The following is a 52,535-nucleotide window of genomic DNA, read 5'->3' on the forward strand; positions in this document are numbered from 1 at the left end:
GGGCGAGCACGCGGCCACGAATCCAGGAGTGGTGGCTGGCGGTGATCCAGTAGCGACGGTCGGTAGCTGATGCCATTGCACTCGTGTACCGAGAGCAAGTCTGTATCCGAATCCAAGCCGGTTCAACCATCGTCGTTGCGGCCGCCCGTGCTATCAGTATCCTCAGTATCCGTCTCACTGGCAGGGTTAGCCGCCTCCGCCCTGGTAGTAACATCCTCCTGCGTCCCGTTTGTAGTCGATGCCTCGTCGCTCTCGGATCGGTGCTCGGCGAGCGCCTCCTCGATCGTCAACTCCCCGGCCGCGACGCGGCGGGCGAGCAGTTCGTCGATCGCCCGATTCGTCCGACTCTGCTCGCGCGAGCGGTCCTTGATCACCTGGAGTTCACCCGCCGTCGGCTCGATATCGCGGGCGTCGACGACCTCCCCTTCGTGCCGGGCGATGTTGACCGCGGCCAACACGTCGCCCATCCCTCGCGCACCGGTCCCGAGGTAGGGCGTCGTCCCCGTCTCGTCGATGAGTTCGACTTGCACGTCCTCCAGATCGTTGACCAATTTTGAACTCCGGAGGCGCGCGCCGTCGCCGATGCGAACGACCGGGTCGGCGGCGTCGCTCACTTCGCGTTGGATCACGGCCACCGCGTCGGCGAGTGGCACCTGAAACGCGGCGACGACCGTCTCGCCCGCCAGCACGGCGATGCCGGGGTCGCGTCCGGGGTCGACGCCGATAATCGTCCGCCCGGCCGCGCCTCGAAGCGTCGTCAACGCCTGATCGACCGCCCGCCGCGGCTCGTCGGGTTCGGCGACGACCGTCGGCACGTCGTCCAACTCGGCTGCCGATTCCGCGTCCGTGATGACCACGGACGTTCGATCCGGCAACTCGGCGTCCGGTTCGACGGTCGTGAACTCGGTCCCCCGGTCCCGGAGTTCGGTAACGACGCCGTGGTAGACCTCGAAGTCCGCTGTCGCGACGACGATCACACTCGTCTTTCGCCGGCCCGCCGAATAAACGTGTCCGACGCCAGCGCCGGCACCGCGGCGCGAGAACGAGTCGGCCGTCGGTGACGTTTCGGGGACTTTTTGCCCGAACAACCCCAACTACGGGCGTGAACGACGCGGCAATCCAGACCGGCTGCGGGCCGGTCGACGAGTTACTCGGCGGGGGATTCGAGCGCGGCACCGTGACGCAACTGTACGGACCACCGGCCGCAGGCAAGACCAACCTCGCCCTCTCGGCTGCCGTCGAAACCGCCGCCACCGGCGGGACCGTCGTCTACATCGACACCGAAGGCGTCTCGGTCGATCGCTTCGACCAACTGCTGTCCGCTCGCGTCGGCACGGATGGGGCGGTCGCCGGTGACCGAGAGTCAGACACGCTCGAACCGGGACCGGAGCCGGGGCCGGAACCATCAACGGAACCCAAATCTACAGCCGACCCTGAACGCGACACAGACGCCACCGGTGACACCCACCCTGACATCGAAACCGTCGCCTCGCGAATCGTCATCGAAGACGCCCTCGACTTCGAAGAACAGGCCGAAGCCGTCCGCGATGCCGAAGAGTTCGCCGAGCGGGCGGACCTGATCGTCCTCGATAGCGCAACCGGCTTCTACCGACTCGAACGCACCGGCGAGGGCAGCGACGGCGAAGCCCTGCGAAGCGTCACCAGACAGGTGACACACCTCCTCTCTCTCGCGCGCAAACACGAACTCGCGGTCGTGCTCACGAACCAGGTGTTCGCCGATCCCGACTCGGACCGCACGCGCGCACTCGGTGGAAACACGCTCGAGCACTGGACCGGCGTCGTTCTGCGACTCGAGCGCTTTCGCGGTGGCAAACGACGTGCGATGCTCGAAAAGCACCGCTCGAAACCGGCGGGAGAGTCGGTACAGTTCCAGATTACGGACGCAGGTATCGAGGGCGACGGCGAGAGGGGACGGCGCTAGTTACACTACAGGTCCGTCTTTCGGAACCGCAGGTAGCCGAAGCAGAGCGGGCCACCGATCCAGCCGAGGAGGATCACGAACGCGAACAGCGGCCGTTCGTAGACGGCGGGATTGTCCGGAACGGCGTGAAACGGGATGTTCTCGAACGCCGGAACGAGTCCGCCGGCGAAGTTCGTAAACGCGGTCATCGGATTCAGGGCGACGACGAAGTCGACCCACGGCGGCGATGTCTCGGGGAGCGTGAAGCCGGATACGACGTAGAGGAGAATCTGCGGAAGGACGGTCCACAGCTGGAAGACGAAGACGACGTAGGCGCTGAACGCCGCAAACGAGGCTCGAGTCGAGGTTTTCGTGACGACCGAGATAGCGACGGCGATCGCGGTAAACGTGATCGTGAGGACGAAAAAGGCGAGCAGGGAGCCGGCAAACAGCGTTCCGTCGATCGAGACACCCATCACGAGCGCGATCGGCGCGGCGACGAGCAGCGCTGCAAGGGCGCTCATGGCGATGACGATGCTTCGCCCGAGCAGCGTTCCGAGAACGACCGTCTGCCGAGAAAAGGGCAGTCCGAGCAGCACCGTCAGCGAGCCCGTCGATCGTTTCTCGACCAGCGCGGGGGCGACGACTCCGAGCGCGACGAGCGGAATCAACAGCGTGACCGGGGCGAGCAACTGGGAGACGAGTTCGATGTCGACCTGCGCGGACGTTCGCCGGGCGGTTCGGCCCGCCGCGTACGCGAGTCCGGCACCGAGCAGTGCGAACATACCGACGAGAACGTGGGCCTGTCGATCGCGGACGGCGTCCTGGACGTCCTCGCGGGTAAAGAGCAGCAGGCGGCCGAGGAACCCGAGACCGGCCTGGCTCATGCGACACCCTCCGTGACGGTCGCGAAGAGTTCATCCAGCGACGGATCGGTCGTCGAGACGTTCGAAACGGTTGCGGGTGAGTCGTGGCAGGCGGCGATGACCGGCGCTTTCGCGCGGTTCTCACAGGCGACTTCGATCGTCGTGCCGTTGGTTTCGAGTTCTGCGACGCCGTCGATGGATGAGAGGCGGTCGAGTGCGTCGGCGGGGACTTGCGAGAGTTCGAGCGTGACGCGGGCCATGCCGCCGACGGTTTCGCGGAGGTGGTCGATGCTGTCGACGGTGACGAGTTGGCCGGCGTCGAGGATGGCGACGCGGTCGCAGACCGCTTCGACCTGTTCTAAGATGTGACTCGAGAAGAAGACGGTCGCGCCGCGGTCGCGCTCCTCGCGAACGATGCGCCGCATCGTGCGGGCACCGTTGGGGTCGAGGCCGGTCGACGGCTCGTCGAGCACGAGCAGGTCGGGCTCGCCGGCCAGCGCCATCGCGAGCATGAGCCGCTGGGCCATCCCCTTCGAGTACTGGTCGACGGGGTAGGCGTCCGGACCGAGCATGTTCACCCGCTCTAACAGTTCCTCCGGGTCGTCGGTGGCGTTCTTGGACTCGATCGCGAACTCGACGTGTTCGCGCCCCGTCCGTTCGCCGATCGGACCGTAGCCGTCCGGAAGGACGCCAGTGCGTTCGCGCACGCTGACGCTGTCGGTCTGGACGTCGTGACCGAGGACGCGGACCGACCCGCTGGTCGGCTGGACGTAATCGAGCATGATGTCGATTGCAGTCGACTTGCCGGCCCCGTTCGGGCCGAGAAAGCCGAACACCTCCCCTTCTTCGACGGTGAGATCGACGTTCCGGAGGGCAGTCACGGAATTACTGCGGATAATACCGCGACGCTTGTAGCGCTTTGACACGCCACTGAATTCGATGGCGACCATACAGCAGACCCCACAGCCATCGCTAATAGACTTTGTGTTCGGCTGTCAAGTTCGTGCGACTGGGCTGGGGTTGGAACGCTGAACTCGTGAGACTAGGTGCCGAATGGCAGGGTGTGCTGACCGTGGTGGCCGTGACGGTTCTGGTGACGAGCAGGGTGCAAAAAACGGACGAAAGGCGGCGGAGCGGCGGTCGTTAGAGCTCGTTCAGTTTCCGGAGGAGTTGGCCGCGGTACTCCTCGTCGCTCGTAATTCCCTTGACCTCGAGGACGTTGCGCTCGAGTTTGTCGAGCGCGACGCGGAAGGCGTTCTCCGCGCCGTAGCCCTCGCCGGTGCCGGCGACCTGCCCCTTGTTCGTCCGCAGGCGGACCTGGCAGTGGATCAACGGCGTGCCGCGGAGTTTCTCCTTGTGTTCCTTGAATCGTACGTGGACGTGAAGCACCTGCATGTCGGCGTACTTGTCCGAGACGTTCTCGATGCTCTGGACGATCGACTCTCGGGTGATCGTATCGAGCAGCGAGACGTTCGTGATCTGGACGTCCATGTGGTCCTCCTCGGTGAACGTCAGCGCCCGCAGAACGTCCGTCTTGGTGATGACCCCGATGACGGTCCGATCGTCGTCTTCGGGCGTCACCATCAGCCCGGCGTAGTCGTTATCGAGCATCGTCCTCACGGCCTTCTCGGCAGTGGCATCGAGGGTCGTCGTACTGACCGGGCTGTTCATGATGTCGTAGACCGGCACATCGAGCAGGCGCTGGGTATCGCCGACACGATCGCCCGTCGTCGTCGTGTGGTTCTCCCGAATGACGAAGTCGGCGATGTCGTGGGTCGTGATCACACCGGTGAGGTAGCCGTTTTCGTTCAGCACCGGCAGTCGCGAGATGCCGTGTTCGCGCAGGTGATTGATCGCCTTCCCGACGCCGTCGTCTTCCTGCAGCGTGACCGGGTCAGCCGTGTAAATATCCTCGACGGTAAGCGCATCGAGGTTCTCGAGAACCGCCTCGAGAATCGCATCGTCGGAGATGACGCCCCAGAGGTCGTCGTGCTCGAAGACCGGCGCGACCTTGGCGTTACTCTCGACGAGCACGCGGGCGGTCTCCCGAATATCTTCCTGCCGGTCGACCTTCGGGGACGGCGTGCTCCGACTGGGTTTGGTAAGTGCCGCAACCTTCGCGTCGTCCTCGACGTGAGATTGGAGGAGCTCCCGCTCGCTGATGACGCCCTCGTAGTCCCCGTCGTCAGTGACGATGATTCCCTTGGGGTTGCCGTCCTCGAACGTCGAGCGGACTTTCCCCATTCGCGTCCCGACATCGACTTCGATGTAGTCCTGGGTGGCGATATCAGCGATATTCATCCTTGCGAACGGATATACTGCACCAAGGGTTTTGAACATACCGCACGGTTTGTCCGGGTCGGACCGCTGAGCAGTGGATCGATCCGGGTTGGCTAGCAGGGGCAGACACTATTTTGTCCGGACCCGATGTAATGCGCGTATGAGGCCCGATATCGGCGTTCTCGGACGGTACACGTACCTCGCAACCGAACTCTTCTGGGGAACGATCGCGGCCACCCTACTGTACCGGGCAAACGCGGTCCGCAAAGCGGCGGTGACGATCCTCGCCCTCTATCCCATCGCGTACCTCTGGGACCGGTACACGCTCGCCGTCGGGGTCTTCAGTATCGAACTCCGAACGGGAATCGAAATCGCCGGCATCCCGCTCGAAGAACACCTGTTCATGGCCGTCGTCCCGGGTCTCGTCATCGGCTTCCACGAGACCATATTTGGCAGCGAACAGACAACTATCACCGAATGAGAGTAATCACGGCTGTCTTATTCCTGGACGCCAACGAGGGAGATGATGGACCGACGGGACCAGTCGACGGCCGAGACGCAGCCAGAGCCATCGGACGACTCCCGCGCTCGCACTGGCTCCACGATTCGCTCCCTCGGACGCCTCCTCCTCACAGCCGCCCTCGTCGGCGGGCTGCTCGCCGGCACGGCGGTGCTCGCGCCGATCGCGATCGACGACCTCGATTCTATCGGCGACATTCCCATTACCGAACGGCCCGCCCCGAGTTCGGATCCGCCGCCGGCCGGCGAGCGAAACCCCGAGGTGACCGACCCGGACGATCCCGGGGATTCGGCTCACGAAACCGACGTTGAGACCGTGACGGCGACGACCGTCGAGGACTTCGTCCACGCCGAAGTCAACGAGCGACGGGCCGAGCACGGACTCGAGCCGCTGGCGTGGGACGGGACCATCGCCTCCGTCTCCCGCGCACACAGCGCCGACATGGCCCAGCAGGAGTACTTCTCGCACACGAACCCTGCCGGCGAAGGACCGTACGACCGATTCACCGCCGTCGACAACTACTGTCGCGCCTACGGCGAGAACATCGCCATGACCTGGGTCGATAGACGCGTCGAGTCCCCCGACGGAGAGACCGTCGTCGAACACCAGACCGCCGAAGGCCTCGCGACCGGCCTCGTCAACCAGTGGATGAACTCGACGGATCACCGGAAGGCCATCCTCGAGCAGCACAGCTCCCAGGGCTGGGACCGGGCCGGAGTCGGCGTCTACATCGACGACGACGGTGCGGTCTACGCGTCGCAGAACTTCTGTCGCGAGTTGTAGGCTGTCGAAGTCGGAGTCGACACCGGCACGCTGGCACCCGCCACAACCGCCGCCGGAGCAGGGGAACGGTTATGGTTCCGGCACCAGCAGACCCGCACGATGAGCGACGATCGAGTTCAGTCCGACTCCGACCCCGACACCGACTCCGGCCCCGAGAGCGGGGCCGAGTCGACAGCGGAATCGGGTGCCGACGCCGAGCCCTTCGAGCCGGGTGGCGGTCCCAACCGCGTCGTTTCCGAGGAGAGCGTCGACGATATTCTCGACTCACTCGCGAAGACGGGCGCGACAGCGGACTCTTCGCGGATTGTGGTTTCCGCGGATGACGGCCCGACGGCGGACGAATCTGGGGACGACTTGGCGGACGGTGAGACTGCCGCCGAGGAACCCAGCAGTGAGTCAGCAACGACCAACTCGGCCGGCGACCAGCGGGTGGCGAGCGAGACGACGGAACCGGCTTCGGAACGTGTCGCGAACGGTTCTCGAATCGAGAACACGACCGACGCCGGTGCCGGCGCGGCTGACGCTCGGGGTAGTGATACCGTCGGGACAGCCACCAGTGAGGAGGGCACTGACGTGAACTCCAGCGAAGGCGATACCGCTGCGATCACCGGTGGGACGACCGAGATAAGCACCGGCGATACCGGTACCGATAGCTCCGGCCTCGCCACCCGCATCGAACAGGGCACCGTTACCGGTGCCGACGTTCGCGCTGCAGAAGCCGGAACCGGCCGCGAGTCCACACCGGACATCGACGACATCGATCTGTCGGTCGATGACCTCCAGACGGCGGCCGCCGAAACGAGCACGAACGCAGGCGATACCGGGTCCGAAAGCGGCGACTCACCCGCCAGTGGACCGCCCGACGGCATCGACGGTCTCCCCGATGACGCCGGACCGCTCGCCGGTTCGATCGACGAATCGAACCGCGCCGAGAATCCAGACGACACCGACGGCAGCGCCGCAACCGACGACTCACCGGGGCTGCTCGGCCGCCTCAGAGAACTCTTCTCGCGATAGTCCCGGGCGTTCGATTGTATCGCCGATGAGTGTGCGTGCGATCACAGGGGTCTGAACCGCTCATCCGACGAGCGTAATCAGCACGAACAGCGTCGCGATCGACGCGAGCGTCGTTACGAACACGTTCAGCGAGGCGAACGCCTCGTCGCCGCCGAGTTCGTTTGCGAAGACGAACGTCGAGACGGCGGTCGGCGTGCCGAGCATGACGACGGTTGCGGTGATCGTCGCGGTATCGACGGCGAGCCACGAGAAAATCGCCCACGCGAGCAGCGGCATGCAGCAGATTTTGAGCGCGACGACGGCGCCCGTCGCACCGGCGTCGACCGACGGCGTGTCGATCTGGAGGGACGCGCCGACACAAAGCAACGCGAGCGGGAGGGCGAACATGCTGAGAACGTCGAGGCCGGTCGTGACGGCCGGCGCAACCGAGACGTGTGCCGACCCGATCGCCAGGCCGGCTAGCAGCGAGAGGAGAACGGGGTTCGTCGCAAGTCGCCGCAGTTCCGCACTGAGCGTGGCGTTCGCTCCGTTGAGCGACGAGAGAACGAGAATCGTCAGCGGCAACTGCAATAGCGTGACGACGCCGAGGACGACGCTTGCGATCGCCGTCACGTCGTCGGCGAAGGTCGCCGCGACGAGCGGCAAGCCGAGATAGCCGAGGTTCGAGTGGTACGATTGGACGATAGCCACGCTTCGGCGCGAGTCAGCCGCGCGATTTCGATGGACGAGCCAGGCGATGCCCGCCGTGAGTCCGAAGACGAGCGCCAGTCCGCCTGCGAGCGACGGCGAGAGCAACTCGTCGATCGCCCGGTCGTACGTCGCAACGAAGACGAGCGCCGGCAGCGCAACGTAGTACGCGGCAGCGTTGAGCCACGCCGTTCGTGTCGTATCGAGGAGACCAACCGTTCGGAGTCCGGCTCCGAACAACAACAACGCGAGCAACGCAAGCAGCCGACCGAGCACGTCCACGTCCACGTCCATAGTCCGCCCCAGTCGACTCTGGCATTTCTACCGTTCGGTTCCGGCTAGTACTGAAACCATTACGAATCGACTCAATACCAGCACGTAGGATCTCTCTACGTACAGAAAGTGACGAAACGTGTAACAAACGTTTATGAATGGTGTCGTGGTCGGTGGTGCCTGATAATGACCCCGCCGCGTTCACCGACCGCAGACCGTCGAACCGTTCTTGCAGGCTTTGCGACGAGTCTCGGTTCGATCGGACTTGCGGGCTGTCTCAACGAGAGTACCGAAAGCAACGAAGACGAAGAAGGGGAGCAAAACGGTCGAGATGACCAGGAAAGCGAAGACCCGGCGGAGAACGCGAGTTCAAACGGCGACGAATCGTCGGCAACAGTACATTCGGACTACGAGACGACCGAGGTCCGGGTAACGACTCCCGATGGCGATGACGTTGGCGAGGTGACGGCAGCGATCGCTGATACGCCGACATTACAACGGGTGGGGCTGAGCGAGACCGAAGAGTTACCCGAAGACCGCGGGATGCTGTTCGTCTACGAAGCGGTGGACGATCGGACGTTCATAATGCCGGAGATGTCGTTCGGGATCGATATCATCTTCGCGGATGAAGAGGGCGTTATCACGGGTATCCACCACGCACCAGAACCGGGACCGGACGAAGACGGGTCCGAACAAACCTACCCCGGCCGCGGTCAATACGTGCTGGAAGTCGGATACGAGTGGACTGCCGATCGAGGCGTCGAAGAGGGTGATCGACTCCAGTTCGACCTGTAGGCCCTCGTAGAAACTGCTCGATCGCTTTTCAATTTTCGAGCGATAACTCGTCGCTTCGGGCCCTACAGTTTCTCGCTCGAAAGATGGGTTGGGACAGACTCGAATCGCATCGAGACGTACTCGCGTCGCTGCGCGTCTCGTCCGGTTCAGACTACCCGTAATGACGTGTCACAGACGAACTCCTCGCTCCGCTAGTGGAATTGTGTCGCTGAGAAATGGGGTGGGGCAGATTTGAACCACGGTCGTTCCGCTTCGCTGCACTCCCTGATTCAAATCGTCCCAACGTACAACCCAGTCGCTCACGGATTTGTTCGCGACAGAAGTAGTGGGTTGGGGCAGATTTGAACTGCCGGCCTCCTCCATGTCAAGGAGGTGTCATAACCAGACTAGACCACCAACCCGCCTGGTTTCGCTTTCCGTGGCCCGCGGCGCCACGCTGTCTGCACTCGTTCGTTGCCCGCCACCGTAATTGAAGGTTTCGAATCGATCGTCGTTCGCAACTGGTCCGCACGCTCCAACAGGCTTAATATGGTGTACTCATATGAACATCACAAGACAACAACGTACATTGGTGTCCACTATGCAGGAGTATGTCGAGCGAGTGACCGACGGGGCGAATCTCACACAATCGGAGGCTCGGGCGGCCTCGACGGCCGTCTTCGAAGACGCAACCGAGGCACAGATCGGTGCGCTGCTTGCCGCACTGCGCGCGAAAGGGGAAACCGAAGCCGAAATCGCCGGCTTCGCCCAAGGCATGCGCAACGCCGCACGGACGATCGAACCGGACCGCGAACCGCTGGTCGATACCTGCGGGACGGGCGGCGACGACTACAACACCATCAACGTCTCGACGACGAGTTCAATCGTCGCCGCCGGGGCCGGTGTGCCGATCGCGAAGCACGGGAACTACTCGGTGTCGTCGTCGTCGGGAAGCGCGGACGTACTCGAGGAAGTCGGGGTCAACGTCGAGGCCGAACCGCCGGCCGTCGAGGACGCCATCGAGCGCGACGGGATCGGCTTCATGCTCGCGCCGGTGTTCCACCCGGCGATGAAGGCCGTCATCGGCCCGCGCAAAGAACTCGGTATGCGGACGGTTTTCAACGTCCTCGGCCCGCTGACGAACCCCGCCGGCGCGGACGCGCAGGTGATCGGCGTCTACGATTCCGAACTCGTTCCCGTACTTGCGAACGCACTCGCGCGGATGGAGGTCGACCGGGCACTGGTCGTCCACGGCGCCGGCACGGACGAAATCGCGATTCACGGCGAGACGGCCGTCGCGGAGGTCGAGGGCGAGAGCGTCGACGAGTTCACGATCGACCCAGCGGCCCTCGGACTCGACGAGCACGACATCGACGACATCGCCGGCGGAACGCCCGCGGAGAACGCGACCGATCTGCGCGGGATCGTCGAGGGGTCGGTGACGGGAGCCAAGCGCGACGTGATCCTCGCGAACGCCGGCGCGGCGATTTACGTCGCCGGCGAGGCGGACTCGCTTGCGGACGGCGCGGCAGTCGCGCGCGAGGCGATCGAGTCGGGCGCGGCGGCGACGAAACTCGAGCAACTCTGTACGACCACGGCAGCGTCCGAGCCGGAGCCGGAGTCAGAACCACAACCCCGATGACGCGCGTCAAGATCTGCGGCCTGACGAACGCGGCGGATATCGAAACCGCGATCGACGCCGGAACTGACGCCGTCGGCGTCATCTGCGACGTGCCGGTCGACACGCCCCGAGAAGTCGCCGCCGACCGCGCGCGCGAACTCGTCGCGGCCGTGCCGCCGTTCGTAACGGCGGTGCTCGTGACGATGCCCGAAACGCCGGCGGCGGCGATCGATCTGGTCGAGCGCGTCGAACCCGACGCAGTGCAGGTCCACGGGAGCCTGGAGCCAACTGAACTCGGGTCCCTGCATGAAACGATCGATGCGGACCTCATTGCTGCCGTCGATGCCGGCGAGATGGATGCCTCGCTCGTCGGCGAGTACGCTGAGGCGGTCGATGCGCTCATTGTCGACAGCGCGGGTGAAGACGGCGGCGGTGGTACCGGCGAAACACACGACTGGGATCGAACGCGAACAGTGACGAACGCGCTTGAGACGCCGGTGATCCTCGCCGGGGGACTCACGCCCGAAAACGTCGCGGACGCAGTGCGGGCGGTCGATCCGTTCGCCGTCGACGTTGCAAGCGGCGTCGAGACCGCGGGCGGGAGCAAGGATACTGATGCCGTTCGATCGTTCGTCGACCGAGCCAGACACGCCGAACAGACGACGGGGTTGCAGCCGTAATCCTATGAGTGACACGACTTCGAATGCAGATGACCGCCTTTCGTTCGATATCGACCGTGAAACGTTCTGTGCGTATGCCACCGGTGACAGGACAACGGCCGACGACCGACCTGCCGTCGTGCGTACCGTCGCAACACTCGATCTCGAGACGACGCCGCTGACCGCCTATGCGGCGCTGACCGGACGGACGAACGCAGAAACGAGAACGGGAACCAACGCAGACGAGGGGACAACGGCGACCGATCGCGACCCCTCGCCGTACGCCTTCCTGCTCGAAAGCGCGGACAAGACGCCGTCGAGCGATCCGGATGGTGCCTTCCGGCCGCGATCCGACGGCACGGAGCGACACGCGCGATTCTCGTACGTGGGCTACGACCCCGAAGCCGTCGTCACCGTCGAACCGGACGGGATGCGTGTCGAGGCGCTCTCGCCGGATGCGCCGCTCGAGTTCATCGCTGCCGACGACAGTACTGACGATGCCAGCGCGACCGGTGACACCGTCGACGCGCTTCGACGGGCCATGCCCGACGTGCGGCTCGCGAACGACCCCGATCACGACCGACAGCATCTGGACGGCGGTCTCGTCGGCTTTCTCGCCTACGACGCCGTCTACGACCTCTGGCTCGACGAGGTCGGCTGCGAGCGACCGAACTCGCGGTTTCCGGACGCGCAGTTCGTCCTGACGACGAAGACGCTCGCGTTCGACGAACGCGACGGGACGGTGTCGCTCGTCTTCACACCGATCGTCGGCACCGAGGACGACCCCGCCGCCGTTTACGACGACCTCCGCGCCGAGGCGGCCGCCGTCGCGTCGACGCTGCGGACCGCCGAACGGCCCGATCCCGGCGGCTTCGTTCGCGAAAACGAGATCGCCGGGTCGCCGGAACGCTACGAAGCGAGCGTCAAGCGGGCGAAAGAACACGTCCTCGACGGCGACATCTATCAGGGCGTTATCTCCCGGTCGCGCGAACTCTACGGGGAGGTCGATCCCATCGGCTTCTACGAGGCGATGCGGGAGATCAACCCCTCGCCGTACATGTACTTGCTCGAGCACGACGACCTGACCGTCGTCGGTGCAAGCCCCGAAACGCTGCTGTCGGTGCGCGGGCGCGAGGTCATGGCGAATCCGATCGCCGGCACCTGCGACCGCGGGACGAGCCCCGTCGAGGACCGCCGACTGGCGGGCGAGATGCTCGCGGACGAGAAGGAGCGCGCCGAACACACCATGTTGGTCGACCTCGCGCGAAACGACGTGCGGCGCGTCTCGGCGGCCGGCTCCGTCCGCGTCGACGAGTTCATGAACGTGCTGAAGTACAGCCACGTCCAGCACATCGAGTCGACGGTGACGGGCGAGCTAGCGGCGGACGCCGACGCGTTCGATGCGACGCGAGCGTCGTTTCCCGCAGGGACGCTCTCGGGCGCGCCGAAGATCCGCGCGATGGAGATCATCGACGAACTCGAGACCGAGCCCCGCGGGCTGTACGGCGGGGGCGTCGGCTACTACTCCTGGGCGGGCGACGCCGATTTCGCGATCGTGATTCGGACGGCCACGGTGGAGGCGGACGCGCCGGTCCCCGACTCGGACGGGCGAACGGGAGATCGGATCACGGTTCGCGCGGGGGCCGGCCTGGTCGCCGATAGCGATCCTGCAGCCGAGTACGAGGAGACGGAACAGAAGATGGGCGGCGTCCTCGCGGCGCTCGAAGCGATTGAGCGTGACGCCGACGCCGACGCTGACGGGGCAGAGACCACGACCGTCGATGCATCGGTCGAAACGCCGGAGGTGAGTCGATGAGCGAGCGGGCAGTCGATCGGCGCGACGCGGCGCGGGGGACACAGACGCAGACGCAGACACAGACACAGGCACAGACACGGACACAGCGCGTGCTCTTCGTCGATAACTACGATTCGTTCACGTACAACCTCGTGGAGTACGTGAGCCAGCAGGCGAACACGGAGACCGCCGTGGTGAAGAATACGGCCTCGCTCGCGGACGTGCGGGCCACCGATCCCGACGCGATCATCATCAGTCCCGGTCCCGGCCACCCGAAGAACGACCGCGACGTCGGCGTCTCGACGGCCGTGCTCCGCGAACTCAGTACCGACGTACCGACGCTCGGCGTCTGTCTCGGCCTCGAGGCCGCCGTCTACGAGTTCGGCGGGGCGGTCGGGCGAGCGCCCGACCCGATCCACGGCAAGGCGTCGACGGTCGACCACGACGGGACGGGCGTCTTCGCCGGCCTCGAGCAGGGCTTTCAGGCCGGCCGATACCACTCACTGGTGGCGACCGACGTTCCCGACTGCTTCGAGATAACGGCGACGGCGATCCACGGTGACGCCGAACTCGTGATGGGGATTCGCCACCGCGAGTACCCGATCGAGTGCGTCCAATTCCATCCGGAGAGCGTGCTCACGGCCGTCGGCCACGATATTATCGAAAATTTCCTCACAGCCGTAGACGGGGCCGACGAGTAGCGTCGCTCGGTGTGACGATCAACGCGATAGATCGGCCGAGACCGTCGTGCTCGGCGGGTTCGTGATCCGGAGTGAGAAAAGAGGAGAGTACGAGCGCCAGATCGGTCCATTAGACCCCGGGGAGCAGTCCGAGCGTCCCGGTGGCATACAGCGCCGCGAGAACGACCGCAGCGATGATCCCGACGCGGACGGCCAGTTTGATCGCGATACGAATCGCAATGACAGCGACCGCGAAGGCGGCCAGCGCCGCCAGCACGAGAAACACCGTCGACCCCGTTAGTGGTTCGACCATGATCGAACTCCCGTACCCCAGTGCCGTAATCTTTCCGGATATCCTGACAGCAGTTTAACGGGGACCGTATCGATATCTGATACCTATCTCGGAAACCGCACTTCACACCGTGTTACACCCATGAAGCGGCGTTTTCCCGATCACGGCTGTTATCATCTATTGCTACTGTCGGTCACTTTCAGGTCGCTCTGATAATCGTTAAGGCACTCGACCACGTAACAGCATTCAGCGCGAGCGGCGACACTCCCGGTCGTCCACGGACAGATATCATAGAGACATCTTTACAACCACACTTGTGTTACTCCAACACGAGTAGGATAACAACACCACGTTTTATGAGGGATGCATGAATACCAAATCTTCGTCATGGTGAATCATGACCGGGCGTGCGGTCAGCGCGTAAGCAAGAATGACCGGTGATCAAAATCACAAGATCAGTACCACAAATCATCGCATGGGGCGGCGTTGCAGGCCTTGTCTACTATGGACAATTATACGGTGCCCTTCTCATCGCCCTAGCGGTGATCTTATGGCGATCCGAACAGCCATCTGAACACCACTCTTGACTGCTAGAACAGTCAATTGGCATGTGGTACGCTCTGCACAAGGTTATTCTGTCCTATTAAAGTTTGTAGTTGAACCGAGCTCACACATCCTATCTTATTTGTGCGCTATATGGGATAGAGAACCAACCTCTAGTGACGAGCTATCTATCAGGAGTATTCAGTACCTCCCTGGTCAGAAAATCATTAAGGCATTCGGGCTCTTATCTAGTAACAGGTGCAAATGCGGCCATTCTGTGTGGTCGCATCAAAATAATCAGTAGCGGTGGCTATACAACTATACTTGTATTACTACAAAAAGAATAGTCATACTTAAGAGGAAAGCATGAATACCAGACCTTCGTCACGAATGATGAGAGCCAGGACTCGGATACACGCACGAATCGACACAGCGCGACGTGATACCCTCGAGGTGACTCGCGCGTGAGCGAACACGACATCTCCGCGGCGGATCTCACCCTCCCGATCAAACGCACCGAGGGCGAGACGCTCGAGCAGCGACTGACCGCAAACGCCTACAACAACATCCTGCCCGCACGCTACCTGCGCAAGGACGCCAACGGCGAGCTCATCGAAGAACAGGAAGACCTCTTCGAACGAGTCGGCAAGAACATCGCCCTCGCCGAGGCGGTGTACGAGGCCGAACAACAGGATACCACGATCACCGTCACGCCCGACCAACTCAAACCGGACCACCCGCGCCGAGACGAACTCGCCGCGGAGGTCTTCGGCGCCGGCACCACGGCCGACGACGACGCCGAAACGGAACTCACCGAACACAACGTCAACAAGTTCGCCTACGAGACCGTCGTTCCGGAGCTTCCGGACGCAGTCCGCGAGCACGTCGAGGACGTCGCCGAAACGTTCACCGAGGGCATGGAATCGCTTTCGTTCATGCCGAACTCGCCGACCCTGATGAACGCCGGCGACGAACTCCAGCAGCTATCGGCCTGTTTCGTCATGAGCCCGGACGACGACCTCTCGGACATCCACGAGACCGCAAAGAAGGCCGCGGAGGTCTTCCAGTCCGGCGGCGGCGTCGGCTACGGGTTCTGGCAACTGCGCCCCTACGGCGACGCGGTCGGCTCCACCGGCGGCATCGCCTCGGGCCCGATCACCTTCATGCGGACCTACGATCAGCTCTGCGAAACCATCGCCCAGGGCGGTACCCGCCGCGGTGCCCAGATGGGCATCATGCGTGTCTCTCACCCCGACGTCATCGAGTTCATCCACGCGAAGAACAAGGACGTCTCGCTGGCCCACTGTCTGCGTCTCAACGATCCCGACGACTACACGTACACCTCCTTCAGCGAAGCGCTCGAGGAGGCTCGCAGCCTGATCGACGAGGACGGCCGCGTCCCGAAGCACCTTCGCAACGCCGTCGAAGGCCATCTCTCTAACTTCAATATCTCCGTCGGCGTCACCGACGCGTTCATGGAGGCCGTCCAAAACGGCGACGAGTACACGTTCACCAACCCGCGCACGGAAGAGCCCCACATCGCGACCGAGGAAACCAAGGAGATGTACAGCCGCTACGATCTCGGCGAGCACGTCGAGGTCGGCGAGCCGCTGTCGATTCCGGCCGAACTCATCTTCGAGCGCATCGTCGAGGGCGCTCACGAAAACGGTGAGCCCGGCGTCATTTACCTCGAGCGGGTGAACAAGGAACACTCCTTCGACACCGAAGCGAATCCCGACCACAGAATACTTGCAACGAATCCCTGCGGAGAACAGCCCCTAGAGGAACACGAGGCTTGCAACCTCGGCCACATCAACCTCTCGACGCTCGCCGATCAGGAAGCACCCGACTGGCGGGTCTGGTCCGAGGCACACGCAGACGAGTTCACCTCGCAAGCCGAGGCCATCGACGCCTTCCTCGCGGAGGCGATCGACTACGACGAGTTCGACGAGCGCATCGAGTACGGCACCCGGTTCCTCGAAAACGTCGTGACGATGTCGGACTTCCCGGTCGAAGAGATCGAAGAGACGGTTCGGGACATGCGCAAGATCGGCCTGGGAATCATGGGGCTGGCACAGCTGTACGTCCAGCTCGGCGTCAAATACGGCAGCGAGGAGGGCAACGAAATCGCCCGTCAGCTGATGACCCACATCAACCACGGCGCGAAGGCGAAGAGCCACGAACTCGCCGAAGAGCGCGGCTCCTTTAACGACTGGGACGACTCGAAGTACGCCGCCCCGACCGAGTACCGCGAGTGGTTCGAGCGCCAGACCGGGGAGGACGCCGACGAGTGGGAGGACGGGTTCCCCATTCGGAACCACAACGTGACGACCATCGCCCCCACGGGCACCACGAGTATGGTCGGCAACACGACCGGCGGCTGTGAGCCGATCTACAACGTCGCCTACTACAAGAACGTCACCGACGACGTGCAGGGCGACGAGATGCTGGTCGAGTTCGACGACTACTTCCTTCGAACCTTGGAGGCCAACGACATCGACGTCGAGGCAGTCAAGGAAGAGGCCCAGGAACAGATGGCGACCAACCAGTTCGACGGCGTCGAAGGGCTTTCGACCGTGCCGGACGCCATCGGCGAACTGTTCGTCATCACCGCGGACCTCTCGGCCAAACAGCACGCCGCCGTCCAGTGTGCCTGCCAGAAGGGCGTCGACTCCGCGATTTCGAAGACCGTCAACGCGCCGAACGACTCCACGCTCGAGGACGCAAAGGAGGTCTTCGAGTGGGTCTACGAGAACGGCGGCAAGGGCGTCACCTACTACCGCGACGGCACCCGCTCGAAGCAGGTGCTCACCACGCGCGCCGAAAACACCGACTTCGCGGACGAAACCGAAGCGGCCGAGGCACTCGTCGACCAGATCGACGAAATCTTCGGCGGTCTCGAAGCCTTCCTCGGGAGCGAGGACGTGCAGGCGGTACTCGAGGAGGACGCCGACGAACTCGCCGGCGACGCTCGCGATGGCGCTGCAGAATCGGAGCGGGAGCCGATCCACGTCGACTTCACCGAAAAGCGCGAGCGCCCCGACGCGCTGCAGGGCGTCAGCCAGCGCATCGACACCGGCTACGGCAAGGTCTACGTGACGATCAACGAAGATCCCGAAACCGGCCAGCCGTTCGAACTGTTCGCCAACATTGGCCACTCCGGCGGCTTTACGAACTCCTTTACCGAAGCGCTCGCGAAGGTCATCTCGACCTCGCTGCGTTCGGGCGTCGACCCCGACGAAATCGTCGACGAACTCTGTGGCACCCGAAGTCCGAAGGTCGCCTGGGACAAGGGCGAGCAGATCCAGTCGATCCCCGACGCAATCGGTACCGCGATGCGCCGATACCTCGAAGACGAGATCGACAAGCCGTACCCGACCCAGCAGACCCTGGAGGACGCAGCCGAGACGGGAACGGATGCCGAGTTCAGCGAGCCGGAAACCGACGGCGGTGCGGGCGTTGCCGACCGCGACAGTGACGATGCGACGCAGGATCTCATCGACGCCGGCGAGTCGCCGGAGTGCCCCGAGTGTGGCTCCCTATCGCTTTACTTCTCCGAAGGCTGCAAGACCTGCGAGTCCTGTGGCTGGAGCGAGTGCTAGGCGGGCGACGTAGCGAAGAGACCTCGGTTTCGTTTCCGGTCGATTTTCGTTTTCAATCGCGTTCCGTCTCCGAATCGGATCACCAACACTTAGCACCGTACAGCCGGTAGTGAATCGTATGGCCGGCGACGATGGCGGCGCGAACTCCGAGCGGAATCAGACGGCCGCGGAGACTGCGGGAGGCCCGACCTGCCCCCGCTGTCGCGGCGAGTTATTCAAACGCCACTGCAAGTACGTCTGTCCGCAACACGGTGTCGTGTACGATTGTGCCGATACGTTCTGGACGTAGGGCGACACACGCTGTGTCACGGTCGTCCAGCGTTCAGTGAACCTTCACCGCACCAGGCCCTGATAGCTCTGTTACCGGCTCCCGGTGGACCGCTGTTGCCGTGAGCGAACCACGCGATAGACCGGTCCAGCAAGTAAACACAAGACGGCCAGACAACAGGCGACCGACAGCATCAACCCGAGTTCACCGACGCCATCAGTTGCGACCGTTCCAGCGGACGCGCCGACGACGACCGCGCCGAGCGTCCACGGGAGTTCGCCGAGGAGGGTTCCGAGAACGAACGTGCGAAAGGAGACGCCGCTGACCGCTGCAGCGCACGTCGAGAGGTCGGAGGGAACCGGTGCCAACCGCGAGGCTGTGACCCCGCGAAGCGGGCCCGCCGCCTCGTAGTAGCGGTCGATGACGGCGTTTGTCCGCTGGAACAGGCCGGTGAACGGCGATTCGGGTGCGTGTTCGCGTTCATCCGCTTGCGTATCGGTACTTCCGTCGGCACCGTCACCGGCAGCGATCCGAACGCCCAGAAAGACCGGCGTAACGGTGACGACGACGCCACCGAGTGCGAACGGAACGCCCATTGCGATACCGTACCCGTACCCGACGACGGCGGCAAGCGGCGTCGTTGGCCAGGCAAATAGCGGTCGGACGAGATAGAGTCCGGCGACGGCCATACCGAACGCGACGGGGTTCGCTGCCAGCGATTCGACGGCCACAACGACCGACGACGGCGAGACGAGAAGTCCCGCAGTGACGGCTGCGCTGGCGACGAGCACGCCAGCGAGAACTCGCGTCGAGACCGGCAGCGCCGACATCGGTCGGGCTTTTTCGGCAATCGTTGAAGCCTTTGTGCTCTGACGCTGTCGATTCCCGTCCGCGCGAGTTGCGAACTGGACGGCGACGACCATCACCACCACGACCGTGACCACAGCCACAACCACAACCATAATCGCAACCGCAAATCCGCTCGTTCGGACACGTCACAACGTTTATTCGCCCCGCTCTGTGACCTCTCATCGATGGCGCGCGACGGGTCCGGGAACGAACACGAACGCGAACGCGAGCAACGTGAGCGTACAGACAACACAGAAACCGAGCCACAGCACCGCGGACAGCCAAACAACCACGACGACCGCGTCGAACTCGGCCTCGCACTCCTCGAGCGCCTCGAACACGACTCCCTCTCGCTCGCCGACGTCGTCGATCGAATCGAGACGGTCACGACCGATCCCACGATCACCCGAACCATCCTCGACGAAGCCGAACTTCGCGGAATTATCGACCGCGAGAACGGCATCGTCCGACCGAAAAGCCGCCAGTACGTCCGCTTCGAACAGGACGTCATCACCAAGGACGGCGAGTTCAGTTGCCGCCGGTGCGGCTGTGGCCTCTCGACCGGCTACTTCATCACGCTCGACGCGGGTGAACTCGGGCCCTTCGGCTCGTCGTGTATCCGGAAGGTGACTGGACGCGAGACGGACTGACTGAGCGCACGGCAGCGAGAGCGACGGCTGGTGGTCGTGTGACCTACTAGATCAGTGCGGCAACAACGGAGGGGGGAGGAAAGAAGAGAAGAGAAGAGCGTCAAGAGCGGAGCGAGGATAGTAGATAGGAGAGTGCGCGGACAACTGCGACGTTATCGACCCTGGCGAAGTTCAGTAATCAACTGTTCGATCGTCCGTTGTTGTTGCTCGATGAGTTCGTTCTGCTCTTCGAGTGCCGCCTCGAGCGTGTCGAGCCGGTCGAGGACTTCGGGGTCGGTACCGGCGCTGGGAGTATCGCCCGTCGCTGTCCCCTGGGTCCCTCCCGTACCAGCACCGGCACCCGAACCTGCACCCGCGGACCCAGCAGCCGAACTGAACTCGTCCGTTCCGGCGGCCTCGTCGGTCTCGTCGAAAATCGAATCGGTATCGACGATTCCGGAGTCGGTCTCGGGAGCGGCGGCAGACGATTGCTCCGAGACGGTGTCGGTGGGGGCTGAGTCGGAAGCGGTGGATCGAGAGTGAGAAGCAGACTGGGACTGAGACTGAGACTGCATTTCTTCATGGCCCGGCTGATTCTCAGCCGAACGCGTGTCCGCTTGCTGGCCAAGCGGGTCGGCGGAGTGATCTTGCTGTGTCTGGCTCCGTGATGGGTCGCGCTCTCGCTCTCCGTCATCGTGGTCCGTCAACTCGGGCGGATTGGCGTCGAGCGGGTCGACACCGTCACCGAAGTCCATCGAGGCGTCGGATGTCCCGGTATCGTCATCGGAGTCGTCTTCGCCGACTGTCTCGTTGAGTTCAGCGAGCGACTCGACATCGTGGTACTCAAACAGTGCACGTTGGAGGCGCTCGCGGAGGTCGTTTGCTTCGTCGTTCGGGGCCTTGATCCGCTGTGGACGGCCGTCGACGGAAAGGACGATCTGAGTAGCGACGCTGCCGTCCTCGAACGAAAGGTTCGTCACGTCTTCGAAGGCGTACTCCTCGTAATCCTCGTCCCAGACTGCGCCACCGATGTGTTTGACTAACCGCTCGCTCGTGATGAGCAGCGTGAGCTCGCTAAAGCGATACGTCTGGACGACCGTTTCACCGGGCTCCGTAATCTCGTTGCCGTTCAAAATACCCGCAATCACCGGATGCAACGCCTCGTCCGTCTTGCTCGACGGAACGGAGAACTCCTGTGTACCCTCGAGTGCGTACTCGAGCGTGAATTTGGTCTTGCGACGACCCTCCGAAAGCGTAAGTCGATCCGCGTCGTGGGAATACTCGTTGACCGATTCGTCGCTCAAGAGTCCCTCCGAACGGTAGACGAGCGTCCGCGTGGGTGTAATGAAGAGTTCATCCTCGCCGCCGAGAGAGACGCGTGCCGCGATCTCCTCGCCATCGAGAGTAGACTGAACGATGCCGGGAACGTTCATGAAACGCAGTTCGTAATAACGTGTGATAAATCCGTGGGTCCAGATTGCACGACCGGCGGGAATGAGAAGGTTAAAGAGAGAGACGGCACTACCGAAGAGTGAGCCCGGGTGGCTTAGCTGGACATAGCGCCGCACTCATAGGGTTCAGAGATTCGGTGCGGTTTCGCCTTGGAAGCCTCCGTGTCCCACAGAGGACTGCCGAGCCTCGGACCTGGGACATGCGGAGATCGAGGGTTCGGAGCCCTCCCCGGGCATTTCCCACTTTTCCATATCGCTAGATTCCCCACGAGTGCAGTGGCCGCTTCGTCTACAGTCGACTACGAGAACGACACGTGCGACGACGGCCCTCGCCGGGTAGCAGGTGAGTGATTACCGAGCGGGGACAGCTCCATACGATAGTCGGGCGGGAGAGTGCAACCAGCTCTCGGATCGCCGAGCGTCGGCAGGCTGAGAGACATCGAGAAGCACCATCGATGCGGGAAACGGAGTGGGATGGGAGAGATAGCAGGGAACTGCCCCCAGGATAGGCGTCCGCGGTTGGCAACGACGGATATGCATTCCCTGCTACCAACGGTTTGTCCAGGTTATTATGAAGATAGTGACCAATAGGCTGTGAATTGCTGGAACTCACGGCGTTCAGTACAGGACTTCGTTCGTCCTCACGCCAACATCACAGCGTCTCTCCGGAAACCGCGTCTACAATGACCGACAGCGGCGGACGAGTCACTGCCACCGGTCGCCAAAAGTGAACTCGTGGGCTGGCCACGGAAACTCATGGAACCGTACTTACCGAAAAGAAGGGGAGGAATCGTGTCTCCGTGGCCATCCGGAGTCCTTACAGATTGACGGAATTATTCGATGTTCTAACACTGATTCCGTGCGGCCCGATCGCAACTCGTACATTGCCTGTCTCCACAACGATTCCGTTTCTCCTGTCTTTCTCGTTGTGATGGTGCCCCTTCTTATCGCCTTTCTTCCGCTTGCCTTTCTTCTTGCCGTGCCTCTTGCCGTGCTTCTTCTCGTCGTGCTTCTTGCCGTGCTTCTTCTCGTCGTGCTTCTTGCCGTGCTTCTTCTCGTCGTACTTCTTGCCGTGCTTCTTCTCGTCGCGCTTCTTGCCGTGCTTCTTCTTGCTATCTCTCTTTTTCCCGTCTTTCTTCTTCTGGTCGTTATGCGCGGAAACGGCACCAGTCAGTCCGACCGTTCCGAGACTGACGATACCGGTCGTCCGGAGCACGTTGCGGCGAGTACGGATCGATTGATCGTCTGTCATTCTGATTCGCACACTCCACCACTTCCTCATCCGGATACCGTTATTAGTGGCAACAAATGTTACAATAGTAACCATACCTAACTCGAATCAAAACGATTGGCTGAAAAGAGTGCTTTCAGCCTCACTTCCGAACGACTGCTCGGAATTCAAAGAGCCATATCAAATACAACTCGGTAAAATAATCAAACGAAATGTATTTTCGGCGGAACCAGTACCGAAAGTACTCACGAAAACAGTTCCAGCATATCCCGGAGTAATCCGTTATACGTCGCAACAAGACGCTATTCAACCGAGTATGATCGAGCGGACAACGCAGATAGTAATTTGTTACTTTTCGGTAATAGGTATATACGTCTTGGAAACCGAATCATCGGACAAATTTGTCGCTAGCCGTAATTGTTTCAAAACGCTACGGTCAACTGATATGTTTTTGTGTACCAAAGTGATGGACGTATTCAACACACTTCGCGATCCGTAAGAGTTCTCCGCCAACGAGAGACTACCCAGCAGCCACAACGCTGGGAGAGTAGTTGCTACCGTTTTGAGCCTCCGTTAGTGACCGAGTTCAACTCGGTCGAGACGAGACCGCTCTCGTCATCGCTAGCGGACGCCGAGAACGGGTGTCGAACGGCGAGTCAGCCCCGGTTACCCCTCGAATCGATCCCTGAATTTGGAAATCGTCAGACGTACGGCTGACGAATGGCAGTCACGCGTCGGAAAACCATCAGCGGTTTTATCTTGGATGGTGTGGCACGGAGTAGTATGGGGTCGGGGACCCAACCGAGTATCGAGATACTACAGCAGATTGCCACAGCCGAAGGTGTCGAGCCGACTGAACTCGAACCGCCACTCTACAACGTTATCGATCCGGACGCGCTCGATGCACTGGTTCAGTCGATGGCCGACAGGACGAACACTGACTTCGAAACTCAGACGAAGCCGGCGCGCTCGAAAATCGAGTTCACCTACTGCGGGTATACAGTTCATGTGGACGAGATCGGCCGTGTCGACGTGCGGCCAACAGCAGATCGGCGTCCAGAGTCACGAGCGAACTCGACGGAGGATGTTCAGAGTGATTGATGTGTGAGGAGTAACACCTAGGATTCGACCTGAATCGTGCCGTCCGCGGTTATCGTGACGAGACAGTCGCTGTACTCGAAGGAGACGGAGCCGTCGCTTCGGAGTCCGTTGGCACGCGGCTCGAACAGTCGTTCGAGTGCGTCAGCGTTGATTGCGTAGTGGAGCGGTTCGAGTTCAGTGACGTCTTCGTTGCAGGCGGTTGCGACGGCGGTTGCGACCGCGACGCTGAGCGGTTCGTCGTCGAGACGGTCGTACTGAGTGGTATACGGTTCCTCTGTGCGTGAGACTGGTTGCGATGGTGAAGGCATTTTAGTCATTGCAGTAGCCCCCAATTCCGTGGAAGGTAGTCTTCCTTCACGGTTGACTGTAAAGAGGCTGATTGTTAACTGTGTAACCGTGCTCGGTCGGATGGGTTAATTGATTAACTGTCCGTCGCGGAGAACGAGTCTTCGAACAGCGTCTCGAAGAGTTTCTGTTCGGAGGCCCGGACGTGTTTGTGAAATGCGGGCGGGGAGATTTCGAGGGAGGCCGCGATTTCTTCGCCGGTCGTGTGGCGCGGCCATTCGAAGAAGCCGCCGTGATAGGCGGTCTGAACGACCTCGCGCTGGCGATCGGTGAGTTGATCGAGGATGGCGTTTCGGCTGGCCGGATCGAGCGATGGAGACGTGTCTGCAGGTTGGTCGCGGCGGGCGACGAGCGATGCGTGGACGTCGTTGTCGGCGAGCCCCGAGAGGAGATTGCGGACTTCGACGGCGTCTGGAACGTCGATGCGAGCGCGGGTCGAGCCGTCCGCTGTGGCGACGATCGAGCGGAGCGTCCCGCCGTGGGACTCGACGATGGAACCGAGGAACGGTTCCGTAAGTTGGAGTTGAAAGAGCGTTCGTCCCTCGGCGGTGGCGATCACCGAGGCATCGACGAACCCGGATATTTCTGACAGAAAAGAGGGTGGCTCGACGGACGCGGAAGACGCCTCCGAGTCGTCCGTTCCGAACTCGGTGCTGTTGACGGAGACGAAGACGAGGGGACCGTCCGTTCCGGTCGTCGCACCTTTGAGTTCGACGGTGGCGTCGAGTCGCGTCGCCAGCGTGGAGAGGAGCGAGCCCCGTTCGATCTCGAGTTCGACCTCGGAGCGGTCGTCCTCGGCGGCGGCCTGCCTGTGTTTGACGGTGTCGATCGCGTAGGCGATCGTTTCGCCGAGTTCGGTGAGGATGTTCCGGAGTTGTGAATCGAAGGCATCACGGTCGTCGGCGTAGAGGGCGAGGACGCCGTAGCGGAACTCGCCGTAGACCAGCGGAACGGCGTAGACGGACTGGAAGGTTTGTGAGAGCGCTTCGGCCCGCCAGTCGCCGTCGTGGACCGCATCGGCGATGTTTTCGACGTAGGTGGGCGAGCGGGTGCGGGCGGTACGGCCGGCGGGTTCGGCGGCGGAGTCGTCGACGGTTGTGACGGTGACGGCGTCGAGATAGCCGTGGTCACGACCGGCCTGGGACCGGGGTCGAAGTTGGGTGCCGCTCGGGTCCGGAGTACCGATCCAGGCCATCGAACACGCCTCGAGTTCGGTGAGTCGGCTGCAGATGCCGCGTTCGATTTCGGAGCGCGTGTCGCTCAGCAACAGGAGTTGCTCGATGTCCTGTCGAACGCGGTTAGCGGCGTTGAGGCGCTCGAGGCGGGTGTTTTGACGTTTGAGTTCGCGCTCGCGATCGTGGAGGCGGCTGGTTCGACCGATCCGGTCGAGGGCGGCCTCGGCGGTGCGGGCGAATAGCTGGGCGAGTTCGACCGTTTCGTCGTCGTACTGCCCGGGTTCACGCGAGGCAGCCACGAGGACGCCGTGTTCGCCGAGGGGAACGTAGAGACCGCTCCGGACGGCTGTCGACTCGTCGAAGGCGAGGTCGGCGTCGGTGACATCGTCGTAGACGGCTGGCGTGCCGGAGACGAACGTCTCCCAGGTGATGCTTCCGCCGGGTTGTAATCGGGGGAGGTCGTCGACGACGGATTCGAAGGCGGTTGCGTAGGCGGCCGGCACGAGTTCGTTTTGCTGGTCGTCGAAGCGGTAGACGCCGGCGTCTAAGTCGAGGACATCGCCGGCGACGTCGACGATGTATTCGCAGGCGGCCTGTTTGGATTTGACGGTGAGGAGGTGGCTCGTGGCGTCGTGGAGGGCGTTGAGCGTTTCCTGATAGTGGACGCGTTCGGTGACGTCGACGGCGGTGCCGATGATGCGTTCGACAGTGGGGTCGTCACCGGTTGCTGTCGCGCCGTTCTCGGGGGCTCGGTTTGCCATGATCGGCCGGCACCACGCCTCGAGAACGCGACCGTCGACCTCGTTGTGGACGTGGATGGGATATCCCTCGAGTGCGGCGCGGAAGTCGGCCCAGACCTTGGGATGGTCGTCGAAGAGGTCCAGAACCGACCTGCCGACGACTTCGGCGGGGACGGTGTCGAGACGGTTGAGCCCCTGTCCTTCGGCGAGTGTCACCGTGCCGTCGGGATCGAGCGTGAACAGAATAATGGGGGCGTTGTCGACGATCGCCTGCAGGCGTTCGGTACGGATTTCGAGTTCGCGTTCGCGTTCGATACGATCGGTCACGTCGCGGAAGTAGACGGAGATACCGGTCGGTGACGGGTAAATACGGGTCTCGATCCACCGATCGTAGGGGCCGTAGTACCGTTCCAGGGCGCGCGGTTCTTGTTGGTCCATCGCCTCGAGTGCGGCCGTCTGGAAGTCCGTCCCGTCCATGTCGGGGAATACGTCGAGGATCGGCTGTCCGAGGATTGCCTCCCGATCGACATCAAGGGTCTCCGCGGCCTGTTCGTTGACGTACGTGAACCGCCAATCCGAATCGAGTGCGAAGAACGCGTCCGTCACGCGGCGAAACGACTCGTCGAGTTCGCGTTCGACGCGGTGGAACTCGGTGACGTCTCGAGCCGAGACGATGATGCCATCGACGAGTCCGTCCCCGAGTCGGTTCGTCAGGGTCGCCTCGTGGATACACCAGGTGTCGGATTCCGTGCCGGTCTGATACTGGTATTCGATCGTCTCGGACGCGCCGACCGCGGCGGTCCGAACAGCCGTGATGGTCTCGCGAACCTGCGCCGTATCGTCGGGATGAATCTGCTCCAGAAAGTGTGTCCCGGGCAGTGCTTGCAGGTCGTCGCTCCGGGCGTGGCCACCCATCGGTTCGTTCGCGCTCGGGCCATCCTCATCACCCACCGGCGGACAGCAGTACGTGATCTCGCCCGTCTCGTCGAGGACGAATAACAGATCCGACGAGCGCTCCAACAGCGACCGATACCACTCCGCCTGGCCCGACTGGAGCCGTTGGACTGCACCGAACTCGACCGCCCGGCGAAGCCGATGTTCGAGCAGCGATTGCGTCTCGATCGTCTCCCGCGAGATGAACTCGACCGACGGCGAGTCGCCAGCGACTGGCGAGTCAGTGTTAGTGTTAGTGTCAGTATCAGTGTCGGCGTCAGCACCGGTGTCAAGACCAACATCAATGTCACCAGCCGAATCGGAGACGACGACGATCGTGAACTCGTCTGCGTGCAACTCCGTGGATAGTGACGGATCGTCGGTGAGCAGGCAGTCCGGTTGCGATTCGGAATCCGAATCGAGTTCGAGTTCACGTGCAGCGTCGAGTTCGACGGTATCGTCGGCGGTAGTATCGTCAGTGAGATCGTCGGCGGTAGAAACGAGGAGGGCGCTATCGGCGAGCGTCTCCGAAACGGATTGACGGAGCGCTGCTGAGCCAGCGACGAGGACGTGGAGCGTCTCCGGGGAGGACCACTGTGGAGGCTCGGGTGTGGGTGGTGTCTCGAGCCGATCGTTCATACACCCACTGGGTGAAGCAGCGGTAAAAACGTCGCGTCGATATGGGGTGTGGAGGAGCGGAGGTAGCTATTGCGGGGTTGCGTACCCGGAGGAGAAGACTGCCGGCGTTCAAACGCCGATCGCCACGCCGTCCTTTCGGGGTTCCGTTGCACCGGCGAGGGTCTCCCCGGTTCGGCGGACGAGCTGTGCGCCGCCGAACATGACCGGCGGGAGCACGCGAACGTCGTGTCCTCGCCGCGCGAGTGTTGCCTGCGCGGAAAGCCGTTCTTCGACGCCGAGCGTGCCGTCCTCGCGATAGCGCCACCGGGGGGCGTCGAGTGCAGCCTGGGGAGCCATCTCGTAGTCGAGCAGGTTGGAGAGCACCTGCACGTGGCCCTGGGGTTGCATATACCCACCCATCACGCCGAAGGCCAGCCAGTCGTCCGGCCCGAGTGCAGTGATCGCCGGAACGAGCGTGTGGAAGGGACGCTTGCCGGGCTCCAGTCTGTTCGGATGGTCGGGGTCGAGCGAGAACGACGCGCCGCGGTTCTGCAGCGCAATACCGGTATCGCCGGCGACGAGGCCGCTGCCGAAGCCGGCGAACCGGGAGTTGATGTAGGAAACGAGATTGCCCGCCTCGTCGCCGACGGTCAGTAAGACCGTATCGGCGTCCTCGGCGGGTGCGTTCGGGACGCCCACCGATGGCTCTCGAACGGGCGTCTCGCCTATCGCACGGGCGCGTTCGCGTGCGTAGGGTTTCGAGGCGAGCGGCGGGACCGTCTCGTAGGCCGGATCGGTGATGTAGTGGTGGCCGTCGACGAAGGCGAGTTTCGTCGCCTCCGCGAAGGCGTGAATCCGTTCGGGCGAGTCGTAGGCGTACTCGCCGGCACCGATCTCCTCGGCGATGTTCAGCGCTTCGAGCGCGACGAGTCCCTGATTGTTCGGCGGGAGTTCGTAGACCGTCGCGCCGTTGTAGGTCGTCTGCACCGGCTCGACGAACTCGGGTTCGAACGAGGCGAGATCGTCGTGCGTCATAACGCCGCCGGCGTCCCGGATCTCCCCGACTATCGCATCGGCGATCGCTCCCTCGTAAAACGCGTCCGCACCCTCATCCGCAATCCGTTGGAGTGAGGCCCCGAGTTCGGGGAGCGTCACGATCTGACCTGGCTCCGGACTCTCACCGTCGAACAGGAAGGCCTCGCGAGCGTGTTCGTCGGTAAATAGCTCCTCGGCCCCGTCCCAGTGGTGGGCGATAATCGGCGAGACGGGGTACCCCTCCAGAGCGTAGTGAATCGCCGGCTCGAGCACGTCGGCGAGCGACCGCCGACCGAACTCCCGAACCGTCGCCTCCCAGCCGCGGGCGGTCCCCGGGACGGTGACCGCGTGCGGCCCGAGAAACGGCATCCCCAGATCGGCTGCATCAGCCCCGCCGTCGACGGCGTAGCCGCGCGACCCCGGATAGTACCGTCCCGGCTCTGCTGTCGTCTCGAGCGCTTCGGTCACGGTTTCGATCGTCGCCCCGGCCGGCGCGCCGCCGCAGGAGCGCATCGCACCGACCTCGCCGTCGGCGGTTCGATAGAGGGCGAACACGTCGCCGCCGAGCCCCGTCGAAGTCGGTTCGACGACGTTCAACGCGGCTGCCGTCGCCACCGCGGCATCGAAGGCGTTCCCGCCGTCTTTTAGTATCGAAACACCCGCCTGTGCCGCGAGCGGCTGGCTGGTCGCAACCATTCCGCCGGTCGCGTACGCCGTCGAGCGCCGCGAGTCGAAGCGATCGAGTTCGATCTGATCGTTCACAGTGGTCACTATTACCACACGAACGCGACTCGTCAAAAGAACTCGTGGTCAACGTATCAAGACGAGGGGAGCCGACGGGATCCGAGACGGGTACTGCGACCGACCGCCGGGAGCAGGGTAGCCAGTGCGAAACCGGTCGGCAATGCGTGCACTCGTCGAAAGCGACGCCCGAGAAACACGACGACGCGACAAACCGTCCCGGCCACCGACGGACGCAGCACCGATCGTATCACAGCACATCCAAATTACCATGGGACAAGAGTACTGCGTATCGGCGGACTACGTGCTGTACGGGTGCACGAATATATCGAATGTACGGGTTGCGGGTTCGTTCTTCGATCGAAGAGCACCACCGCGCCACAACCCCGCAACTGGGACCTCTGTCCCGGTTGTGGCGGAAGTGACTTCGGATTTACCGATCAGTGAGTCGCCCACACGAGTTCAGTTCTCGCCCGGGACGACTGGCTCGTGAACTGCACGGTACCCGTTCTCGATCGTCTCGAGACCCGTCACCTCCCGAAGCAGGAGTTCGCGTTCCATTTTCGTGACGACCGGCGTCTCGTAGTGGACGGCATCGTACGAACACGCCGTCCCGTCCGCCTGGCGTCGTTGGCGCTCGACGAACTCGCGATGGCGCTCGAGACGCGTTCGGGCAACCGATCGAGAGAACGACGGCACGTTCTCGACCCGGTCCTCGAAGTCGTCCAGAAACGCCGGTTCGAGTTCGTTTCCGAGCGAGTGCCGGCCAGCGCACATGGCTGCGAGCGTCGTCGTCCCGGTGCCCCAGAACGGGTCGAACACGGTATCGCCGTACGTCGAATACATACTGATCAGGCGGTAGGGGATTTCGAACGGGTACGCGGCGGAGCGCTCGCGACGGTCGTCCGACGCATCCGTCTCCGGAAGGGCCTGCAGTTCGCCCTGCACGTCGGTCCACACGTCCGAAAACCAGCGGTTCCGTTCCTCCCAGAAGTACGCCGCCTCGTAGCGCCGATCCGCGCCGGGTTCGAACTCGCGGCTGTCGCCGCCGTTGCGAAAGAGCAGGATGAACTCGTGTTCGAGGGTGACGTACGCGTTCGGCGGGAGCGTGCCGCTGCCCATGAACTTGGCGGCGCTGTTGGTCGGCTTGCGCCAGAGCACGTCGGGCAGCGGATCGAAGCCGCGGGTTTCGAAGGCCTCGAGAACCCGGGCGTGGTTCGGGAAGACGCGAAAGCTTCCGTCGACGGATCTGGTCGCGTCACCGACGTTGATACAGGCGATACCGCCGTCGACGAGCACGCGCTCGAGTTCGTCCCAGACGCGGTCGAGTTGGGCGTGCATGGCGTCGAACGCGCGGCGGCCGTCGCCGTCGTCGAGGGCCTCACCGATATCTGGATCGAGTTCGGTAAAGAGATCGTCCCACATCTCGATCATGGGGTACGGTGGGGATGTGACGACGAGTTCGACGGAGTCATCGTCGATCGTCTCGAGGGTCCGAGAATCGCCGACGAAGACGCGATGGGTCGTCTCCATTGCGTTCACACTGTCGGCGTCGGGCCCTTAGCTCTTCGTCAATCGCGTCGTCGGCGAGCGTGTTGAACGCAGACCGCAGACCTATTCGTCGCTGTCTTCGGTTTCGTCGTCGGCTGTGTCTGTGTCGGTGTCGGTATCTGCGTCTTCATCCTCGTCACCCGCTTCGTCTGCTTCCTCCTCGGTCTCGTCTTCGTCCATCGCTGCTTCGTCGCTCGACTCGTCTTCCTCCGTCAGATCCGTTGCCGGCTCGAACTCCTCGATCGGTTCCCAATCCTCCGTGTCACCGGCGAACCGACGCCGCAGATACGCGACGGCGGCGGCGACGCCGAGGACGAGTACCAGCCCCAGGAACCGGCTCGGTGATTTCTCGGTGTCCGATTCCGACTCAGCCGTCGTCTCTTCGGTCACCTCCATGATCTCTTCGACCGGGGACTCGCCGGTTGCAGTCTCTCGGACGTCTTCGATAATCTCGGGCTCCTCGACATCTGAAAGCGGTGTCTCCTCGATGGAGGGAGACTCACGACCGGCTAGAAAGCCGACTGCTGCCCCCAGTCCGAACGCGCTCGCAGCGAGTGCGAGCGGTCGCCGTCTCGGCCCCCGCGACCCGTCAGCTTCTTCGACGGCCTCCAGAATGGAATCACGCATCGACGAGTCCAGCCCTCTGTCGATTGCTTCCTTGACAACGAGTTCGGAAAGTGTGTCCTGTTGTTTTGTGTCCGGCATAATCCGCTACGTCAACACGACCCTACATAACTCTGTGGACCGTTTTCCAGACGGCGGGCACGACCACGTGACGTAACACTATCCTACCGTGTTCAACGAGGTCCACGGGTACCCGTTGCCACAGCATCACTGAAGCAGACAGAACACACGCCAATACACTGTTTCTGGCGTATATATCCCTCTCACACCGGCCTAGCGCGCAGTAACCATCGGATAACGAAACCCCGTTCGGACAAACGACGGCGCAGTGATATCGTGAGCGTCATCCGGCATCCGGGCGTCCTCGGGCAGCGGACCCGCCGTCGGCTCGTCGGGCTCGCCGCCGCACTGACGGTCGCCGTCGTCGAAGCGCTCGCCGTCAGCCTCTGGTTCGGCCTCGTCATCACCGCTCGGACGACCACGACGGCCCTAATCGGACTCGGGATTCTTCTCTGCGGCTCGCTTCTCCGGATCACCATTTTCGAGACGACGATTACCGACTCGGCGCCACCGCTCACACTCGAACGGGTCGGGACCGCGCTCACGCTCACCGCTGGCTGGGTCGTCTGGCTCCTCCTCGCCGAATTCCTCGGCGGCGTCGCCGGTGTCCTCGTCGCAACGGTCTGTCTCACCGGTGCCCTCACCGCTCAGTTCTGCTTCGAGTGTTACGTCTTCCACTCCGTGACCCCGACTCCCTCCTCCGTGACTCCAATCCTTTCCGCCGCGGTTCTCGCCCTCGGCGCAGCCGCGCTCCTCACAACAGCCTGGTTCGTCGACTGGACGATCGGCCCCCCGTTCGCTGAACTCGACGCCGGAATTATCGCTATTCGGATCGAAACGATCCAGCTTGCCGCGCTCGTGTTCGGCCTCTGTGCCTTCCTCGCCCACCAGCACCGCTTCCAGCGGCTACTCGAACCCGACCTCTAACCTCACCTCACCCGCTCAGTCGTCGATCCGCTCGCGCGTGATCGTATTGTTCTCCCGATACACGAGGACGACTTCGACCGGGTCCCGATCACTCCCTGCTCCGGTCTCGCCGTCGACTGCGAGGGTCGTGGTATCGCCCTCGGTGACGGTCTGGTACTCGTCGGTCGGCTGCACGGCCGCCGGTACGAGGTGACGACACGGCGGTATCCACGTCGACACGCAGCCGACGACAATCGATCCCCGACACCCATACGTTACCGCCGGAGGCGTGCGACGACCGGTTCCGCGTTTCGGTCGAGTTCGACCAGACCGTCGTCTTCTAGATCCGTCAGTAATCCGCGGAGCCACTCGCGGCCGTACTCGCCGTTCGGCGCGTAATCGACGCGAACTCGGTGACCCAGCGTATCGAGTTCGAGTTCGTCGTACTCTCGAAGGGTTCCGATCACGCGGCCGCGGAACTGGCGGCGGCTGCCCTCGAAACTGGGCTGGGTCGGCACGTCCGGTGCGGTAAAGTCGCCGCTAGCGTAGGCGCTACACCACTCGCGCCACGGACAGCCGGCTTCGTCACATGCCGGCGTCTGCTCGCAGGCGACACCGCCGAGTTCCATGATAGCGTTGTTCCAGACTCGCGAGCGGTCGGCGGGCATGAGATCGCCCGCGGCGTCCTCGAACGCCGAATCGTCGTCGGGAACGTCGAACGCGCGGTAGAGCACGCGCTTGACGTTCGTATCGACGACCGCATCGCCGTTGTTGAACGCGAAGCTCGCGACGGCGTTTGCGGTGTACGGGCCGACGCCCATCAGCTCCTGAAGCTCGTCGGGTGACTCCGGAAATCGGCCGTCGTAGTCCGACTCGATCTGTCCGGCGGCTTCGTGGAGGTACTTCGCCCGATTGTTGTATCCCAGGCTGTGATCCGTCCAGAACCCGACGACATCGGCGCGATCGGCCGCCGCGAGTTCAGTCGTGGACGGCCAGCGCTCGAGGAACGCTTCCCAGGCCTCGACGACGCGGTCGAGTTGGGTCTGCTGGCTCATCACTTCGCTGACGAGGATCGCGTACGGGTCGTCGGTCCGTCGCCAGGGGAACTCGCGGTGGTCGGCCTCGTACCAGTCGATCAGCGCGTCGCGAACGCTGTCGCGGTCGTCGGGGAGGCTCCACGCCGGTGCTGCCTCCGTGTCAGTCATCGCTGGCTCTTGGCGGATGAACGGTTTAGGGATGGTGGTGTCGATCGATCGCGGCCGCTGACAACATTATCGAACGGTCGTTCGCGCATCGCGGACGGCTCTCGCGGCACCCGGGTTCGATCAGGAAGCCGCACAGTCTCCGTCCCGCTAGAGAACGTTTATGTTCATTGCTACCGTAACACATAGTGTAGCAGCACCGCGAGGATACACCGGACGATCTCCGTCGATCCGTTCGCAAGAACCGATTGCGGAGGATCGGAGAAAATCGAGTATCACGTCACAGGGATACGAGATGCGTACTCCGAAGGAGAACCGAACGGTTCACCACTCGTCTTCCATGGAAGACGACGAGAAGGCCAAGTAACGGATTCCAGGTAACTGGCGTTCGTGAATCTGGCAGACGCCAGCAGGGCCGTACGGACCGTCGAACGAACTCCCGTCCGGATCCAAGTCGCGGGGCTGTCGCGTTTTTCGGCGGCACAGTTGCGTCGACAGTCGATCGTAACCGGTCCGCCGGAACGATGTCGACAACCGTACGCCTAAGCCGTCGCAGTCATTCGATCAACCCATGCGAACGCCAGCACAGAACGGCGAACTGGCACTCCTGCTCGAGGTCGCAAGCACCCCGAAACCGGGGAACGTCGACCGCCACCGCGATCTCGACGACCTGCGATTCGAACACTTTCTCGCGGGCGCGGTCGGCGCTCGGGACGGACTCGAAATGGCCGCGACCGACTCCGAAATCGGTCCCGCCTTCGAACGCGCTATCGAAGGGATGGCCGCACAGGAAGGCGACAACACCCAGTTCGGCGCACTGCTCTTGCTCGTGCCGCTCGTTCGAGCCGCGCGGGACGGTCTCTCCCGATCAGCCGTCGAATCGGTCGTCGAGCAAACGACCGTCGCCGACGCGGCAGCCTTCTACCGCGCGTTCGAACACGTCGATGTCTTCGTCCCCGACCCGCCGGCGGACATGGCTCCGCTCGACGTTCGCCGAGGGTCCGACGCGATTCCCGCACTCGAAGCGCGCGAACTCACGCTGTTCGACGTGATGGACCGAAGCGTCCCCGGCGACGACGTCGCCCGCGAATGGACAACCGGCTTCGAGCGCTCGTTCGCCGCAGCCGACCGCCTCGCAGCAACGACCGGCCCGCTGCCCGACCGCGCTGCAGCGGTCTTCCTCTCCCTCCTCGCCAACCGCCCCGACACCCTGGTCGCAAACCGCCACGACGAGGCCACCGCGCGGGAGGTGAGCCAGCGCGCCGCCGCGCTGGCCGACCGCAACGCCATCGCCACCGATCGGGACGCCGTCGAAACGTTCGCAACTGAACTCGTCGATCGCGGAATCAATCCGGGAACGACGGCGGATATCACCGCGGCCGGGCTTTTCATCGCCCTCGAGCACGACACGGTCGAGATATGAACGACGGAAGCGACGCGGGCACAAACGGCGAGGACGAAACGAGCCCCCATTCCGGGGCGACGGCCTGGCCCGCACCGCTCTCCGGCGTCACCGAATCCATCGTCACGACGCTCGGCCCCAACGACCGGTGGAACGTCGCCGCACTCGGATTGTTCGCCGGCGATACCGACGCTGACGACGCCGACAATGCCAACGCCGACACAGACGAGGGCAAGCGCACGCCCGAAACATCGCCAGTCACCGCTCGAACCTGGGGTAATACCCGCACCCGTCGGAACTTCCACCGACAGGGCGAGGGCTACGTCCAGTTCGTCACTGACCCCGTCGTCTTCGCCGACGCCGCCCTCACGATTTATGAAGTCGAGAAACCGGTCCTCGACGCCGCTACCGCCTGGGCACGCGTCTCCGCCGATCCGGTCGATTCCGGATCCGACGACGGCACACCGTGGGAGCAATGGGAACTCGAACCGATCGAGACCGAAATCGAACGCGAGACCGTTCCCACGATCAACCGCGGCTTCAACGCCGTCATCGAAGCGACTGTCGCCGCCTCGCGACTCGGCGTTCCCGGCTACGACGAAACCACGCTTCGGAACCGACTCGAGTTCTTCGCGTCGGTCGTCGACCGCGCCGGAGGGCCGCGAGAACGGCTGGCCATTGAACGCATTCGAGACCACGCTGAGTGGTAAGACACGCACGCGAAAGGGACCTGCAGTCCAGGCTCGAACTCGCGCTGCAAAAGACGGCTCGAAAGAGCGGTACCGACTCGGGTGAACTCGAACCGGATCGTTCAGGCTGCTTCGCCTGGGGTTGGCGTTCGACCGGCGTCCGGGTGATCGTCGTCGACCGGAGCGTCGTTCTCGGCTTTCTCGACGAGTTCACTGAACCGGTCGGAGCGGTCTTCGATCCACGACATCGTTTCGCTGTCGGTGGTTTCCTCGCGCTGTTCGACGAGGAACGTCGTGATGACGACGGTTTTGACCCAGGGTTTGACGACGCCGGCGTGGACAACCGCGACGACGCCGGCGACCAGGACCCACGAGAGCAGTTCGAACGCGGGCGGAAGAACGTCGAGGGCGACTGCGACGGGTGCAAGCAGCGTCGCCAGGACGAACGACAGGGCGTACATCCCGACGACGATCAGGAGCGTCGACCCGAGAACCGTTTTCCAGGTTTTGCCGTACAGGACGACCCCATCGCGGGCTGATGCCCACCGGTTGTCGTTTCGGTCGACGAACATGTACGCGAGGATTGCGGTGTCGAGATATCGGACGGCAAGGACGATCGATTTCTGAAGGACATCGATCAGTGCCTCGAGTTCTGATGGAATCGGAAGGGGGATCAGTTCCTGAACGCGGGCAATCGAACGGGTGAACTGTTTGAGAATCGCATCGACGAGGACGTTGACGCCGTAGAGGCCGGATGCGGACACGAAGTACTCCTGGACCTGCGTTGTCCCGTACGAGAGTTGGTTCTCCGGGACCTCACCCTCCTCGACGATGTGTGCGATGACGGCGACGTGTCCAGCGTTGACCATATAGAGGACGTATCGTTTGATCAACCGCCAGATATACGCAAAACTCACGAGCGCGACGAGCATGACGAGTGCGACGACGAGGATTCCACCCCCGCCATCACCCCAGAGGAACAGGCTTCCAAGCCAGACAACCAGGGCGAGATAGATCACTCCGAGCAGTGCAAAGGCGATACCAATAGCGAGTTGCAGGAGAACGAACGGCCACGTTTTCCTGTATACGTCCGTTGCTTCTCTGAAATGTAGCGACATCATATCCGAATGTATGTTGGTATGATTTAAATTCATTGATCTAGTGTAGAATTCTGTATCGGTAATTAGTACAAAAATAGAGAACGTTAGGGACGAATACAGTGTCGGATGCAGTGAACCGATCAGTGGAACTCGAATCCGGACACGACCGGCGTGGAGAGTAACGGGAAGAAAAACGAAAGAGAAAGGGATTAAGAGCCTCTGGACGGAACCTCCCTGCATGGCAATCAAACCGGCCTACGTCAAGAAGACCGGGAACCTCCTGCTGGAGCGGTACCCGGACGCGTTTACGACCGACTTCGAACAGAACAAAGACAGCGTCGAAAAGCTCACCAACGTCGAATCCAAGGGCGTTCGCAACCGCATCGCGGGCTACGTGACGCGAAAGAAGGGCGCGCAGGTTCCCGCATAATCCGTCGAGTTCTCGTCTTCAGTTGTCCCGGCCGGTGAGCCGGTCGCCTGGCGATTACTTGGCAGTTACTTGCAAGACCAACTGAGAATCAGGCTGCATTTCGGCACTTCGCGAGCCGCGGCGTCCGCGCGTCTCCGAACCGACAGATCGATTTTTGCGGATCGGCCGCCAGAACGCGAGACGGAATCGAAAGCAGAGGGCGACACTGCGTCACCAGGTGCACCACTGGCGGCCCGATTCACCCCCTTACGCCGTGATCGCTATAGTAACAACTGAAACGGTTTACATTTACACACTGATCGTACAGCCGTCGCGCGATCAGGTATGCACTGACTTTCAGTGGCTACTAGAGCTACGGAAACCGTGATCCGACGACAAGGCCGTCAATAATCGAAGCCGAGTTCCATGTAGAACGCAGCAACGAGCGCGACGACCGCCACAAGCAGCGCAAACAACGAGCCAACGGTCCCGGTCAGGAGCGAGAGTTCGATACCGACGACCGGCAGTGTCGACCCCTGGAAGCCGGTCCAGAAGAACAGGACCGCGATGATCGCACTGACCGCCGAGAGGATTGTCGCTCCGATACTAAACGGCGTCTCGAAGAGCCCGGGTTCGCGCGACTTCGAATTCGTCGTCGTGTCCGTCATCGGTTCGCCTCCGATCCAGTCCGGCGGGTGGTCGCCACAGCCGTCAGTGACGGCGAACGCGCCGTGTCCGAACTATCGGCCGCAGTCACAGTCGATCCAGGAACCCGCCCTGCCGACGGACACCCGGACGACACTGCCGGGCGACCGACACTGACATCGAATCGGGTCTGTCGAGAGTTCATCGGTCGAAAGATACCGCCCCGTTTTCTTAATTTCTTCTATGGGCGTCGCAGCGACCGCGGCGCTGCGGCCGCTACCGACTCTACGGTGTGACTATCAAAAGTGCCCATATGTAAATAAAAATGGTGATGAGGGCGCGTGCGATACGAATCCAAACGGTTTTGCGGCCACGATACACAGTGACACAAAATGGCAGTACGAGTAGGCGTACTCGGCGCGACCGGCGCTGTTGGACAGCGATTGATCCAGCTTCTCGACCCGCACCCCGAGTTCGAACTCGCCGCCCTGACAGCGAGCGATTCGAGCGCCGGCAAGACGTACCGACAGGCCGCAAAGTGGCGCGTCGACAGCCCGATCCCGTCCGATGTCGCGGAGATGACCGTCCAGGCGACCGAACCCGATGCGATCCCGGACGACATCGACTTGCTGTTTTCTTCGCTCCCCTCGAGCGTCGGCGCAGCCGTCGAACCCGGCTTCTGCGAGGCCGGCTACGTCGTCTCGTCGAACTCGTCGAACGGGCGAATGGACGACGACGTGCCGCTTGTTATCCCGGAAATCAACGCCGAACACCTCGATCTCCTCGAAGTCCAGCGCGACGAGCGCGGCTGGGACGGCGCGCTGATCAAGAACCCGAACTGCTCGACGATCACCTTCGTCCCGACGCTCGCCGCGCTAACGGAGTTCGGCCTCGAAAAGGTCCACGTCTCGACCTTGCAGGCCGTTTCCGGAGCCGGCTACGACGGCGTCACCTCGATGGAAATCATCGACAACGCGATCCCATACATCGGCAGCGAGGAGGACAAACTCGAGACCGAATCGCGAAAGCTCCTCGGCGAGTTCGACGGCGCGTCGCTGACCCACAACGACATGGCCGTGTCGGCGTCCTGTAACCGCATCCCGACGATCGACGGCCACCTCGAGAACGTCTGGGTCGAGACCGAAGACGAACTCGACGCGGCGGCCGCCGCCGAAGCGATGGAGGCGTTCCCCTCGCTCGACCTGCACTCCTCACCGGAGCCGCTGATCCACGTCTTCGACGAACCGGACCGGCCGCAGCCGCGGATGGACCGCACCGTCGGCGGCGGGATGGCAATTGCAGCGGGCGGGATGCAGGAGACACCCTTCGGGCTGCAGTACAACTGTTTGGCCCACAATACGATCCGCGGAGCTGCCGGTGCGAGCGTGCTGAACGGCGAGTTACTCGCCGAGAACGGCTACTTCTAACGACCGGGTGGCCGGGTTCCCCCGGGACTCATGGTAGCGATCCAAACGCGGGCACAAACGGCGTTTTCGATCGAGTTCGAATACCGGTCTTCCCACGCTATTTTGGCACGGGGCCCAAATAGATACGATGCGAACGGTGGGATATGCTTCCAGTCATCTCCGATCCCGAATCGCTGACCCCGCTTGTCGGTGCAACGGCGGACACGGACGCCGATATCGATATTCTCGCCGATCGCCACCGACGAGCGGTCCTTCGCTATCTCGCGACGCGCGACCCGGCGGACCCGGTTCCACTCGCTGATCTCGCGGATTTCGTCGTTCTCGAGACGGACGCGGATGACCAGCGCTCCGGGGTCCTCGCCATGACCGGCGACGCGCTGTTTGGCACCCGAAAACGAGTTCACAGTTCGCTTCGACACAACCACGTCCCGCGGCTCGCAGAGGCTGGGCTGGTCGCGTTCGATCCGGACGCGAACACGGTGGCGCTCCGCGAGGACGGGGAAGCAGTGGCCGAAGAACTCGAGCGAGTCGATGCTGAGAGAGATGTTGCGGAGGACGAGGCGACGATCGCCTGAGACTGAACCTGAGAACAGGTGGAGGAAACCGTGACGAGGGCGACGGCGAGGACGGGGACGGAGACGAAGGCGAGGGCGGTGTACGAGGCGAAAACGAATCAGGAGTTCTGCGGCAGTGCAACGACGGGGACGGACCCCTTCTTTATCAGTTGTCTGGCGACATCGCCGGACAGGAGTTCGGCGATCCGATTGCTTTTTCGAGGGCTGAACACGACGGCTTCTGCGTCCCGTTCAGTTGCGGCCGCAAAGATCGTCTCGGCGATAGCGGTGCCGTAGAGGACCTCGGATTCGATCGTCGCCGGTGAGTCCGCAAGCGGCTTGCTCGCGGCTGTGAAGATTTCGTCGGCGTACTCCTTGCGCTGTTCGGGCGAGGCCTTATCGATCGACCCACCGCCTTTCTCGATGACGTTGACGAGAACGACGCGGCTGCTGTCGGTGAGATGCGGGACGAGTGTTGTCGTCGTCTGCTCGCCGTCGTCGGGGTCCGCGACGGGGACGATCACCGTTCCGTCGAAGGTGAGCGTCATCGTCGCCTCCGCGTGCCGGCGGAACGCCGCGGGCACTGTTTGCGTCCTCCGCCGAACGCTTCGGGAGCGACGATAACTGTGGAGTCCATAGTGGCACATCGCGGGAACGGGGCAAAAAAGTATCCGCAGTGCCGTTCGGACGGACGGACGGGACGTGCGGGGACGCGGACGGTCTCGGAACCGATCCCGACCAGCACGAAGAACTCGAGCGGGTGGCGTTACAGCGAGACCCGATTGACGAGTTCGTCGCTGCCGGCGGTATAGCGCCGGACGTTTTCGGAGACGATGTCAGCGAGGCGGTCGTAGTAGGCCGGCGTGTGGCCGGCATTGTGGGGGGTGAGCTGGACGTTTTCGAACGTCCACAGCGGGTGGTTCTCGGGAAGCGGTTCGGGATCGGTAACGTCGAGAGAGGCACCGCGGATCGCTCCCGACCGAAGCGCGCTCACCAGTGCGTCAGTGTCGACGACGGGGCCCCTGGCGATATTGACCAGGACGGCCTCGGGATCGAGCGTGATCAGTTCCTCGTGGCCGATCAGGCCGCGCGTCGTCTCCGTGAGCGGGCAGGCCAGGACGAGGTAGTCGGTTCTCGCGAGGGCGTCGTCGAACGCATCGCCCTCGAAGCCGACGACCTCGTCCGTCGGGCCGCCCTTCTCGGGCGAGTAGCGCACGCCGATCGTCTCGACGCCGAACGGGTCGAGGCGGTCGCAGACGGCCTGGCCGATCGCTCCCAGTCCGACGACCGTCACCGTCGATCCCTGGAGTTCGTGGGCCTTGTAGTGGCGCCACTCCCGGCGGCGCTGTCTGCGCGCGCCGACGTGAAACCGCCGCGTGAATCCCAGGATCGCCCCCAGGACGTGCTCGGCGATATTCGGCCCGTGGACGCCGGACGCGTTCGTCACCGCGACGTCCTGCTCCGAGAGTTCATCGAGCGGGAGGTGGCCGGTGCCGGCGTACGCGCACGCGAAGACGTCGAGGTCGTCGGCGCGGTCGAGCAGGTCGCTATCGAGCATCATGCCGGTGACGAACGCGGCAGAGCGGATGGCCTCGCGTTCGGCGGCGGGCGTTCGGGCGAGCGAGACGGTGTGGTCCGGGAGCCGCTCGCGGAGCGCACCGGCGTACTGTTCGACGGGGACGCCGTGAGTCCCCTTGCGGAGGACGAGCACGTCCGGTTCGGTTCCGGTAGTCGTCTCGTCCGTGCGTCCACCCTCGTCGGTACTCCCGGGACGGTCGTCGCGTCCATCGCTCGCGTTCATACCCATACGCGTGCCCTCGTGTGGAGCGGTCAAAAACGTTGACGGCGCGCAAGCACTGACACCCCCGTCCGCACCCGCGTCGTCGCACGCGGTCGATTCCAGACGCGAAATACAGGTACTTTAATACGGGCCACTGATTCCACACGGAGTATGGAACGCGTTGAGGTCGCGGTCGTCGGTGGCGGTCCCGCAGGTGCCACCGCCGCCGAACGGGCCGCCGCACACGGAGCCGAGACGGTCCTCTTCGAGCAGGGAGTGCCTCGCGAAGACCGCGAGGGGCTCGGACCGGACTCGACCGACGCCGCCGGAATGCTCGACTACTGGATCGACATCATGGACTTCGACTACGCGGAGATCCCGGACGATGTCGTCCTCCAAGAACTCGAGGGAACCGAGTTCGTCGGACCGAACAGCGCCGTCGAGTTGACGACGACGGGAATGGACGCCAGCTATCCGAAGTTCGGCTACACCTTCCACCGAGCGCGGATGGACGACTGGCTCTACGAGCGCGCGACCGACGCGGGGGCCGACCTGCGCGTGGGAACCGGCGTCTCGGATCTGGAAACGGATCTCCGCTCGTCGAGCCCGAAGGGACCGACGCACACGTTGACGCTCTCGAACGGCGACCGGATCGAAGCCCAGTACGTCGTCCTCGCCGATGGCCCACAGCGACGCATTACGCTCGAGGCACTAGATCAGTTCACGCCACCGGGGCGAAGCATCGCCGACGCGCTCTCGCCGCCGACGGCGAACCACATCGCCTACCAGGAGTATCGGGAGTTCCCCGAAGAGCTGTTCGACTCGAACTGGCTCAAATTTTGGTGGGGATACATGCCGGGCGAAACCGCCTATCCGTGGGTGTTCCCCAACGACGGCACCGTCGCCCGCGTCGGGCTGACGATGCCGATTGGCATGGAACTCGACGACGTCGACAACCCCGCGTCCTACGCGCTACTCGACTCCTCGGACGAGCGCCTTCCGTCGGGCTCGGAGTATATCACCCGCCTCTTAGAGCACGAGTTCGGCGACGAGTACGACATCGAGTCGGACATGCCGATCGTCGAGGACCGCGGCAAGTCGACGGGTACCGAAACGTATCCGATCTCATCGACGCGGCCGATCGACTCGCCCGTCGGCGCGAACATTGCCGTGGCCGGCGGCGCGATGGGAACGACCTCCGCCTTCCACGAAGGCGGGTATCACGTCGCCGTCCGCACCGGCAAAATCGCCGGTCGTCTCGCCGCGACGGACTCGCTCGAGCACTACAACGAGGTTTGGAAGCGCGCCATCGGCGACGAGATCCTTCGGAACGTCGCCTTCGCCGACATCGTCGCGGACTACGAACCCGACGACTGGGACCGAGCGTTCGATATCGTCACCGACATGCAGGGTGGCAGCGGCGAAAACGTCCTGCTCAACCGGACCTACGCGGCCGGTATCGGCGCGAGTAAACTCCTCGTCTCGTACAAGAAACGCAAGTTCGCCTACCGCAACGGTGGGTACGTGCAGTTCGACGCGGACGACTATCTCTACTGACGCGACCGGCGTGCACTCATCCCTGGCCTGCCCCTACGCGGGAGTCTTTTTCGGGGTCGACGTAGAAGCGAGTGTATGGATTCTGGTGGACACACCGATCCGCCCGCGGACGACACCGCTCGAGCCGACGGCTCGGGCCACCACGTTCCAGACGGACAGGCACCCGAAGAGTACGGCGACCACCGCGGCCACGGGGACCAGGGCGAGCCCGAACACAACCACCGGAGCCGCTGGCCGTTTATCGCCGCGGCCGGCGCTGCCGCCCTCTACGTCGGCTTCGCGCTCTTCATCTTCGGCGCCGAAACCGAACTCGTGCCGCGCCCGCTCGGTATCGGCCTCGCCGTCGTCGGCGCGGCCGCACTCCTGGCTGGTATCGGAGGCTGGCTCAATCAGGCGTTTTTGGCACCCGCGCGCGAGCGACAGGAGCCGCACAAGTCTCGGGGGTCGTACATCTCGACCACGATGCTCTTTCTCACGACCGACGTGTCGACGTTCGGCGGCCTGTTCATCTACTACTTCTTCATCAGAGTCGGGACGTGGCCGGCCGCGGAACTCCCCCCGCTGCTCGGATCGCTCGTGGTCATCAACACCGCACTCCTGGTCACCAGCAGCATCACCCTCCACTACGCTCACGAATCACTCGGCCACGGCAACAGGCGACGCTTTCTCACACTGCTCTGTGCGACGCTCGCGCTCGGCATCGTCTTCCTCGCCGGCCAGGCCTACGAGTACTACGAGTTCATCACCGCGGAGGGCTTTTCACTCACGAGTGGCATCTTCGGGAGCGCCTTCTTCGGCTTGACCGGACTCCACGGCTTCCACGTCGCACTCGGCATCGGCGGGATCGCCATCCTCTGTTGGCGGGCGCTTCGCGGCTACTACGGGCCCGACCGCGATACCTCTATCGCGACCGTCTCGCTGTACTGGCACTTCGTCGACGCCGTCTGGCTGTTCCTCGTGGTCGTGCTCTACGTCGGCGCCTCGATCTGAGGGGACTCACTCGAAATCAAAATCGAGGCCGACGGTGACGACCCCCCGGCCAGCAGTTTGCGCTGATCGCTCGACGCCGCTGAACTCGAGCGACTGTGCCGGCGCAAGGGTCTCGTTCGGTTCCGTAAAGAGAAAGGCACGATACGACGGTGCATGATCGTACGTGATGACGTGCGTCTGATACGAACGCTCGAAGCGGTCCGGTTGCCAGTCGAGTTCGGATGCGGCGACTGTGGCTCGGCTCCCAGGGCGAAACTGATAGGGAAAGAGCAGTCCGTGATCGGCGGGCTCCGTCTCGGGTTCCTTGGAGTCGGTACGCGCGCTCGCGCCTGACGTTCCCAACAGCGCGCCCGTCGAGACGGCGCCGCATTTGACGAACGTCCGTCGCGCCATCGGCCACCGCGTATTCTCGCTCATGCGCTGGTCCCCGACCAGCAGCGTCGATATAATCGTTTGGCATGACGACACAACGACTCCGAGAAACGCACCGAGACGATTGCCATTGCCACCGGCGCTGACTACCCGACCACAAGAGGATTCCAGGCAGCGATACGTTCAGTCTCGTCCACAACAGAGATTTATCACGTCAGCGCTGGGCAGGGACCAGTGGATGTTCTTCCAAGAACCCGAACTCCAGTACGAGGTTACCGTCGAACAACCGGACCCGCACTTCGCGAAACTCCTCCAGCAAGCGATCGGCGGGCAGGAGGGGGAGATGCGCGTTGCCATGCAGTACATGTTCCAGGCCTGGGCGCTCCCGGAAGGCTACGAGGAGTATCGCAACTTGCTGATGGAGACCGCCGCCGAAGAACTCGGGCACATCGAGATGCTCGCAACCGCCGTGACGAAGAACCTGCGCGGGTCGCCGAAACAGATGAGCGAGGATGCACAGGAGACCGCAGCAACGGCCGCCGCGATGACCGGGCAGAATCCGCGGCAGTTCCTCTCGGCCGGCCAGTCGGCGATGCCAGTCGATAGCAATGGCGTTCCGTTCACCGGCGGCTACATCGCCGCGTCAGGCAACCTTGCGGGTGATCTCTATGCGAACGTGATGGCAGAAGCGACCGGCCGAACTCTCGCAACCCGGCTCTGGGAGTACACTGACGACCCCGGCATGAAGGACATGCTGTCCTACCTCATCGCGCGGGACACGATGCACCAGAACCAGTGGCTGCGCGCGCTGGAGACGCTCGACGATCCGGTTCCGGTCCCCGCGAGCTTCCCGCAGGAACAGGAGAACCAGGAGTTCAACTACACGTTCATCTCGACCAGACGGGAGGAACAATCCGATCCCGGCTATCCGTGGACGCAGGGCGAGTCGCCGGACGGAATGGGGGAGTTCTCCTACGCTGCCGAACAGCCGGGTGACGGTGAGGTTATCGCCCCACAGCCCGATCCGATGACGAACGACGAACCGAATCGGACGAGCGAGTCGGACGGTTCGGATGACTCGACCACGTCGGGCAAATAGCCACCGTCGTTGAGATTTCCTGCTGTAGAACCGCTATCCGAGAGCCGACGGTTAGGAGCCATCGTTCATCGTTCGGTCGACTGCCATCTCTGGGGTGCGTTCGGCGAACGGGCAGCGTGCAACGTGCAGGCTCGTGACCGGTGACGAGAACACGAGAACGCAAGAATACGAAAACAGAAGAACGGCGGCGATTACTACGGCTGGTCGCGTTGCATTCGCTCCTCGAACCCAGCCATCCTCCGGTAGATCGGCGGCGTCAAGACGCCCAGAATCCCGACGAGAATCGCGATTCCACCGATCGGGAACAACAGCGGCTGAACCTCGAGACAGGAGTTCTGAGAGGTGATCTGAACGTAGTACTCCTCGCCCTCGTACTCGACGAGTACCCCCTCGAGAAACGCTTCTCGGTTCTGGATGTCTCCCTCGATTTTCGCTTCCTGTAGCGGGCTCTCAATCGCCTCTTCGAGAGCTTCCTGTTCGGCCGTCGTGAGTTCTGCTGCTGGAAGCGTCTCGATAGTGTCCGGGACCCCATCGTATTCGTCGACGTGAGTCGCCGTGATCGTGGGGTCTCCGCAGAGGCCGACACCGTCCTGAATCACGACGTATCCGCCGACGATCGACAGCGGGAGCCCAATTGCGATCAGAAGGACGCCAAGAAAGGGCGCAGCGTAGGTCAGTAACAGCGATTCGGACGCTATCGTCGGTTCAGTCGGTCCCGTGCCGGTAGCGGACGAGTCGTCTGTCTCGGCGGACACGTCGTCACCGCCACTCATTCGTTCTCGGCCTCCGTCGACGGACGCCGTTGTCGACCGCCGAGATACGTGATCGTTCCCGCGAGTCCCAGCCCGTAGATCCAGTGTGAGAGAATCACGAAGATGAGGTACGTAACAAGCTCAAGGCCGGTCTGTCCGGTATAGAAGGCGATCGCGAAGCCAGATGCGATAACCGTCGCGTACCACAGCCCCGTCACGAACGTGAGTTCACCCGGGAGATATTCCCCCAGCGAGAGGAACAACAGCGGCCAGACCGTCATCCCCGCAAAGAGGAACAGCGCGTAGCCGAGTCCGATGTTCGCCGGTAACCCGACGAGCGTCGCGAGGTCCGCGAACGTCGCGAGATCGAACACGCCCAGGGCGACTGCCAGCAGGAGCATCCCCGACATGAGCACGGTCCCGAAGAGGCCGCCGGCCGCGCCTGCTCCCGCGTCGTTCGCGACGGTCCGTGCGACCGGCTTGATCCGACTGTAGATCGAGAGCGGGCGGTCCTCTCGTGCGGGAACGTACGACGGACGGGTCTCTTCCGGTTCGGTCGGCGCGACGCCGCGCTTGCGTTCGAGGCGGTCCTCGAACCACCGCCACTCGGGCGTGAACTGCTCGGTTGCCTTCAATTCCCACGGATCGGCGGTCTCGACCGGCTTCCCCTGAAAGTACGACCAGATCATGTTATAGAGCCACATGAGTACGCTAATACCGATAAGGAAGGCCCCAACGGTTGCGACGATCTGCAGTCCCGAGTACTCCGCCGGATAGGTCGCGTACCGACGAGGCAACTCGAGATATCCAAGCGCCAACAGCGTCAAAAACGTGAGTGCAGAGCCGACAACAAGCAACGATGATTGGAAAATCGCCAGTCTGCGATCGTACATACGGCCCGTGATTAGGGGGTACCAGTAATAACTCGCGGCGAACATCATCAGCGGGATGATCCCCATGACGATGAGGTGGAAGTGGCCGACGACGTAGTAGGTCCCGTGATAGATGATATCCACGGGAATAACGGCCAGGAAGATGCCCGTAACACCGGCGACGATAAACAGCCCGATCGAGCTAATACAGAGGATCGTCGGCGCAGCCAGCCTCACATCGCCGTTCCACATCGTAGTGATCCAGTTGAACACCTTGATCGCACTTGGCACGGCAATCGCAATTGAGGTCGCCATGAAACTCGCCCGAACGCGCGGGTCAACCCCGGTCGTAAACATGTGGTGCGCCCAGACGCCGAACGAGAGTACGCCGATCGCGATCGTCGAATAGACGATGAACTTGAATCCGAACAGCTTTCGACCGACGAACTTCGGCAGTATCAGGCTCATCAACCCGGTCGCCGGAAGGAAAATAATATACACCTCCGGGTGCCCCCAGAACCAGAACAGATGCTGCCAGAGAAGCGGCCCACCGCCCTCGATCGCGTAGAACGTCGTCCCAAAGTTCCGGTCAAACAGCAACATTAAGACAGCCGTACCGAGCAGCGGAAACGCAAAGACGATAATCGAACTCGTGACGAGCATGTTCCATGAGAAGATATCGAGATTCGCCCAGCCGATCGACTCGTCGCGCTCGTAGATGATCGTCGTGATGAAGTTGATCGCACCGATCGTGGTAGCGATGCCACTCAAATGGAGGCCTAACAGGAGGAAATTCGTCTGTGGATTCGGAGCCAATGATAGCGGCGGGTACATCGTCCAGCCGATCGCTGGCTCCTGAAACGCGAGCAAGACGGACAGGAAGTCGCGCGGAACAACGACCGCGAGTATCGATCCCGTTACTTCGGCGACGATTCCCAGACGTGCAAGCAAAAGCGATGGCGGTAACAACCAGAATCCGATCGCGTTGAGCCGCGGAAACGCCATGTCGTCGGCCCCGATCAACAACGGCAGGAAGTAGTTCCCGATCCCGAAAAACACCGGCGCGACGAAGAAAATGAGCATCGTCAGACCGTGCATCGTGAACAGTTCGTTGTACGTCTGTTCGGTCCAGAGGTTCGCCGACGGTGTCAACAGATGCGTGCGAATCATCATCGCGTCGATTCCACCCCAAATCGCCGCCACGGTACCGAACGCGATGTACAGCAATCCGATCTCGCGATGATTCGTCGTTGTCGTCCACCGAACAGCAGCCGCTTTCACGTCCGCGAGACCGAACTGGCGCGACCGACCCACAGCATAGCCGCCGTCCGGCGACGGCTCGGCTCGCAGCCGCTGTGCTAGAAGGGCAACCAGAAGACAACCGATAATGATAGCGCCAAACAACGATACTTCTACGAGTGCACGGTTCATCGTTGCCCGTCACCTCCCCTGCCCCAACTACATCGCTCGTCGTCCTGCATACCGGTATCGTCACCATCAATCCCAATAAAGATGAATTCAGCTAGCCGTGAGTTTCCGTACAACTTATATCTCCTCTCTCGGTCACTCTCTTCCGTACTTATCTGATATCGTTACAGTTCACTGAGCTATGCAGGACGTATATCAGCCTGGTTGTTGAAGCCCCTCCAATGAGTAGCCGCCGACGAACGATCGTCGCATTTGCCATCGCGACGCTTTCAAACCTCGTACTGGCCGGCACAGTTGCTGCACAGTCGGAAAACCGAGAACTTATCGACGGCCTCGAGTACCAACTGCTCTACGTCGCCCTTCCGCTCACCCTATTCGTCCTCGTGATACTCATCTATGCGGCCGTCAAGTTCCACGACAACGACGACCCCGAGCCGACCACGGAAGATCCCGCTCTCGAAATTACCTGGACCGCCGCAACAGCAATTATCCTGCTGTTCGTCGGCCTCTCCGGTTACAGCGTTCTCGTCAACCCGTACGTCTCTCCCTCACAGGCGATCGGTGGGGGTACCAGCGGCCAAGGAACGGTCGAATCGTTCGACGACCTCCCCGACACCGCCGACGAAGAAATTTACGTCCAGGGCTACCAGTGGTCGTGGCAAGCGAACTACCCCGACTCGAACATCACGACCGAAAATGAACTCGTGATACCCGCCAATGAGAACGTGACGATCTGGCTCACCAGTGACGACGTTATCCACTCGCTGTTCGTCCCCGATCTGGGTATCAAACAGGACGCGTTCCCCGGCGACTACACCCGCGCCCGAACAATCGCCGAACCCGGCCGCTATGACGCCGTCTGCGCCGAGTTCTGCGGTGCTGGTCACTCGCGGATGGACGCTGACGTCATCGTCGTCGAACCTGAAACCTACGACCAGTGGATCGAAGAACACGACGGCGAGGGGACCGTCACCGACACACCGGAACCCGAGTGAAAACAGCAGGCGCTCGACCGACACTCATCACCGAACTCCTCGAACGAGCATGTAAGAGTTAAACGATGCAGGCACTTAGATCACCTACGTGCCTTTAGTCCCCGTCCGAGCAAACCCATTCGGGTGCGATGACAGTACGGCGAACCCGGGCACGTGACAGCAGCATCTGGAGGATGCCACGACTTCTGGCGTTCTCTCACCCGGCACGAGGGTTAGCCAGCCGACGCGGCACGCCGCCACGGGATGAGGCTGGACGTTAGTGTTCCGGGTGACACGCTTCAAATCTGACCGAATAGTATACCGAATCGCTTCGTATGGCGACTTCTCGGTACGGCCATCCGACAGAAGACGCACCCAGCAGTACCTTCATCGGTTCTCAAACGGGCTTTTTATCGCTCTCCGTGGAAGGGCGCCTATGACCGACAACCCAGCACACGAGGAGTTCGATGTCGTCGTCATCGGAGGCGGACCGGCCGGACTCAGCGCTGCTCTGTACTGTACGCGCCTCGGCAATCAAACGGCGCTCATCAACCGCGGCGGCGGCCGCGCCGCAATGATGCAGGACGTCCACAACGTCATCGGTATCACCGAGGAAACAGCCGGTAAGGAACTCCTCTCGACGGGTGTCGAACAACTCCGGGAATACGGGTGTACCGTCTATCGAGACGTAATCTCGTCCTGTTCAACGGAAACACCAGAATCAGAATCAGAATTAGCACCCACTGAGACTCGTTCCGAAAGTGACAGCGAAGACGGAACCAATTCTACCACCGATATCGATACCTCGAACCCCAATACACTCGACAACACAACCGCTCCGCCACAAATCACCCTCTCTGGCACCGAAACCACCTACACCGCTGATTACGTCGTTCTCGCGACCGGCTTTACCGACGTCCGTCCAGACCCACCACTTCCCCGAACCGGCCGCGGACTCCACTACTGTCTTCACTGTGATGCATACATGTTTATCGACGAACCCGTCTACGTGATGGGTACCTCTGAAAGCGCCGCCCACGTCGCCACAATCATGCTCAACTTCACCGATACCGTCGACCTCCTCACACGCGGTGACCCCCCAACCTGGAGTGACGACACCGACACCGTTCTCAAAAACCATCCAATCGACATCATCCACGAGGACGTTTCCGGCGTCCAGAACGACGCAGACGGGTGGCTAACTGCCCTCGAATTCGAAGACGGAACCATCCGCGAATACACCGGCGGCTTCGCAATGTATGGCGCAGACTATAACAACGGCCTCGCAAACGAACTCGGCTGTGAACTCAACGACGACGGCACCGTCGCCGTCGACGACCACGGCCAAACCTCCGTCGAAAACGTCTACGCCGTTGGCGACCTGACACCCGGCCACAATCAAGTCCCCATCGCACTCGCGGACGGAGCCAAAGCCGGCATTTCGATTCACTGGCAACGCAGACCGTTTCCGCGTGATCTCGATCTTCTCGATGAACTCGGCCCCGTCCGCGCCGAAGAAGTCCCCGGACTCCCAGATGAACTCCTCGAACGCGCGATCGAATTCCACACCTACGACTAATAATCGCAGTACCCGCGGCTACAGGACACGGGACTCCACCACTACCCCCTCTCGACAGCACACTAGGGAAGAAACAACCCAACACAGCACAACACAGCACTTACTCCCACAACCACCCACCCTGCATCACTCGTTCCACCACGACACCGACTTCAACGCCCGCCTCCCAATTCCAGATTCGACCCAGCAGTAATCTCCTTTCCAGACCCGATCGAAGCCTCATCCCCATCGAAAAACTCACGTGGGCTACTTGCTTCCCCACCCTCCTCCTCAACTGCACTTACCTGTGCAACCAATTCCTGAACTCGCTCGAACGCCGCCGTCGCTCGAACCGTATTCTCCTTCTCTCCGTACTCAACTTCAACCATCCCGTGATCAGCGAGACGCGGCAACTGCTGATGGTGCAACGACATCGCTATCGACTCCGTCTCCACTCCCTGCTCCCACTCTGCTACCTGTTGCGTAAGCTCGACAACACTCGCAGCATCTCCATCTAAAAAAGAATACATGAGATGTCGGCATCGTGAACTCGACAAAAGCTCGTACACAGTATCGAGTTCAGAACCACTGTGATCTGACATGATGTGTGTCTACCAGTCACACCCCGATAAACCTCGCTCCAAATAAATTTGGGACGCGCTTCGATCGCCCTGCTTTCTACTCGATTCGCAAACGGACTCTCGATCTGAACTCGGATCTATACCGACAGATATCACTACCAGCGATAGTGGGCGGGAGTTAGTACTAGACAATTGCAATTATGAAATATAAACTGCCCCACACAGCCGCTGCTGTGTGGGGCAACTACGTATGAGTATGAGTATGAGTGGAGGCGGCGAATCGAATTTCCCAGAGGATCTCTCACTCCAGTACTCGCCGATACGCAGGCGGGCTTATCAACCGTGTTCNGGGATGGGTACGGGAGGTTCCCCGCCGCTGTGGCCGCCCTAACGCCGATCAACGGAATCGAACCGTTGTCAAACCATAATCGGTGGTATGACCAGTATGTCCGTGTAGTCCAGTTTGCGTCCGGACCCGTTCACGGGTCCGATCCAGATGCAGTATGAATGTGTGGCTTGGCCGATTAGTGCTCGCGGGCTCAACGTCTCGTTGCCTCGACGCGTACACCCCGAG

The 52,535-nt window shown here is 62.4% G+C and carries 48 protein-coding genes, 2 tRNA genes and 1 rRNA gene; 25 read left to right on the plus strand and 26 right to left on the minus strand.

All coding sequences use genetic code 11. The annotated features are described in order from the left end of the window. Nucleotides 1–122: 122 nt before the first annotated feature. Nucleotides 123–977, minus strand: a complete 855-nt coding sequence (locus tag C480_RS16305; protein WP_049903844.1) for a hypothetical protein — start codon at nucleotides 975–977, stop codon at nucleotides 123–125. 125 nt (nucleotides 978–1,102) lie between these two features. Between C480_RS16305 and C480_RS16310 the strand changes: the two genes are divergently transcribed. Next, nucleotides 1,103–1,942 (plus strand): AAA family ATPase, encoded by an 840-nt coding sequence (locus C480_RS16310; RefSeq protein WP_006666717.1) that lies wholly within the window; start codon nucleotides 1,103–1,105, stop codon nucleotides 1,940–1,942. A gap of 5 nt (nucleotides 1,943–1,947) precedes the next feature. On the opposite strand, the gene C480_RS16315 is transcribed toward C480_RS16310, so the two are convergent. From C480_RS16315 to C480_RS16325, 3 genes are all read right to left on the minus strand, one after another. Beyond that, nucleotides 1,948–2,808 (minus strand): ABC transporter permease, encoded by an 861-nt coding sequence (locus C480_RS16315; protein WP_006666718.1) that lies wholly within the window; start codon nucleotides 2,806–2,808, stop codon nucleotides 1,948–1,950. Then, a complete protein-coding gene (locus C480_RS16320; RefSeq protein WP_006666719.1) occupies nucleotides 2,805–3,737 on the minus strand; it encodes an ABC transporter ATP-binding protein in 933 nt (310 codons plus the stop codon). Before C480_RS16320 ends, C480_RS16315 begins: the two co-directional genes overlap by 4 nt. A gap of 193 nt (nucleotides 3,738–3,930) precedes the next feature. After that, a complete protein-coding gene (locus tag C480_RS16325; protein WP_006666720.1) occupies nucleotides 3,931–5,088 on the minus strand; it encodes a CBS domain-containing protein in 1,158 nt (385 codons plus the stop codon). A gap of 139 nt (nucleotides 5,089–5,227) precedes the next feature. On the opposite strand from C480_RS16325, the gene C480_RS16330 reads away from it, so the two are divergent. The 3 genes from C480_RS16330 (at nucleotide 5,228) to C480_RS16340 (ending at nucleotide 7,387) form a co-directional block, all read left to right on the plus strand. Then, nucleotides 5,228–5,548, plus strand: a complete 321-nt coding sequence (locus C480_RS16330; protein WP_006666721.1) for a lycopene cyclase domain-containing protein — start codon at nucleotides 5,228–5,230, stop codon at nucleotides 5,546–5,548. 45 nt (nucleotides 5,549–5,593) lie between these two features. Continuing rightward, a complete protein-coding gene (locus C480_RS16335) occupies nucleotides 5,594–6,370 on the plus strand; it encodes a CAP domain-containing protein (RefSeq protein ID WP_049903846.1) in 777 nt (258 codons plus the stop codon). Between the two features lie 99 nt (nucleotides 6,371–6,469). After that, a complete protein-coding gene (locus C480_RS16340) occupies nucleotides 6,470–7,387 on the plus strand; it encodes a hypothetical protein (RefSeq protein ID WP_006666723.1) in 918 nt (305 codons plus the stop codon). Between the two features lie 60 nt (nucleotides 7,388–7,447). On the opposite strand, the gene C480_RS16345 is transcribed toward C480_RS16340, so the two are convergent. Beyond that, nucleotides 7,448–8,356, minus strand: a complete 909-nt coding sequence (locus C480_RS16345) for an AEC family transporter (protein WP_049903848.1) — start codon at nucleotides 8,354–8,356, stop codon at nucleotides 7,448–7,450. A 177-nt stretch (nucleotides 8,357–8,533) separates the two neighbouring features. On the opposite strand from C480_RS16345, the gene C480_RS16350 reads away from it, so the two are divergent. Further along, nucleotides 8,534–9,142 carry a DUF192 domain-containing protein gene (locus C480_RS16350; protein ID WP_006666725.1) on the plus strand — a complete coding sequence of 203 codons (609 nt, stop codon included), beginning with the start codon at nucleotides 8,534–8,536 and terminating at the stop codon, nucleotides 9,140–9,142. A 326-nt stretch (nucleotides 9,143–9,468) separates the two neighbouring features. Here C480_RS16350 and C480_RS16355 read toward each other — a convergent pair. Continuing rightward, nucleotides 9,469–9,543, minus strand: a tRNA-Val gene (locus tag C480_RS16355). Between the two features lie 179 nt (nucleotides 9,544–9,722). On the opposite strand from C480_RS16355, the gene trpD reads away from it, so the two are divergent. The 4 genes from trpD to trpG are packed head-to-tail and all read left to right on the plus strand — an operon-like array spanning nucleotide 9,723 to nucleotide 13,897. Beyond that, nucleotides 9,723–10,763 carry an anthranilate phosphoribosyltransferase gene (trpD, locus tag C480_RS16360; protein ID WP_006666726.1) on the plus strand — a complete coding sequence of 347 codons (1,041 nt, stop codon included), beginning with the start codon at nucleotides 9,723–9,725 and terminating at the stop codon, nucleotides 10,761–10,763. Continuing rightward, on the plus strand, nucleotides 10,760–11,422 hold the full coding sequence (locus C480_RS16365; protein WP_006666727.1) for a phosphoribosylanthranilate isomerase: 663 nt from the start codon (nucleotides 10,760–10,762) through the stop codon (nucleotides 11,420–11,422). Before trpD ends, C480_RS16365 begins: the two co-directional genes overlap by 4 nt. Nucleotides 11,423–11,426: 4 nt before the next feature. Further along, nucleotides 11,427–13,217, plus strand: a complete 1,791-nt coding sequence (gene trpE / locus C480_RS16370) for an anthranilate synthase component I (RefSeq protein ID WP_006666728.1) — start codon at nucleotides 11,427–11,429, stop codon at nucleotides 13,215–13,217. Next, on the plus strand, nucleotides 13,214–13,897 hold the full coding sequence (trpG, locus tag C480_RS16375; protein ID WP_006666729.1) for an anthranilate synthase component II: 684 nt from the start codon (nucleotides 13,214–13,216) through the stop codon (nucleotides 13,895–13,897). The genes trpE and trpG overlap by 4 nt, the downstream gene beginning before the upstream one ends. A 109-nt stretch (nucleotides 13,898–14,006) precedes the next feature. Here the strand turns inward: trpG and C480_RS16380 are convergent, their stop codons facing one another. After that, entirely contained in the window at nucleotides 14,007–14,189 is a 183-nt protein-coding gene (locus C480_RS16380) for a hypothetical protein (protein ID WP_006666730.1), read from the minus strand. Nucleotides 14,190–15,175: 986 nt separating this feature from the next. On the opposite strand from C480_RS16380, the gene C480_RS16385 reads away from it, so the two are divergent. Continuing rightward, the gene (locus tag C480_RS16385) at nucleotides 15,176–18,313 is read left to right on the plus strand and encodes an adenosylcobalamin-dependent ribonucleoside-diphosphate reductase (protein WP_006666731.1); all 3,138 of its coding nucleotides are present in this window, start codon (nucleotides 15,176–15,178) and stop codon (nucleotides 18,311–18,313) included. Between the two features lie 118 nt (nucleotides 18,314–18,431). Beyond that, the gene (locus C480_RS23895) at nucleotides 18,432–18,602 is read left to right on the plus strand and encodes an HVO_2523 family zinc finger protein (RefSeq protein ID WP_006666732.1); all 171 of its coding nucleotides are present in this window, start codon (nucleotides 18,432–18,434) and stop codon (nucleotides 18,600–18,602) included. Nucleotides 18,603–18,673: 71 nt separating this feature from the next. Here C480_RS23895 and C480_RS16390 read toward each other — a convergent pair whose 3' ends face one another. Then, nucleotides 18,674–19,411 (minus strand): TVP38/TMEM64 family protein, encoded by a 738-nt coding sequence (locus C480_RS16390; RefSeq protein ID WP_049903850.1) that lies wholly within the window; start codon nucleotides 19,409–19,411, stop codon nucleotides 18,674–18,676. 204 nt (nucleotides 19,412–19,615) lie between these two features. Between C480_RS16390 and C480_RS16395 the strand changes: the two genes are divergently transcribed. Further along, nucleotides 19,616–20,080, plus strand: a complete 465-nt coding sequence (locus C480_RS16395) for a DUF5830 family protein (protein WP_006666734.1) — start codon at nucleotides 19,616–19,618, stop codon at nucleotides 20,078–20,080. Nucleotides 20,081–20,232: 152 nt separating this feature from the next. Here the strand turns inward: C480_RS16395 and C480_RS16400 are convergent, their stop codons facing one another. Continuing rightward, entirely contained in the window at nucleotides 20,233–21,492 is a 1,260-nt protein-coding gene (locus C480_RS16400) for a DUF7115 domain-containing protein (RefSeq protein WP_006666735.1), read from the minus strand. 102 nt (nucleotides 21,493–21,594) lie between these two features. Here C480_RS16400 and C480_RS23105 point away from each other — a divergent pair. Further along, nucleotides 21,595–21,746, plus strand: a tRNA-Met gene (locus C480_RS23105). A 581-nt stretch (nucleotides 21,747–22,327) separates the two neighbouring features. Here C480_RS23105 and C480_RS16405 read toward each other — a convergent pair. Then, a complete protein-coding gene (locus C480_RS16405) occupies nucleotides 22,328–22,762 on the minus strand; it encodes a hypothetical protein (RefSeq protein WP_241433844.1) in 435 nt (144 codons plus the stop codon). Nucleotides 22,763–23,524: 762 nt separating this feature from the next. On the opposite strand from C480_RS16405, the gene C480_RS16410 reads away from it, so the two are divergent. Next, on the plus strand, nucleotides 23,525–23,842 hold the full coding sequence (locus C480_RS16410) for a HalOD1 output domain-containing protein (protein ID WP_006666737.1): 318 nt from the start codon (nucleotides 23,525–23,527) through the stop codon (nucleotides 23,840–23,842). Between the two features lie 17 nt (nucleotides 23,843–23,859). Here the strand turns inward: C480_RS16410 and C480_RS16415 are convergent, their stop codons facing one another. From C480_RS16415 to C480_RS16435, 5 genes are all read right to left on the minus strand, one after another. Beyond that, the gene (locus C480_RS16415; protein ID WP_006666738.1) at nucleotides 23,860–24,150 is read right to left on the minus strand and encodes a HalOD1 output domain-containing protein; all 291 of its coding nucleotides are present in this window, start codon (nucleotides 24,148–24,150) and stop codon (nucleotides 23,860–23,862) included. A 113-nt stretch (nucleotides 24,151–24,263) separates the two neighbouring features. Beyond that, nucleotides 24,264–27,674 (minus strand): GAF domain-containing protein, encoded by a 3,411-nt coding sequence (locus C480_RS16420; RefSeq protein WP_006666739.1) that lies wholly within the window; start codon nucleotides 27,672–27,674, stop codon nucleotides 24,264–24,266. 108 nt (nucleotides 27,675–27,782) lie between these two features. Beyond that, nucleotides 27,783–29,450, minus strand: a complete 1,668-nt coding sequence (locus tag C480_RS16425) for a gamma-glutamyltransferase family protein (RefSeq protein WP_006666740.1) — start codon at nucleotides 29,448–29,450, stop codon at nucleotides 27,783–27,785. 441 nt (nucleotides 29,451–29,891) lie between these two features. Further along, nucleotides 29,892–30,962 (minus strand): DNA-methyltransferase, encoded by a 1,071-nt coding sequence (locus C480_RS16430; protein WP_006666741.1) that lies wholly within the window; start codon nucleotides 30,960–30,962, stop codon nucleotides 29,892–29,894. 81 nt (nucleotides 30,963–31,043) lie between these two features. Further along, complete coding sequence (locus C480_RS16435) at nucleotides 31,044–31,685, minus strand: hypothetical protein (RefSeq protein ID WP_006666742.1); 642 nt, start codon at nucleotides 31,683–31,685, stop codon at nucleotides 31,044–31,046. Between the two features lie 255 nt (nucleotides 31,686–31,940). On the opposite strand from C480_RS16435, the gene C480_RS16440 reads away from it, so the two are divergent. Further along, nucleotides 31,941–32,591, plus strand: coding sequence for a hypothetical protein (locus tag C480_RS16440; RefSeq protein ID WP_006666743.1), 651 nt, complete (start codon nucleotides 31,941–31,943; stop codon nucleotides 32,589–32,591). A gap of 15 nt (nucleotides 32,592–32,606) precedes the next feature. Here C480_RS16440 and C480_RS23650 read toward each other — a convergent pair whose 3' ends face one another. Both C480_RS23650 and C480_RS16450 read right to left on the minus strand, forming a co-directional pair. After that, entirely contained in the window at nucleotides 32,607–32,765 is a 159-nt protein-coding gene (locus C480_RS23650) for a hypothetical protein (RefSeq protein ID WP_006666744.1), read from the minus strand. A gap of 80 nt (nucleotides 32,766–32,845) precedes the next feature. Next, entirely contained in the window at nucleotides 32,846–33,775 is a 930-nt protein-coding gene (locus C480_RS16450) for an HhH-GPD family protein (protein WP_006666745.1), read from the minus strand. 568 nt (nucleotides 33,776–34,343) lie between these two features. Between C480_RS16450 and C480_RS16455 the strand changes: the two genes are divergently transcribed. Next, entirely contained in the window at nucleotides 34,344–35,195 is an 852-nt protein-coding gene (locus C480_RS16455) for a triphosphoribosyl-dephospho-CoA synthase (RefSeq protein WP_006666746.1), read from the plus strand. Next, the gene (locus C480_RS16460) at nucleotides 35,192–35,884 is read left to right on the plus strand and encodes a DUF447 domain-containing protein (RefSeq protein WP_006666747.1); all 693 of its coding nucleotides are present in this window, start codon (nucleotides 35,192–35,194) and stop codon (nucleotides 35,882–35,884) included. The genes C480_RS16455 and C480_RS16460 overlap by 4 nt, the downstream gene beginning before the upstream one ends. A gap of 101 nt (nucleotides 35,885–35,985) precedes the next feature. Here the strand turns inward: C480_RS16460 and C480_RS16465 are convergent, their stop codons facing one another. Continuing rightward, nucleotides 35,986–36,981 carry a hypothetical protein gene (locus C480_RS16465; protein WP_049903839.1) on the minus strand — a complete coding sequence of 332 codons (996 nt, stop codon included), beginning with the start codon at nucleotides 36,979–36,981 and terminating at the stop codon, nucleotides 35,986–35,988. Nucleotides 36,982–37,201: 220 nt separating this feature from the next. Here C480_RS16465 and C480_RS16470 point away from each other — a divergent pair, with 220 nt between their 5' ends. Beyond that, nucleotides 37,202–37,393: a 30S ribosomal protein S17e gene (locus C480_RS16470; protein ID WP_006666749.1), complete on the plus strand. Its 192-nt coding sequence runs from the start codon at nucleotides 37,202–37,204 to the stop codon at nucleotides 37,391–37,393. A 383-nt stretch (nucleotides 37,394–37,776) separates the two neighbouring features. Here C480_RS16470 and C480_RS16475 read toward each other — a convergent pair whose 3' ends face one another. Continuing rightward, nucleotides 37,777–38,040, minus strand: coding sequence for a hypothetical protein (locus tag C480_RS16475; protein WP_006666750.1), 264 nt, complete (start codon nucleotides 38,038–38,040; stop codon nucleotides 37,777–37,779). Between the two features lie 369 nt (nucleotides 38,041–38,409). Between C480_RS16475 and asd the strand changes: the two genes are divergently transcribed. Together asd and C480_RS16485 are read left to right on the plus strand one after the other, a co-directional pair. After that, the gene (gene asd / locus C480_RS16480; protein ID WP_006666751.1) at nucleotides 38,410–39,444 is read left to right on the plus strand and encodes an aspartate-semialdehyde dehydrogenase; all 1,035 of its coding nucleotides are present in this window, start codon (nucleotides 38,410–38,412) and stop codon (nucleotides 39,442–39,444) included. Nucleotides 39,445–39,587: 143 nt separating this feature from the next. Beyond that, complete coding sequence (locus C480_RS16485) at nucleotides 39,588–40,019, plus strand: DUF7344 domain-containing protein (protein WP_006666752.1); 432 nt, start codon at nucleotides 39,588–39,590, stop codon at nucleotides 40,017–40,019. Between the two features lie 98 nt (nucleotides 40,020–40,117). On the opposite strand, the gene C480_RS16490 is transcribed toward C480_RS16485, so the two are convergent. Continuing rightward, complete coding sequence (locus C480_RS16490; RefSeq protein ID WP_049903852.1) at nucleotides 40,118–40,546, minus strand: universal stress protein; 429 nt, start codon at nucleotides 40,544–40,546, stop codon at nucleotides 40,118–40,120. A gap of 218 nt (nucleotides 40,547–40,764) precedes the next feature. Beyond that, the gene (locus C480_RS16495) at nucleotides 40,765–41,799 is read right to left on the minus strand and encodes a D-2-hydroxyacid dehydrogenase (RefSeq protein WP_006666754.1); all 1,035 of its coding nucleotides are present in this window, start codon (nucleotides 41,797–41,799) and stop codon (nucleotides 40,765–40,767) included. 150 nt (nucleotides 41,800–41,949) lie between these two features. On the opposite strand from C480_RS16495, the gene C480_RS16500 reads away from it, so the two are divergent. Beyond that, nucleotides 41,950–43,335, plus strand: a complete 1,386-nt coding sequence (locus C480_RS16500; protein ID WP_006666755.1) for an NAD(P)/FAD-dependent oxidoreductase — start codon at nucleotides 41,950–41,952, stop codon at nucleotides 43,333–43,335. 75 nt (nucleotides 43,336–43,410) lie between these two features. Beyond that, nucleotides 43,411–44,325, plus strand: a complete 915-nt coding sequence (locus C480_RS16505) for a cytochrome c oxidase subunit 3 (protein WP_006666756.1) — start codon at nucleotides 43,411–43,413, stop codon at nucleotides 44,323–44,325. A 6-nt stretch (nucleotides 44,326–44,331) separates the two neighbouring features. Here C480_RS16505 and C480_RS16510 read toward each other — a convergent pair whose 3' ends face one another. Beyond that, nucleotides 44,332–44,742: a hypothetical protein gene (locus C480_RS16510; protein WP_152424076.1), complete on the minus strand. Its 411-nt coding sequence runs from the start codon at nucleotides 44,740–44,742 to the stop codon at nucleotides 44,332–44,334. Nucleotides 44,743–44,935: 193 nt separating this feature from the next. Here C480_RS16510 and C480_RS16515 point away from each other — a divergent pair, with 193 nt between their 5' ends. Beyond that, nucleotides 44,936–45,796 (plus strand): manganese catalase family protein, encoded by an 861-nt coding sequence (locus tag C480_RS16515; RefSeq protein WP_006666758.1) that lies wholly within the window; start codon nucleotides 44,936–44,938, stop codon nucleotides 45,794–45,796. A gap of 194 nt (nucleotides 45,797–45,990) precedes the next feature. Here C480_RS16515 and C480_RS16520 read toward each other — a convergent pair whose 3' ends face one another. Both C480_RS16520 and C480_RS16525 read right to left on the minus strand, forming a co-directional pair. Next, the gene (locus C480_RS16520) at nucleotides 45,991–46,569 is read right to left on the minus strand and encodes a hypothetical protein (RefSeq protein ID WP_006666759.1); all 579 of its coding nucleotides are present in this window, start codon (nucleotides 46,567–46,569) and stop codon (nucleotides 45,991–45,993) included. Then, complete coding sequence (locus tag C480_RS16525; RefSeq protein ID WP_049903842.1) at nucleotides 46,566–48,851, minus strand: DUF6789 family protein; 2,286 nt, start codon at nucleotides 48,849–48,851, stop codon at nucleotides 46,566–46,568. The genes C480_RS16520 and C480_RS16525 overlap by 4 nt, the downstream gene beginning before the upstream one ends. Before the next feature lie 218 nt (nucleotides 48,852–49,069). Here C480_RS16525 and coxB point away from each other — a divergent pair, with 218 nt between their 5' ends. Both coxB and C480_RS16535 read left to right on the plus strand, forming a co-directional pair. After that, nucleotides 49,070–49,843, plus strand: coding sequence for a cytochrome c oxidase subunit II (gene coxB / locus C480_RS16530; RefSeq protein ID WP_006666761.1), 774 nt, complete (start codon nucleotides 49,070–49,072; stop codon nucleotides 49,841–49,843). Between the two features lie 415 nt (nucleotides 49,844–50,258). Continuing rightward, entirely contained in the window at nucleotides 50,259–51,401 is a 1,143-nt protein-coding gene (locus tag C480_RS16535; protein WP_006666762.1) for an NAD(P)/FAD-dependent oxidoreductase, read from the plus strand. Nucleotides 51,402–51,553: 152 nt separating this feature from the next. On the opposite strand, the gene C480_RS16540 is transcribed toward C480_RS16535, so the two are convergent. Beyond that, complete coding sequence (locus C480_RS16540) at nucleotides 51,554–51,982, minus strand: DUF7344 domain-containing protein (RefSeq protein ID WP_241433845.1); 429 nt, start codon at nucleotides 51,980–51,982, stop codon at nucleotides 51,554–51,556. 246 nt (nucleotides 51,983–52,228) lie between these two features. After that, nucleotides 52,229–52,351 (minus strand): 5S ribosomal RNA (gene rrf / locus C480_RS16545). Between the last annotated feature and the right edge of the window lie 184 nt (nucleotides 52,352–52,535).

The organism is Natrialba aegyptia DSM 13077, from assembly GCF_000337535.1.
In the GTDB taxonomy this organism is placed as follows: domain Archaea; phylum Halobacteriota; class Halobacteria; order Halobacteriales; family Natrialbaceae; genus Natrialba; species Natrialba aegyptia.

Coding starts and splice junctions, on each gene's coding strand:
- C480_RS16315 (WP_006666718.1), bottom strand. CDS start 2,808: ATGAGCCAGGCCGGTCTCGGGTTCCTCGGCCGCCTGCTGCTCTTTACC.
- C480_RS16320 (WP_006666719.1), bottom strand. CDS start 3,737: ATGGTCGCCATCGAATTCAGTGGCGTGTCAAAGCGCTACAAGCGTCGC.
- C480_RS16325 (WP_006666720.1), bottom strand. CDS start 5,088: ATGAATATCGCTGATATCGCCACCCAGGACTACATCGAAGTCGATGTC.
- C480_RS16330 (WP_006666721.1), top strand. CDS start 5,228: ATGAGGCCCGATATCGGCGTTCTCGGACGGTACACGTACCTCGCAACC.
- C480_RS16335 (WP_049903846.1), top strand. CDS start 5,594: ATGGACCGACGGGACCAGTCGACGGCCGAGACGCAGCCAGAGCCATCG.
- C480_RS16340 (WP_006666723.1), top strand. CDS start 6,470: ATGAGCGACGATCGAGTTCAGTCCGACTCCGACCCCGACACCGACTCC.
- C480_RS16350 (WP_006666725.1), top strand. CDS start 8,534: ATGACCCCGCCGCGTTCACCGACCGCAGACCGTCGAACCGTTCTTGCA.
- trpD (WP_006666726.1), top strand. CDS start 9,723: ATGCAGGAGTATGTCGAGCGAGTGACCGACGGGGCGAATCTCACACAA.
- C480_RS16365 (WP_006666727.1), top strand. CDS start 10,760: ATGACGCGCGTCAAGATCTGCGGCCTGACGAACGCGGCGGATATCGAA.
- trpE (WP_006666728.1), top strand. CDS start 11,427: ATGAGTGACACGACTTCGAATGCAGATGACCGCCTTTCGTTCGATATC.
- trpG (WP_006666729.1), top strand. CDS start 13,214: ATGAGCGAGCGGGCAGTCGATCGGCGCGACGCGGCGCGGGGGACACAG.
- C480_RS16380 (WP_006666730.1), bottom strand. CDS start 14,189: ATGGTCGAACCACTAACGGGGTCGACGGTGTTTCTCGTGCTGGCGGCG.
- C480_RS23895 (WP_006666732.1), top strand. CDS start 18,432: ATGGCCGGCGACGATGGCGGCGCGAACTCCGAGCGGAATCAGACGGCC.
- C480_RS16390 (WP_049903850.1), bottom strand. CDS start 19,411: ATGTCGGCGCTGCCGGTCTCGACGCGAGTTCTCGCTGGCGTGCTCGTC.
- C480_RS16395 (WP_006666734.1), top strand. CDS start 19,616: ATGGCGCGCGACGGGTCCGGGAACGAACACGAACGCGAACGCGAGCAA.
- C480_RS16400 (WP_006666735.1), bottom strand. CDS start 21,492: ATGAACGTTCCCGGCATCGTTCAGTCTACTCTCGATGGCGAGGAGATC.
- C480_RS16405 (WP_241433844.1), bottom strand. CDS start 22,762: ATGACAGACGATCAATCGATCCGTACTCGCCGCAACGTGCTCCGGACG.
- C480_RS16410 (WP_006666737.1), top strand. CDS start 23,525: ATGGGGTCGGGGACCCAACCGAGTATCGAGATACTACAGCAGATTGCC.
- C480_RS16415 (WP_006666738.1), bottom strand. CDS start 24,150: ATGCCTTCACCATCGCAACCAGTCTCACGCACAGAGGAACCGTATACC.
- C480_RS16420 (WP_006666739.1), bottom strand. CDS start 27,674: ATGAACGATCGGCTCGAGACACCACCCACACCCGAGCCTCCACAGTGG.
- C480_RS16430 (WP_006666741.1), bottom strand. CDS start 30,962: ATGGAGACGACCCATCGCGTCTTCGTCGGCGATTCTCGGACCCTCGAG.
- C480_RS16435 (WP_006666742.1), bottom strand. CDS start 31,685: ATGCCGGACACAAAACAACAGGACACACTTTCCGAACTCGTTGTCAAG.
- C480_RS16450 (WP_006666745.1), bottom strand. CDS start 33,775: ATGACTGACACGGAGGCAGCACCGGCGTGGAGCCTCCCCGACGACCGC.
- C480_RS16455 (WP_006666746.1), top strand. CDS start 34,344: ATGCGAACGCCAGCACAGAACGGCGAACTGGCACTCCTGCTCGAGGTC.
- C480_RS16460 (WP_006666747.1), top strand. CDS start 35,192: ATGAACGACGGAAGCGACGCGGGCACAAACGGCGAGGACGAAACGAGC.
- C480_RS16465 (WP_049903839.1), bottom strand. CDS start 36,981: ATGTCGCTACATTTCAGAGAAGCAACGGACGTATACAGGAAAACGTGG.
- C480_RS16470 (WP_006666749.1), top strand. CDS start 37,202: ATGGCAATCAAACCGGCCTACGTCAAGAAGACCGGGAACCTCCTGCTG.
- C480_RS16475 (WP_006666750.1), bottom strand. CDS start 38,040: ATGACGGACACGACGACGAATTCGAAGTCGCGCGAACCCGGGCTCTTC.
- asd (WP_006666751.1), top strand. CDS start 38,410: ATGGCAGTACGAGTAGGCGTACTCGGCGCGACCGGCGCTGTTGGACAG.
- C480_RS16485 (WP_006666752.1), top strand. CDS start 39,588: ATGCTTCCAGTCATCTCCGATCCCGAATCGCTGACCCCGCTTGTCGGT.
- C480_RS16490 (WP_049903852.1), bottom strand. CDS start 40,546: ATGACGCTCACCTTCGACGGAACGGTGATCGTCCCCGTCGCGGACCCC.
- C480_RS16495 (WP_006666754.1), bottom strand. CDS start 41,799: ATGAACGCGAGCGATGGACGCGACGACCGTCCCGGGAGTACCGACGAG.
- C480_RS16500 (WP_006666755.1), top strand. CDS start 41,950: ATGGAACGCGTTGAGGTCGCGGTCGTCGGTGGCGGTCCCGCAGGTGCC.
- C480_RS16505 (WP_006666756.1), top strand. CDS start 43,411: ATGGATTCTGGTGGACACACCGATCCGCCCGCGGACGACACCGCTCGA.
- C480_RS16510 (WP_152424076.1), bottom strand. CDS start 44,742: ATGAGCGAGAATACGCGGTGGCCGATGGCGCGACGGACGTTCGTCAAA.
- C480_RS16515 (WP_006666758.1), top strand. CDS start 44,936: ATGTTCTTCCAAGAACCCGAACTCCAGTACGAGGTTACCGTCGAACAA.
- C480_RS16520 (WP_006666759.1), bottom strand. CDS start 46,569: ATGAGTGGCGGTGACGACGTGTCCGCCGAGACAGACGACTCGTCCGCT.
- C480_RS16525 (WP_049903842.1), bottom strand. CDS start 48,851: ATGAACCGTGCACTCGTAGAAGTATCGTTGTTTGGCGCTATCATTATC.
- coxB (WP_006666761.1), top strand. CDS start 49,070: ATGAGTAGCCGCCGACGAACGATCGTCGCATTTGCCATCGCGACGCTT.
- C480_RS16535 (WP_006666762.1), top strand. CDS start 50,259: ATGACCGACAACCCAGCACACGAGGAGTTCGATGTCGTCGTCATCGGA.
- C480_RS16540 (WP_241433845.1), bottom strand. CDS start 51,982: ATGTCAGATCACAGTGGTTCTGAACTCGATACTGTGTACGAGCTTTTG.